The sequence below is a fragment of the Burkholderia cenocepacia genome (assembly GCF_900446215.1).
In the GTDB taxonomy this organism is placed as follows: Bacteria; Pseudomonadota; Gammaproteobacteria; order Burkholderiales; family Burkholderiaceae; genus Burkholderia; species Burkholderia cenocepacia.
The window spans coordinates 456,517-513,316 of record NZ_UAQZ01000013.1; the positions used below are offsets into that span (position 1 = coordinate 456,517).

The window sequence follows — 56,800 nt, forward strand, 5'->3', positions numbered from 1 at the left end:
CGCTTCCCCGGTTTCGGCGCGGCATGGTCGGCGTGGATCGTCGACCTGAGCGTCGATCGCGTGTCGGGCGAGATTCGTATCGAGCGCGTGACGGTCGGTCAGGACACGGGCACGATGATCAACCCCGATGGCGTGCGCCACCAGATCCACGGCAACGTGATCCAGGTATTGAGTCGCACGCTGAAGGAACGCGTGCGGTTCGCGGACGGCAAGGTCGCGTCGCGCGAATGGGCGAGCTACCCGATCCTGACGTTCGCGGAAGTGCCGGACGTCGACGTCGTGCTGATGCCGCGGCAAGGCGAACCGCCGCTCGGTGCGGGCGAATCGGCATCGGTGCCGGGGCCGGCGGCGGTCGCGAACGCGCTGTTCGATGCCACCGGCGTACGGTTCTACGCCCCGCCGTTCACGCCGGAAACGGTGCGCGCCGCGCTGCGCGAAGCGGGCCGGCTGATGAGCGCCGACGCGGCTCGCGCACCGGTCACCGCGGGCGCGACGTAGGGCGGCCCGCGCCGCGCGTCACCCGTCACGCGTCGCCGTCTTCTTCCATCATCTTGCGCAGCAGGAACTGCAGCGCGACCCGCTCGCCGGGATTGAGCGCGCCATACGTGCGTTCCGTCACCTGCCGCGCGAACGGCACCGTGCGGTCGATCAGCGCGAGGCCGGCCGCGGTTGCGCGCACGATCAGCTTGCGGCCGTCGTTCGGGTCGGGCAACACCTCGATCAGCGCGCGTGTCTTGAGCCGCTCGACGACGCCGCGAATCGTCGCCTGGTCGATCGCGGTCGCCTTGACGATGTCGTTCAGCGAACACGCCTGCCGCTCCTTGACCGCGCACAGCGTCACGAACTGCGCGGCCGTGAGATCCGAATCGGGAATCGCTTCCTGGAAAATCGAAACGTGCCGCTGATACGCGCGGCGCAGCAGATGCCCGACCTGGTCGTGAAAATCGTACGAATCCTTGGAAGACGCCATGAGAGTGCCGGCCCACGCCTGCATGCAAATGAAAGACAAGCAGTGTACACCCTCAAATCGGTGCGACCGGCGACCGGCCGGGCGCGTCATTGCGGTGCATCATGATTCGCGGCATCGCGTGCAAGTCGCGCGTGACGACCGCCCGATCGCGGCGATGCGTCCGACCATCGCATCGGTGCGCCGGCCGGGTCGAGCACCATCGCAGCGCCTGCCGGACATGCGCTCGCGTGCTGCGGCAGATCTTCGTGCACACACTTCAATTTTGAGTGCATACGCACGAATTTCGTGCATGCCTCCCGCGATGAGCCGACCTTTTCAGCGCACGCTCCATATCGAGCAAAACCCCTTTTCAAACACGGCCTTTTCTCATGCAAACGCTTGCTTTCCGGCTGCCATATCCATGCCTGTGCGCTTCGGTATTTTCTAGTGTGTACGCTACGTATTTGACGTGATATACAGACTCCAGTGCGCAGCGGAACGTCCGCTCGCGTCGATCGAGCCACCCATTCATCCGTCACACTCGAACAGGGGCAGTCCCATGTCTACCGCACACCCGAGCGCCGCCGTTTCCCCCGACGACGCGCTGCACGGCACTCTCTATCGCAAGGTCACGCTGCGCCTCATCACCCTCTTCTGCCTGTGTTACTTCGCGGCCTATCTCGACCGCATCAACATCGGGCTCGCGAAGCTCCAGATGCTCGATGCGCTGAAGTTCAGCGACACCGTGTACGGCCTCGGCGCCGGCCTGTTCTTCGCCGGCTACATCCTGTTCGAAGTCCCGAGCAATCTGGTGCTGCAGCGCGTCGGCGCGAAGCTGTGGATCGCGCGGATCATGATCACGTGGGGCCTGCTGTCGGGTGCGACGATGTTCGTGCACACGCCGATGCAGTTCTACATCGTGCGCTTCCTGCTCGGCGCCGCCGAAGCCGGCTTCCTGCCGGGCGTGCTGCTGTACCTGACGCAGTGGTATCCCGATGCGCGCCGCGCGCGGATCGTCGCGCTGTTCATGGTCGGCCTGCCGCTGTCGAGCATGATCGGCAGTCCGATCTCCGGCTGGATCATGCGGGCGTTCGACGGCGCGCACGGGCTCGGCGGCTGGCAGTGGCTGTTCCTGCTCGAGGCGCTGCCGTCGGTGCTGCTCGGCTTCGCGGTGCTGCGCTGGCTGCCCAACGGCATCGAATCCGCGCAATGGCTGAACGCCGACGAGAAGCGGGTGCTGCGCGCGAATCTCGACGCCGATCCGTCCGGCAACAAGAGCCACGCGCTCGGCAAGGCATTCTCCGATCCGAAGGTGTGGGCGCTCGGCCTGATCGACCTGTGCGTGCTGCTCGGCCTGTATGCGGTGAGTTTCTGGCTGCCGACGATCCTGCGCGACACCGGCGTGAAGGACGCGTATCACATCGGCTGGCTGATGGTGATCCCGAACGCCGCCGCCGTGCTCGCCACGCTGTACTGCGGCGCGAGCTCCGACCGCGCGCGAGAGCGCCGCTGGCATATCGTCGTACCGTTCATGGTGTCGGCCGTCGCGCTGGCGATCGCGGCTTCGTCGTCGCACGGCACGCTCGGCACGGTGCTGCTGTTCTCGCTGATCAACGCCGGCGCGGCCGCCGCGATGCCGGTCGTGTGGGCGCTGCCGTCGACGTTCCTGAAGGGCTCGGCCGCCGCCGGCGGCATCGCGTTCGCATGCTCGATCGCGAACCTCGGCGGCTTCGGCAGCACCTATTTCATCGGCTGGCTGCGCGATACGTTCCATTCGCAAAGCGCGGGCTTGTATGGTTTTGCCGCATGCATGCTGGTCGGCTGCGCACTCGCGCTCGCCTACCCGGCCCGGCTCGTGAACCGCTGACGCCTCGCGCCGCGCGCGCGACGCTCCCTTTTTACAACCGCGCCGCTCGCGCGGTCCGCCCGCACGCTCCCCACGTCCTCCCGCGCACGCCGCCATCCCGGCGCGTGCGCGCTGCCTGCCCCACGCCACCGTCGTTCGCCGGTTTTTGCGCCGCACAGGCACGTCGATTGCGTCATCCCCGCGCCCGCCATCCGGCGGACAGCATCTTCCTTCCAACCGGCGCTGCGCTCCGCGCGGTTCTCTGCGCGGCGGTCCCGCATCGCAATGCAGGTTTCCTGAACGAGAGGACGACATGAAATCAATACGAACGATAGTGGCCCTGTGCTCGGTCATTTCCATGCTCACGGCATGCGGCGGCGGCGACGACGCCGGGACCGTACTCGGCATCTCGAAGCCGCAGGCGCGCTTCATCAACGCGGTGCCGGCCGGCCCGAACCTCGACTACTACCTGAATGCGAAGGTCGATCAGTCGGGTGTCGCCTACAAGGGCGTGACGCGCTATCACGACATCGATTCGGGCACGCAGACCGCGAGCTACGACGTGTCGGGCACGACCTCGACCGTCGCGTCTCAATCGTTCAGCGCGGCGAACGGTCACCATTACACGACGATCGCGCTGCCGAGCACGACGTCGCTGATCTCCGTCATCGACGACCCGTACGACAAGGGCCTGCTGTCGGACAAGGCGCGCGTGCGCAGCTTCAACGCATCGCCGAATGCGCAGAACGTCGACGTGTACGTCGTCGCGCCGGGCACCGACATCACGACGGTCAGCCCGACGATGGCGGGCGCGGCCTACCAGAACGCCGTCCCGGCCACGACGCAGGATTCGGTCTACCTGAACGGCGGCACCTACCAGGTGGTCGTCACGACGGCCGGCAGCAAGTCGCCGATCCTCAAGACCGCGCCGGTCAACATCGGCAACAACGCCGACTGGCTGCTGCTGACGATTCCGTCGGGCGGGGTCGGCGACGTGACGCCGAACGACATTCACGTGCTCGTCGCCCAGGGCAACGACGCCGATACGTCCGCGCAGGAACTCGGGCCGCAGTAAGGGCCGAAAACGATCGCGGCGGCCGGTGCGCTCGCATCGGCCGCCGCGTGTCGGTCAGCGGTATCAGTCGTCGGACCGTTCGAGGCAGATCACGTGCTCGGCGCGTGTGCCGTCGCCGTGCTCGATATCGACGTCGCCGACATGGCGCACACGCCAGCCCGGCCGCGTCGCGATCTGCGGCATGTTGCCGGACGGCCGGCTCTCGATCCCGCCGAGCCCTTCGTCGGGCGTGTCGACCGCCTCGTCGAGCGACGCGTTCGAATAGATCACGTTGTCCTGCAGCTCCGACGCGCCGGTGCGCGCCTCCATGCCCTTGCCGTCGACGTCGACCGTGTTGTCGGTCATCGCCATGTTCGCGTTGTCGAGCGTGACGATCCGGCCGGCGGCCCGGCGCACCGGATCGCCGCTGTCGACCGCATGCGCGTCGACGTCGATCGCCGGCAGGCCGGTCGGCATCTTCCCGGCAACCGCTTCAGGCGTCAGCGGACGCCGCGCCACCTGCGCGGCCTGGGTCGCCGCGTCGGGCATGTCGCCGGCCGCCGGTGTCTTCACCGGGCTTTTCTCGATCTGTTCCCGCTGCTTTTCCGGGGTAGGGTTCGATTCCGCGTTCTGCATCGCACCTCCTTGCCCGGCCGGCGGACGCCGGCGTCACGCCGTCGCCTCCGGGCCGGAAATCGCTACAACGGTCCTTGCAAATCTTTCATGCGCACGGCCGCGCACGCACGCCGTCCGGCGCGCGTGCCCGCCGGCACCGCACCCGCGCGGCGGACGACGCGCCGCCGCGCCGCCCGCCCGACTACCGGCGCGCGTCAGCCGCCGCTCGCGCCGGCCGGCGCGGAGGCCGCGCCCGGCATGCTCGCGCCGGCGTCGCCGGGGGTGCCGGCCGCCCCGCTGCTCGGCGTGCCCGATGGCGCGGTGGACGGCGCGACCGACATGCCGCTGGCTGCGCCCGAGTCGGAACTGGTCGCGCCGTTGTCGCCCTTCTTCTGGCAGCCTGCGCCTGCCGCGAGGCCCGCGATCAGGATGCCGGCGAAGACGGCTCGCGATACGTGACGAAGTGAATATCGCTGCATGACACCTCCGCTGATGTCGATGTGGATGGAACCCGCTGACTCGCAATTTGCGTGCCGTTCCCCGCCGCCGCGGCCGCCCGCGTTCCATTCGTTTTCCAAATGACGTCCAGCCGAATATTTAATTTCCCATCGTCCGGCCCGCCGCCCATACTCGCGAACAAATCCGAGACATAACGTCCACGGCGGCCGACCGCGCTGCGTACCCACGCGGCCGGTGTCGCGCCCCGCACATGGAAGGAGACAACGGCGTGCAACTGGAAGCCATCCACCGCACGGGCCTCGGGCTCGGCGCGGACGACGCATCGCATCGAACCGACACGGCCGCGCGCGATCCCGCGCTGAGCCCGCGGCTGCATAACCCCGATCTCGCGCCGACCCGGGCCGAGGGCCGGACATGGGGCCGCTACAGCATCTTTGCGCTGTGGACCAACGACGTGCACAACATCGCGAACTACTCGTTCGCGATCGGGCTGTTCGCGCTCGGCCTGTCGGGCTGGCAGATGCTCGCGTCGCTCGCGATCGGCGCGGTGCTCGTGTACTGCTTCATGAACCTGACCGGCTACATGGGCCAGAAGACCGGCGTGCCGTTCCCGGTGATCAGCCGGATGAGCTTCGGCATCTACGGCGCGCTGCTGCCCGCGATGATCCGCGCGGTGATCGCGATCGCATGGTTCGGCATCCAGACCTATCTCGCATCCGTCGTGCTGCGCGTGCTGCTCACCGCGATCTGGCCGGGCCTCGCCGCGTTCGACCAGAATGCGATCTTCGGGCTGTCGACGCTCGGCTGGATCACGTTCGTCGCGATCTGGCTGGTGCAGATCGGCATCCTCACGTACGGGATGGAAATGGTCCGCAAGTACGAGGGGCTCGCCGGCCCGGTGATCCTCGTCACGACGCTGTCGCTCGCCGCGTGGATGTTCAGCCGCACCGGCGGCCAGCTCGCGATGTCGATCGGCAAGCCGATGACCGGCCTGAAAATGTGGACAGAAATCTTCGCGGGCGGCTCGCTGTGGCTCGCGATCTACGGCACGCTGGTGCTCAACTTCTGCGACTTCGCCCGTTCGTCGCCGAGCGCGAAGACGGTGCGCGTCGGCAACTTCTGGGGCCTGCCGGTCAACATCCTCGTGTTCGCGACGATCAGCTTCGTGCTCGCCGGCGCGCAGTTCAAGCTGAACGGCCACATCATCCACAGCCCGACGGAAATCATCGCGACGGTGCCGAACAAGCTGTTCCTCGTGCTCGGCTGCCTCGCCTTCCTGATCGTGACGGTGGCCGTGAACATCATGGCGAACTTCGTCGCGCCGGCCTTCGTGCTGACGAGCCTCGCGCCGCACCGCCTGTCGTTCCGCCGCGCGGGCCTGATCAGCGCGACGATCGCCGTGCTGATCCTGCCGTGGAACCTGTACAACAGCCCGATCGTGATCGTCTATTTCCTGTCCGGCCTCGGTGCGCTGCTCGGCCCGCTGTACGGAATCATCACGGTCGACTACTGGCTGGTGCGCAAGCAGCGCGTGAACGTGCCCGATCTCTACACCGAAGCGCCGACCGGCGCCTACTTCTACACGCGCGGCGTGAACCGCAAGGCGCTCGCGGCGCTCGTGCCGTCCGCGCTGATCTCGATCACGCTCGCCGTCGTACCGGCCTTCAGTGCGATGACGCCGTTCTCGTGGCTGCTCGGCGCCGCGATCGCGGGCAGCGTGTACTGGCTGCTGGCCGATCGCACACGGCACTACGAAGAACGTTCGGGCGAGCACATCGCGGTCGCCTGCGCGCAACACTGATACACACGCATACGGAGTCAGCAATGAGGATCCTGGTAGTCAACGTCAACACGACCGAGTCGATCACCGATGCGATCGCCGCGCAGGCGCAGGCCGCCGCGTCGCCCGGCACGGAGATCGTCGGGCTGACGCCGCGCTTCGGCGCGGAGTCGATCGAAGGCAACTTCGAGAGCTACCTCGCGGCGATCGCCGTGATGGATCGCGTGTTGAGCTACGACGAGCCGTACGACGCGGTGATCCAGGCCGGCTACGGCGAGCACGGCCGCGAAGGGCTGCAGGAACTGCTGACGGTGCCCGTCGTCGACATCACCGAAGCGGCCGCGAGCGTCGCGATGCTGCTCGGCCATCGCTACTCGGTCGTCACGACGCTCGACCGCACGGTGCCGCTGATCGAGGATCGCCTGAAGCTCGCCGGGCTCGATGCGCGCTGCGCGTCGGTGCGCGCGAGCGGCCTCGCGGTGCTCGAACTCGAGGCGCACCCGGCTCGCGCGATCGAATCGATCGTCGGCCAGGCGCAACGCGCGGTGAAGGACGATCACGCGGAAGTGATCTGCCTCGGCTGCGGCGGGATGGCCGGCCTCGACCGGCAGATCGAGGAATGCACGGGCGTGCCGGTGGTCGATGGCGTGTCGGCCGCGGTCGCGCTCGCCGAGTCGCTGGTGCGCCTGAAGCTGAAGACGTCGAAGGTCCGCACGTATGCGCCGCCGCGCCCGAAGCGGATCGTCGGCTGGCCCGGAACCTTCGCAAAATGACGGGCCGCCGGCCGGTGGCCGCATCGTGCGGCCGCCTCGTATCGCCGGGAGGCCGATCGGCATGCCGGACCCGCTAGACCCGACCGCGCTGCGCCGTAGCGCGTCCGACGCCACGGGCGCGCTCGACATGCTCGATGCACGGCTGATGCGCATCCTGCTCGTGCTGCTGACCGAGCGCACCGTGTCGCGCGCGGCCGTGCGCCTGAACATGTCGCAGCCGGCGACGAGCGCCGCGCTCAAGCGCCTGCGCACGCTGCTCGGCGATCCGCTGCTGGTGCGCAGCCGCTACGGGATGGTGCCGACCGAGTTCGGCGCGCGCTTGATCGAGCCGCTGCGCAACGCGCTGCGCGTGATCGACTTCATCCGCATCCAGCAGCCGACGTTCGACGCGCGCACGTCGGTGCGCACCTACCGGATCGGCTGCCCCGACTACCTGAACGTGCTGTTCGTGCCGAAACTCGTCGCGCTGTTTCGCGAGCGCGCGCCGAACGCGCAACTGGTGTTTCATCCGCTCGGCGACGGGTTCGACGACGAGCGCGCGCTGGCCGACGGCGAACTCGACGTCGTGATCGACAACCGGCCCGCACGCCAGTCGCGCTTCCGGCAGGACGACCTGTTCGACGACCGCGTCGTGTGCCTGATGCGCGCGACGCATCCGCTCGCGCGATGCGGCGCGATGACGGCCGCCGGATTCGCGGCGGCGCCGCAGCTGTGCCCGACGCCGTCGTGGCTCGAAGCGTCGGGCGCGATCGACCGGCAGCTCGAACGCGTGGGCCTGCAGCGGCGCATCGTCGTCACGCTGCCGCACTTCGAACTGGCCGCGCACGCACTGGTGCGCGCCGACCTGATCCTCACCACCACGTACCGGCTCGCGCGGCACTACGCGAAGCTGCTGCCGCTCGCCGCGGTCGCGCTGCCGGCCGAGCCGCCGGATATCGTGTACCGGATGACGTGGAACGAATCGGGGCCGTGCGCGGAAGGCGTTCGCTGGCTGCGCGGGCTGATCGCCGAGGCGACGCGCGCATGGCTTGACGCCGAGGCGAGGCTGCCTGCGGTCGCGGCGGTCGCCGCCGTATCCGCTTCCGGGCCCGATGCGGACACCGCGAAAACCGCGCCGGCCGCCGCCGAGCCGCCCGAACCCAGCCGGCGCACGCGCCGCAGACCGGCCCCGCATTGTCATGCGTCGCATCCGGCGCGCGTCGCGCACGCGGCACGCATCCACCGCACCGCGACGAAGTTGCACTGACCGGCACCGCACCCGGGCCGGCATGATCCGCTCGGCGGCCGCATGTCAGACCGGTCCTGTTCACCCGCGCCGTGCCGAATCGTCGGGATGACGCGTCGAACCCGTGTCGGTGGACGTCGCATCGCGAACGCCGGTGGCCACTCGATCGAATCACCGGCAGCGACACGATCGCCCCGAACGTCGACAAACAGCAGGATCGTGCGCGACGTTGCGCATGCTTCACATCGTTTCACATCACGTGCCTTCGCGCATCGGTTGCGTCAGCAACTTGTATGCAACGACGGCCGCAACCAGCGCCAGCACGCCGCTCACCGTGAGCGCATCGGCGAACCCGCTCGCGAACGCGACGGGCGCCGCCCGCGCGAGGGTGCCGGCAGCGGCCGGCGGCACGCGGCCGAGCGCCTGCGCCAGATCGCCGGCCAGCAGGCTCGACATGAACGGCTCATCGGCGAATACGCGCAGGCCAGGTGTCGCGGACAGCAGGCGGTCGAGCCGCGCATGCGTGCTCGCCGCCAGCACCGCGCCGAGGACGCCGACGGCCGTGACGATCGCCGAGAAGCGCGTCGTCGTGCTGATGCCCGACGCCATGCCGGTGCGATGCGGCGGCACGCACGCCATGATCGCCTTCTGCGTGTCGCCGTTCATGATGCCCGCGCCGCACCCCGTCACGAACATGCCGAGCGCGACGAGCCGGTAGTCGCCACTGGCCGTCAGCGCCGCGGTCGCGAGGTTGCCGGCGCCGATCAGCGCGAGCCCGCCCGCCAGCACGCCGCCGGACGACACGCGCGCGGCCAGCGCCGCGCCGAGCGACGGACCGGCGATCATCGCGAACGCGAACGGCAGCATCCCGAGCCCCGCGTCGATCGCCGACATCCCGAACGCGTTTTGCAGGTACAGCGGCAGGAACGTCATCATCACCTGCGCGCACGCCGCGTAACCGAACATCGCGAGCACGGCGCCGACGAAGCGCGGCTGGCCAAACAGCGCGAGATCGATCATCGGCCGCGCTTGCCAGCGCTCCGCTCCGACGAACGCCGCCAGCAGCGCGGCCGCGAGCGCGAGCCGGCCAAGCGTCGCGCCCGACAGCCAGCCGTGCGACGGCGCACCGATCAGCGCGCCGATCGCCCAGGCGAGCGCCGCGCCGAACAGCAGGCTGCCGGCCGCATCCACGCGCTTCGCATGCGGATCGTTCGATTCGTCGATCGCGACGCGCGCACCGGCCGCCAGCAGCAGGCAGACGGGCAGGTTCAGCAGGAACACCCAGCGCCACCCGATCCATTGCGTGATCGCGCCGCCGACGAGCGGCGCGATGGCCGTCACGATTCCCATGCACATGCCCCAGATCGCCCACGCACGGGCCCGTTCGCGGCCGTCCGGGAAACGGTTCGCGATCACTGCGAGCGCCGCGGTCAGCAGCAGCGCGGCGCCGCCGCCCTTCACCGCACGCGCGGCGATCAGCCAGCCGGCCGACGGCGCGATGCCGCAGCCGAGCGACGCGACAAGGAACAGCGCGAGCCCCGTGAAGAGCATCCGCTTGCGTCCGAAGCGGTCGGCGAGCCCGCCGGCCGGCAGCAGACACGCGGCGAACGCGGTCATGTACGCGCTCACGACCCATTCGATATCGGCGAAGCTCGCATGAAAGCTGCGCGCGATGCTCGGCAGCGAGACGGCCACCACGTTGGTGTCGAGCACGATCAGCGAGCAGGTCGCGGATGCGACGGCGAGCGTCGCGGCGGCAGGCAGGCGGGTGCCCGTGCGCGGGACGGCAGCCGCGCTCGTGCGCGACGCCGGTGAAGACTGGGACATCCGGCACTCCGGAACAGGATGAGCGAGCCGTATGCTAGGCTTGTCCCGTATTGCCTGTCATTGACACTTCAATGCTGTTTTATTGACGAAAATTGCAACCATGGACCGGCTCGAATTCCGTCACGTGCGGGCGTTCCTGAGCGTCGCGCAACATCTGCATTTCGCGCGCGCGGCGGAGGCGCTCGACATGGCGCCGCCCGCGCTCACGCGGCAGATCCAGGAAGCCGAGCGGGTGCTCGGCGTGCGGCTGTTTCACCGGTCGCGCCGGGCGGTCACGCTGAGCGCCGCCGGCGAGGCCTATCTCGCGGAAGCGCGCGCCGCGGTCGAGCATCTGCAACGCGGCCGCGAACTCGCCGCGCTGGCCGAACGCGGCGAACTCGGCCGGATCGAGATCGGCTATGTGTCGTCGGCCGTGTATTCGGGCACGCTGCAGCGCACCGTCGGCGCATTTCGCACCGCTCACCCGCGCATCGAGCTGAACCTGCGCGAAGTGCCGATGGACGACGTCGCGAACCAGCTCGACGCCGGCCGGCTCGACCTCGCGTACGTGCGCCCGCCGCTCGCGCTGCCCGGCGGCCTGCGGATCGTCACGCTGCAGCGCGACGTGTTCGTCGCGGCCGTGCCCGCCGATTCGCGCTACGCGGCGATGGCCGCCGTGCGCGCGGCGGACCTCGCCGACGCGCGCTTCGCGGTGCCCGAACAGGCGCTCGGCACGCTTGAAGTCGCGCGCCGCGGCCGCTTCGCGCCGGTCGTCGCCGCGCGGCCGGGCGGCCTGCTCGCGGTGCTCGCGTGCGTGTCGGTGAACGGCTGGGTCGCGGTGATTCCCGACGCGCTCGCCGGTTGCGTGTCGCTGCCGGGCGTCGTGTACCGGCCGATCGCCGGCAAGCCGATCATGTCGGAACTCGCGCTCGCGCACCGGCGGTTCGAAAAGGCGCCTGCGGTGCGGGCATTCCTGCGCACGATGCCGCCGGCCGCGTAAAGCGCCCGCGCAAGCGTCCCGGGCGTCCGGGCGTCGGGTCGACGCCGGCCGCACCGGCGCCCGCCGCGCGAATATGCATTTCACGATTCGATGTTTGTCGGCCGGAAACCGATTCCGTAACCTGCCCGGCAGCCGCGCGGCCCGCGCGCGGATCACCGAGGACACACCGCCGATGCCCCACGCTTCCGCCCCAGCGCGCCGCCGCGCGCTGCAGCGCCTTGCCGCCCTCGCCGCCGCGCCGTTCGCGGGCGGCCTTGCCCTGCCCGCCCGCGCGGCCGGCGCCGATCTGTCGGGCGTCACGCTCGTCCTCGGCGACCAGGCCGGCGGCCTGCGCGCGCTCGCCGAAGCGGCGCGCGTGCTCGACGGCACGCCGTACCGGTTCCGCTGGGCCAACTTCCAGGGCGCCGCGCCGCTGTTCGAAGCGCAGCGCGCGGGCGCGATCGATCTCGCGCCGGCCGGCGACCTGCCGGTCCTGACGGCCGCGCTCGGCGATCCGTCGTTGCGGATCGTCGCGACGCGCGTCGGTTCGCCGGCGTCGCTCGGCATCGTCGTGCAGCCCGACTCGCCGGTTCGCGCCGTGGCCGACCTGAAAGGGCAAACCGTGGTCGTATCATCGGCGCGCGGCAGCATCTCGCAATACCAGCTGTACGGCGCGCTGCGCGAACACGGGCTCGCGCCGCGCGACGTCGACGTGCGCTTCGTGCTGCCGGTCGACGCGTTCGCCGCGTTCGAGGCGAAGCGGATCGGCATCTGGGCCACGTTCGATCCGTACTACGGGCATGCGGTGCGCCGCGGCGCGCGCATCGTCCGCGACGGCAGCGGCATCAATTCGGGGCTCGCGTTCCTGACGTCGCCGGTCGAGACACTCGACGATCGCGGCAAGCGCGCGGCGCTTGCGGACGTGCTCGCGCGGCTCGCCCGCGCGGGCCAGTGGGCGCTCGCGCACCCGGCCGACTACGCGAGCGTCTATGCGTCGCTCACGCGCCTGCCGCCCGATGCGGCCACCGACATCGCGCGCCGGGCCGCGCTCGCGCAGCGCAGCCTCAGCGGCGCCGACATCGACGTGTTGCAGCACGTCGCCGATCGCGCGGCGGCGGACGCGATCCTGCCGCGCCGTGTCGACGTTGCATCGATCGCCATCCGGCAGGTGTCCGCGTGAGCGATGCGGCGCGAGGATGCGCTCAGCGCGGCCGCGCCATATCGAGATCCGGCACGTCGTCGCCGAACGTCGACGCGACGAGCGTGCGCATTGCGGCGATCAGCAGCGTCGGCCCCGACTGGTTGAACGTGCAGCGCTCGCCCGCGGCCGGCACCGCGCGGTGCAGCACGGCACGCCACGCACCTCGCCCGCCGTCGCGCTCGAACCCGGCAAACGGCAGCCGCTCGACGATCGGACCGCCGTCCGCCCAGGACGATGACGGCGCGAACGGTGTCGGGACGCCGCCCGGTTCGCGGATCGACGTGCAGCCGGACGCGTCGGCACGCGGCACCTCGTGGCCTTCCGCGGTCGCGACCCAGTAATCCAGCGCCGCACCGGTCAGATCCTGGACTTGCATAGCCCTCTCCGTCGCCGTCGTTCCAGTCGACATGCTAACCGTTGCGCACGCACGCGCGGTCCGGACGGCGCCTCGGCGCCTCGGCGCCCCGGCGAGCCGCTGCATCGCGAAATCCCGCCCCCGAACAAACCCGCGCACGCTGTCACCTGTGTGACATTCCTGCGTAGAATGATCTGACGGCTTGCCGCCCGGCCCGCGGCACGCCATCGAGCCCATCACAAACACAAACGCGCGCCGATCCGGACCCGTTTCCGCACGTTCGGCGACAACAGGACCAGACAATGCGGCGCAGACCGGATCTCACGGGGGGACGTATGTCCAGGCACACCCTGAAGCCGTTGGTATCGCTCGTCGTGCCGTTTCACGACGAAGCAGAAGCGATCGATGCGTTCTTCGCGACCACCGTTCCGATACTGGAAGCGATCGGCACCGCGCGCTTCGAGATCGTTTGCGTGAACGACGGCAGCCGCGACGGCACGCTGGACAAGCTGATCGACATCGCGGTCGCCGATTCGCGCGTGCGCATCGTCGACCTCACGCGGCGCTTCGGCAAGGAGGCCGCGCTGACCGCCGGCATCGACGAAGCGGCCGGCGCCGCCGTGATCCTGATCGACGCCGACCTGCAGGACCCACCCGCGCTGATCCCCGCGATGCTCGAACGCTGGCACGCCGGCGCCGAGGTCGTCGCCGCGAAGCGCACCGACCGCAGGTGCGACCCGCTGATGCAGCGCGTGGCCGCCGCGCTCTATTACCGCGTGCATAACCAGCTGTCCGAAGTCGAGATGCCGGAGAACGTCGGCGATTTCCGGCTGATGGACCGTCAGGTCGTCGACGCGCTGCGCGCGCTGCCCGAGCGCCGACGCTTCATGAAAGGCCTGTTCGCGTGGGTCGGCTACCGGACCGAGATCATCGAATACACGCGCGCCGCACGCAGCGGCGGTCACTCGAAATTCTCCGGGTGGCGACGCTGGAACTTCGCGCTCGAGGGCATCACGAGCTTCAGCACCGTGCCGTTGCGCGTGTGGACCTACATCGGCCTCGCGTTCGCCGTGCTGTCGTTCGTCTACGGCGCGTACATCGTGATGCGCACGCTGCTGTTCGGCAATCCGGTGCACGGCTACGCGTCGCTGATCTCGGTCATGCTGTTCGTCGGCGGCATCCAGTTGATCGGCATCGGCGTGATCGGCGAATACCTGGGCCGCATCTATCATGAATCGAAGCAGCGCCCGGTCTACCTCGTCCGGCGCCGCTACCGGGCCGATGCGCAGGCCGGCCTGCAGCCCGCACGGCACGCCGGGGCCCCGGACGGCTCGAAGCTGCTGCAGTTTCCGGTCCGGCGCATCGCGACGGCCCGGCGCCGGCAGACGGTCGTGGCTGGCGCGCAGGCGCCGCGCAATCTGTCGGTCAAGTAGCGCCGCATGGATATTTCCGGCTCGTCGATACGGCGCGACGAACGCCCTGTCCGCGTCTGGCTCACCCCCGGACGCATCGCGCTTTACAGCGCGGTCATGCTGGTGATCGGCGTGCTGCTGGGGTCGATCCTGCTCTGGATCGGCTTTCATTCGACCGATTCGGACACGTTCCGCCCCGGCTCGGGGTATATGGTGTTCTGGTCCGCGTCCCATCTGATGCTCCACGGCTCGCCGTGGCAGGCGTACGACGTCCCCGCGTTCTCGCGCGCGCTCGCCGGACTGTTCCCGTCGGCGGGCCGCCATGTGTTCCTGCCGTGGCTGTACCCGCCGTCGTATCTGCTCGCGGTGACACCGCTCGCGCTGCTGCCCTACGCGATCAGCTATCCGCTGTTCGTCGTGCTCGGCATCGTGCTGCTCGGCCTCGCGGTGTGGCGCGTGTCGGGGTTCGGCGCCGTACCCGGCGCGACGCGCATCGGCTGGCTCGCGCTGCTCGCCTGCCCGGGCGTGCTCGTCACCGCGATGTACGGACAGAACGCGATGCTGACCGCGGCATGTGCGGCGCTCGCCGTGTATTTCGTCGACCGGCGGCCGATGCTGGCCGGCCTCTGTATCGGGCTCCTGTCGGTCAAGCCGCAACTGGCCATGCTGTTGCCGTTCGTGCTGATTGCCGCGCGCGCGTGGCGCGCGTTCGCGTGGGCCGCGGCCTGGGCGACCGCCATCACCGCGCTGGGGATCGCGGCGGGCGGCATCGAACCGCTCCGCCTGTTTCTGCAGAATGCCGGGGCGCTGCGTTCGCTGATCATCGAACATGGCGTGCCGTTCTGGTTTGCGTCGCCGACGCCGTTCGCGGCGTTTCGGCTCGCCGGCCTGCCGCCGGCCCTCGCGTTCGCGGGACAAGCCGCCATCGCGGCAATCGCGCTCGCGGCAGCGTGCTGCGTCTGGCGCCGCAGCCGGGACGCGCGGTTGCGCGGTGCGGTACTCGTCGTCGCGACGCTGGCCGCCAATCCGTATGTCTGGCACTACGAACTGTCGTGGCTGTGCGTCCCGATCGCGTGCATGATCGCCATCGGCTCGCAGTACGGCTGGCGGCGCGGCGAGCAATCCATCGTCGCCGTCATGTGGGCGCTGCCGCTGTACGAGTTTCTGAATCCGTGGATGAAGCTGCCGCAGATGGGGCCCGCCGTCATATCGATCGCGCTGCTCGTGCTGCTGCGGCGCGCAGGCTCCCTGCCGCGATCCCCCGCGCGGCGATAAGCATAGTTCAAATCGTTGCTTGTCCGGCCCCGGGGCGTCACCGAGAATGACCCGACGGGCTGCGGCCCGGCCTCGTTCCCCAACGTCCCGGATCCATCGATTCCATGCTTCCACTGCGCCTGCTGCGATCGCTGCTGATCGCGTCCCTCGTTGCATTGCCGGCCGCCGCCGCGCACGCCGACAAGCCCACCACCCTGCGTATCGGCGTTGCCCAGCAAGGCGCCGGCGATCCCCCCACCTTCGGCGGATCGAGCGCCGCCACCGTGCAGTTGCAACAGCTCGTCGAGAAGGAATTCGCCGCCGACGGCATCAAGGTGCAATGGCTGTTCTTCAAGGGCGCGGGCCCGGCCGTCAACGAGGCGATCGCCAACAAGGCGCTCGACTTCGCGTACCAGGGCGACCTGCCCGCCGTGCTCGCGCGCTCGAACGGGATCAAGACGCGCCTGCTGCTCGCCGCGAGCGTGCGCTCGGGCATCAAGATCGCGGTGCCGCCCGACTCGACGATCCGCTCGATCAAGGACCTGAAGGACCGCCGCGTGTCGATCTTCCGCGGCACCAACCTGCAGCTCGTCGCCGATAACGCGCTCGCGAAGAACGGCCTCGGCGAACGTGACCTGCGCGTGATCAACCTCGACGCCGCCAGTTCGCTCGCCGCGCTCGCGTCGAAAGGCATCGACGCGTCGGTGGGCGACTACGCGCTATACAAGCTGCGCGACGCGGGCCTCGCGAAGATCATCTACGAATCGCAGAACGACGGCCCGCAGCTGACGCGCCAGACCCACCTGCTCGTGCTCGACGATTTCGACCGCGCGCATCCGGACATCGTGCAGCGCGTCGTCACCGCGTTCGTGAAGGGTGCGCAATGGTCGTCCGACGAGGCGAACCGCGATGCGCTGTTCAAGCTGTGGGCAAAAAGCGGCGTGCCGTATTCGTCGTGGCAGGACGACTACGCGAACCAGCGCCTGAAGGACCGCCTGTCCCCTCTGATCGACCCGTTCGTCATCGCGCGCTACAAGGCCGTCGCGCAGGATGCGCTGAACCTGAAGCTGATCCGCCAGCCGGTCGACGTCGACGGCTGGTTCGAGCCGAAATATCTCGACAATGCCTTGCGCACGCTGAAGCTCGAACACTACTGGCAACGTTACGACGCGGCCGGCAAGCCCCTCTCCTGACCCGGACCGCCCCGATGAGCGACACCGCGTTTCCCGTCCCGCCGTCCGAATCGCCCGCGCTCGCCGTGCCGCCGCGCCGCGCGGCGGCGCTGCGACGACTCGCGTGGCAGCTCGCACCGTGGGCGCTGCCCGCGCTGCTGTTCGCGCTGTGGAGCGTCGGCAGCGCGCGCGGCTGGATCGCGCCGCAGATCCTGCCGCCGCCCGAACGCGTGGTCGACACGCTGGCCGACCTCGCATCGAACGGCGATCTCGTGCGCCACACGCTGATCAGCCTGCAGCGCGTGCTCGTCGGCTTCGCGGCCGGCACGCTGCTCGGCGTGTCGCTCGGCGTCGCGCTCGGACTGTCGCGCACGCTGGAAGCCTACGTGCTGCCGAGCTTCAACGCGCTCGTGCAGATTCCGGTGCTCGGCTGGCTGCCGTTCCTGCTGCTGCTCGTCGGCGTCGGCGAACCGCTGAAATACCTGCTGATCGCGCATGCGGCGCTCGTCCCCGTCACGCTGAGCACGTTGCAGGGGTTTCGCCAGACGCCGCCCGCGCTCGACGAAGTCGCGCGCGGGTTCGGCTACACGCGCCGGCAACGCATCCTCCACGTCGTGCTGCCGGCCGCGATTCCGACGCTCGCGACCGGCGTGCGGCTCGCGTTCACGAAATCGTGGCTCGCGCTCGTCGTGGTCGAACTCGTCGCGTCGTCCGAAGGGCTCGGCTACCTGATCGTGTACGGGCGGCAACTGTTCCAGCTCGATCTCGTGATGGCGGCCGTGGTCGTGGTCGGCGCGGTCGGCCTGCTGATCAACCGGGCGCTCGACGCACTCGAAGCGCGCCTGCGCCGCGGCGTGCCGTCCGCGTTTCGCGGTTGAACCGGTCCGCCCGACCAATCGAAGGAGAGTCGCCCGTGCCCCACGCCGCCACGCCGTCAACGACACCGCCCGCCACGCCCGCCCGCCGCCTGCATGCACCCGACTGGCGCGGCTTCGTCCTGCCGCTCGCCGCATTGGCGTGCTGGTGGGCCGTCGCTTCCGCCCATCTCGTGAAAAGCGGCCTGCTCGTCGGCCCCGCCGACGTGCTGCACACCGCGTGGGCGCAGGCCGCGAGCGGCGCGCTCGGCCGTGCATTGTCGGCATCGCTTGCGCGCGAGGCGTGCGGGTTCGCGATCGGCGCGACGGGCGGGCTGTTGCTCGGCGCCGCGCTCGGGCTGTCGCGCATCGCCGCGCGAATGGTCGGCCCGAGCTTCGACACGTTCAAGCAGATCTCGCTGTTCGCGTGGATTCCGCTGATTTCGGTGTGGTTCGGGCTCGGCGACGTCGCGAAGGTCGTGTTCCTGTCGCTCGCCGCGCTGCTGCCCGTCGCCGCCCATACCTGCGACGGCATTCACGCAGTGCCGCGCGCGTATGTCGATGTCGCTCGCGCACTGCGCTACTCGCGGCTCCAGCTGATCCGCCACGTGATCCTGCCGGCCGCGCTGCCGTCGATCTTCACCGGCCTGTATCTCGGCCTGATCTATTCGTGGCTCGCGACGCTCGGCGCCGAGTACCTGCTCGTCGCCGGCAGCGGGATCGGCAACACGCTGATCGACGGCAGCGAGCAGTTCCGGATGGATCTCGTGCTGTTCGGGATCATCGTCGTCGGCGTGACCGGCTGGGCGCTGAACGCGACCGCGCGCGCGCTCGAACGCAAGGTGCTGGCCCGGCGCGGCGACCTGCCCCGTTGAGCGTCCTTTTTCTTCCTGTCGCCTCTTCCCCGGACCGCCATGACGACCCTCGCCTCCGATTCGCTCGACATCCTCCATGTCAGCAAGCACTACACGCAGCGCGGCACGACGCTCGCCGTGCTCGACGACGTGTCGCTGCACGTGCGCGCCGGCGAATTCGTCACGATCGTCGGCGCCAGCGGCTGCGGCAAGTCGACGCTGCTGCGGCTCGTCGCCGGGCTCGACACCGATTACACCGGCGAAATCCACGCCGGCGGCGAGCGCGTGCGCGACACGTCGCTGCAGCGCGGCATCGTGTTCCAGGATCACCGGCTGTTCCCGTGGCTGACCGTCGAACAGAACATCGGCGCCGCGCTGCGCAACGCGCCGCTGGACGCCGCCGCGAAACGGCGCGCGGTCGCGGAGCACATCGCGCTCGTCGGGCTGAACGGCTTCGAGCACGCGTTTCCGAACCAGTTGTCGGGCGGGATGGCGCAGCGCGTCGCGATCGCGCGCGGCCTCGTGAACCGGCCGCGCGTGCTGCTGCTCGACGAGCCGTTCGGCGCGCTCGACGCGCAGACGCGCGCGAAGATGCAGAACGAACTGCTGCGCATCTGGGAACAGGAGCGCATCACGATGATGCTGGTCACGCACGACGTCGACGAAGCGGTCTATCTCGGCGACCGCGTCGTCACGATGGCGCCGCGTCCGGGCCGCATCGCGCGCATCGTCGACGTCGCGCTGCCGCGCCCGCGCCGGCGCGATTCATTGGAATTCGCGCGATTGCGCGACACCGTGCTCGCCGATTTCGACGACGGCGAGCCGCCGGGCGACGACGCGTCGGACGGCACGCGCATCGACGCGGCGCGCCCGCACCGGATCGGCGAATGGCGGCTCGCGTGGTAGCGACGCGACGCGCGCGCCTTGTTCAGCAGGACGACACATATCGTTCATCGCAGCGCACACGCTAAGGTTGTGACGATTCATCGGTTCCGGTTCCGCGCGGTCCCTGCTTGAATGGAGATTCGACCGACCCCGACTCCAGGAGACTCCCGATGTCCGAAGTCCAGCACGCCGCTCCGTCGTTTTCGCCCGCTTCGCATGCCGCGCCGCGCCCGGCCGCCGTCCCGCTCCAGCTTCGCCAGGTCGCCGGCCGGATCGGCGCCGAAATCGCCGACGTGCGGCTGTCGGCCACGCTCGACGATGCGACGTTCGACGCGATCCAGGCCGCGCTGCTGCGCCACAAGGTGCTGTTCTTCCGTGGCCAGCACCATCTCGACGACACCGCGCAGGAAGCATTCGCCCGCCGCTTCGGCGACACGGTCGCGCACCCGACCGTGCCGTCCGTCGACGGCAGCGCGGCCCTGCTCGAACTCGATTCCGCGCACGGCGCACGCGCCAATTCGTGGCACACCGACGTGACCTTCGTCGACGCGTACCCGAAGATCTCGATCCTGCGCGCGGTCGTGATTCCGCCATTCGGCGGCGATACCGTCTGGGCCAACACGGCCGCCGCGTACGCGCATCTGCCCGACCCGCTGCGTGCGCTCGCCGACACGCTGTGGGCGCTGCATACGAACGCCTACGACTATGCGTCGACACACGTGCATGCCGACGATGCGCAACTGAAGCGCTACCGCGAAGTGTTCACGTCGACCGTCTACGAAACCGAGCACCCGGTCGTGCGCGTGCATCCGGAAACCGGCGAGCGCACGCTCGTGCTCGGCCACTTCGTGCAGCGACTCAAGGGGCTGTCGGCGCAGGATTCCGCGCATCTGCTGCAGGTGTTCCACGAGCACGTGACGCGCCTCGAAAACACCGTGCGCTGGAACTGGCGGGAAGGCGACGTCGCGATCTGGGACAACCGCGCAACCCAGCACTACGCGATCAACGACTACGGTGATGCGCGCCGCGTCGTGCGCCGCGCGACCGTTCACGGCGACGTGCCGGTCGGCATCGACGGCCGCCGGAGCGTCCTGCTGAAGGGGCCGGGTGCCACGCTGCAATAACGTCCACGTCCCGCGGCGGCGCCCTTTCCCGCGCCGCCGCGCCATTTCCCTGGAGGACACCCGCGATGAACCGCACACCACCTGACCGACGCCTGCACGCGCAACGATGTCGTCCGTCTCTCCCGTTCACAACCGCCAGGAGCGTCGCATGAGCGCCCTACTCGAACCCGCCGCCCAGCCGGTCGACGTGATCCCGCTGTCCGCCCATATCGGCGCGGAAATCCGCGGCGTCGATCTCACGCAACCGTTGACCACGCCGCAGATCGCGGCGATCCGCGCCGCGCTGCTGAAATGGCGCGTCGTCTTCTTCCGTGAACAATTCCTCACGCACGAGCAGCATGTCGCGTTCTCCGCGCAGTTCGGCGAGCCGACGGTCGGCCACCCGGTGTTCGGGCACGTCGACGGCCATCCGGCCGTCTATTCGATCGCGAAGCATCGCAAGGCGACACGTTTCGAAGGCGAACCGGTGCGCCGGCCCTGGACCGGCTGGCACACCGACGTGACGGCCGCCGTGAACCCGCCGTGGGCGTCGATCCTGCGCGGCGTGACGATCCCGCCGTACGGCGGCGACACGCACTGGACCAACCTCGTGCGCGCGTACGAAACGCTGTCCGCGCCGCTGCGCGGCTTCGTCGATACCCTGCGCGGCATCCATCGCTTCACGCCGCCGCCCGGCGCGCGCGCGACCGGCGCATTCGACGACGCCGTCGAGCGCCGCCCGCTCGTGACCGAGCATCCGCTCGTGCGCGTGCATCCGGAAACCGGCGAACGCGCGCTGTACGTGAGCCCGAGCTTCCTGAAATCGATCGTCGGGCTGACGCCGCGCGAGAGCCAGGCGCTGCTCGAACTGCTGTGGGAGCACGTGACGCGGCCGGAATTCACGATCCGCTTCAAATGGGAGCCGCGCAGCATCGCGTTCTGGGACAACCGTGCGACCGCCCATCTCGCGCCCGTCGACATCTTCGATCTCGACTTCGATCGCCAGCTGTATCGCACGACACTGATCGGCGACGTGCCGGTCGGCCCCGACGGCCGGCCGTCGGTCGCGCTCGAAGGCACGCCGGTCGAAACCGCGGCCGCCGTCGCACTCAACTGACGCGGCGAACGCCGGCGCGTACGAACGCGCCGGCCCCCACTTCCGTCAATCGAGCCACACGCCGTCGAACCGGTGCCCGCCGAGCGGCGAGAACGTCAGCCCGTGTACGCGCTTGGAGATCGGCAGCGACACGATCGACGTCGCGATCGGCGTGAACGGCACCTGGTCCTTGAACACCACCTGCGCCTGCTCGTACAGCGCCGTGCGTTTCGCGACATCCGCGTTCGAACGCGCCGCCGTCACGAGCTGCTCGAAGTCCTTGTTGCACCACTTCGCGAGATTGCTGCCGTGCACCGCGTCGCAGCCGAGCAGCGTGCCGAGCCAGTTGTCGGGGTCGCCGTTGTCGCCCGACCAGCCGTACAGGATCGCGTCGTGCTGACCGTCGTGCTTCGCGCGGCGGTTGTACTCGCCCCATTCGTAGCTGACGATCTTCGCGCGCACGCCGATCTTCGCCCAGTCCTGCTGGATCAGTTGCGCCATCAGTTGCGCATTCGGGTTGTACGGGCGCTGCACGGGCATCGCCCACAGCGTCAGGTCGAAGCCGTTCGGAAAGCCGGCCTGCGCGAGCAGCGCCTTCGCGGCGCCCGGATCGCGCGGCGCGTCCTTCAGGCGCGGGTTGTACGACCATTGCGCGGGCGGCATCGGGTTCGTCGCGACCGTCGCGTCGCCGTTGAACACGGTCTTGATGATCGCCGTCTTGTCGATCGCGATGTCGAGCGCGCGCCGCACGTCGACGCGATCGAGCGGCGGATGCTGCGTGTTGTACGCGACGAACCCGACGTTGAAGCCCGTCCCCGAAAACAGCGTCAGCCTCGGGTCGCGCCGCACCGTCTCGAGATCGGCCGGCCGCGGAAACACCGACACCTGGCATTCGCCGGCCACGAGCTTCTGCAAGCGCGCGGCGGGATCGGGCGTGATCGCGAACACGAGGCGCGCGAGCTTCACGTCGTCCGGTTTCCAGTAGTCGGGATTCGCGTCGTAGCGGATCAGCGCATCCTTCTGGTACGTGCGCAGCAGGAACGGCCCCGTGCCGACCGGGAACTGGTTGATGTCGGACTCGCGATGACGCGCGGCGAGCTGCCCCGCATATTCGGCCGACAGCACCGACGCGAACGCCATCGCGAGATTGCGCACGAACACGACGTCGGGCGACTTCAGCACGAAGCGCACCGTATAGTCGTCGACCTTCTCGATGCGCTCGATGTTGCGGTCGAAGCCGAGATCGCTGAAATACGGGAAGCTGACCGGATAGGCCTTGCGGAACGGATCGTCCGGGTCGAGCATCCGGCGGAACGTGAACACGACGTCGTCGGCCTGGAACGGTCGCGTCGGCGTGAACCACGCGGTGGTCTGGAACTTCACGCCGCGCCGCAAATGAAACGTGATCGTGCGCTGGTCGGGCGACACGTCCCAGCTCGTCGCCAGCGACGGCACGAGGTCGAGCGTGCCGCGCTTGAACTGCACGAGCCCGTTGTAGATCGTGTACGTGCTCGCATCGAAATCGGTGCTCGTCGTGTGCTGGCCGGGATCGAAGCCGGCCGGGCTGCCTTCGGAGCAGTACACGAGCGTCTTGCCGGCGGGTGCGGCGAGCGCGTGCGTCGCGGCGCCGGCCAGCAGCAACGACGCGGCGACGCCGCGAAGCACGGCGCCGGCATGCGGTACGCCGCGCGTACGGCGCGCGGCTGACGAAACGAAAGGATTCTTCATGGTGGCGGATGGAAGCAAGGGCTGTCATGCGAATGACGACCGCCGATCTTCGCGCGCCTCCCGCCGATCGCTTACCAATTAATTCCGCGTTGCTTATCGTCGCCGATGCATCCCGCTGCCGCTGCATCGAAAAGTCCATGCGAGCGGCGCATCCATGCCGAACACGGCCGCGGGCCGCCCGGGCACGCGCATCGAAACTGTCGAAACCGTCGCGACCATTCGCGCGCCACCGCATGGCCTTCCGGCCCCCTGCAGGTTCTCCGGAATGGGTGCATCGTATCGGTTGGCCGACGCCGACACCCGCGCGCGGGAATCCGCCCCGCGCGCACGTGCCGGCACGGCGCGTCCGTGCGCGCCGCCCTTTCTGGAGGAACCACGATGCCGCTCAGCCCCGATACGCCCTCTCGTCCGGTGAAATCGCCGGGCCCCGATCATCCGATCCTGATCGAACCGCACTCGTCCCGCGTGATCGTGAAGGTGGCCGACAAGGTCGTCGCCGATACGCGCCACGCGCTGGTGCTGCGCGAGGCCAGCTATCCGGCGGTGCTGTACATTCCGCGCGAGGATGCCGACATGTCGCTGCTGCAACGTACCGACCACGCGACGTACTGCCCGTACAAGGGCGATTGCGCGTACTACTCGATCCCCGCCGGCGGCGAACGCTCGATCAATGCCGTGTGGACGTACGAGCATCCGAATCCGGCCGTCGAATCGATTCGCGGGCACCTCGCGTTCTACCCGGATCGCGTCGATTCGATCGAGGAACGCCTGCTCGTCAGCGAGTGAAGACGGTCGCGCCCGGCTCCACTGCGGGCCGGTATCGTGCGCCCGCTGATTTGCATATCAGCATTCGTTGGTTGGCCGCGGGCCCGCGCGGCCGTATCGTCCTGAATCCGGCGCGGGCCGGCCCGTTGCGTGCGTCGCCCGCATCCGGCCCGGTCCTGCGCCGGCCGCGCCGCCCCCGCGCGCGGTCCGTGAACCCGCACGCAGGACATTCCGATGAACGACACCCCGCACGCAGACCTTGAAACGAATCCGGCGAACCCGCGCCGCCGCCAGTGGCTGCACGGCGCGGCCGCCGGGCTGGCCGGGCTCGCGCTCGGCCCGCTCGCGGCCGTGCCCGCGCGGGCCGAGGCCAGCGGCACGCGGCTGCGCATCGGCTTCCAGAAATACGGCAACTTCGTCGTGCTCAAGGCACGCGGCACGCTCGAGAAGCGTCTCGCGAACCAGGGCGTCACCGTGCAATGGCTCGAATTCCCGGCCGGCCCGCAACTGCTCGAAGGGCTGAACGCCGGCGCGATCGACGTCGGCACGGTCGGCGAAACCCCGCCGATCTTCGCGCAGGCCGCCGGCGTCGATTTCGTCTACATCGGCAACGAGCCGCCCGCGCCGCAGGGCGAGGCGATCGTCGTGCTGCCCGATTCGCCGATCCGCACCGTCGCGCAACTGCGCGGCAAGAAGGTCGCGTTCAACAAGGGCTCGAACGTCCACTACCTGCTGGTGAAGGCGCTCGAGCATGCGGGCCTCGCGTACGCCGACATCCAGCCCATCTATCTGACGCCGGCCGACGCGCGCGCCGCGTTCGTGCAGCGCAGCGTCGATGCGTGGGTGATCTGGGATCCGTATCTGGCCGCCGCCGAACGGCAGCTCGGCGCGCGCGTGGTCGCGAACGGCGACGCTCTCGTGCGCAACACGCAGTACTACCTCGCGGCGCGCAAGTACGCGGCCGCGCATCCGCAGGTGCTGCGCGCGCTGCTCGACGAAGTCGACGCGGTCGATCGCTGGGCGCGCGATCACGTGCCCGAGGTGGCCGCGCAACTGTCGCCGCTCGTCGGCCTCGACGCACCGACGCTCGAAGTCGCGCTCAAGCGCGCCGGCTACGGCGTGCAGCCGATCACGGACGCGACGGTCGCGTACCAGCAGAACATCGCCGACGCGTTCAGCACGCTGAAGCTGATCCCGGGCAAGCTGTCGGTGGCAAGCGCACGCTGACGCGTCACGATGCAGGCGTCGCGCCGATGCGCCGCCATTCGTCGTAGTCGGTGACGAGGCCCGCGTCGTCGGTTCCGATATCGGCCGCATACGTGCCGCTCTCGTAGCGATACACGTGCGGCGCCGTGCGCGCATAGCGCTGCTCGCCGCGTACGATGTCGAAACCGGGGAAACGCAGCCACGCGGTGCGAATCTCGGCCGACTCGCCGACGGCGAGCGCCAGCCGCCGGATCGGCAGCGTATTGGTCGACGGACTGAAGCCGAGATCGATGTCGGTTGCGCCCGCAAGCATCGGCGCCTCGACGCCGTCGATCGTCCACTGCCCGGCATCGCAAGCGATGTCCCATTGCCGTGGCGGCGCCGTGCCGGTCCACCGCGTCATGCGCGCCGAACGGGTGAGCCAGTCGGCGCCGCATGCGATCGCGTAGTCGATCCGGAACGGCGTGCCGTCGAGCGCGCCCGTCACCGCCCCCGACAGCGCGATGCCCGTTTGCGACTCGTCGAGCCGGCACCATTCGGCCGCCTGCCACGTCTGCACGATCTGCCATGCGACGCAGTGCGTGCGTCGAGATTCGTTCCGTTGCGTCATATCGTCTCCTGGCGGTCGGGCAGGAGCCGATTGTCGCTCATCGTGCCGATGAACACACGCGGCTTCGCCGACCGCTCTCCCCGGGGCAAGACGGACGAGACTCAGCCGGCTCCCGTCGCGGCCACTTCCGCGCAGCTTTCGGGTTTCCACAGGAACGTACGCGCCACGCGGTCCTGATCGAACAGCACCTTGTACTGGCACTGAACGGGGCCGCTCTTCGACGGCAGATGGAACAGGTAGTCCCACTCGCGCACGCCCATCAACCCTTCCGAGAAGTGCGGCGTGCCGAGCAGCGCATAGAGCTGCGTCTTGTTCATTCCGGCACGCACGCTGCGCAGGTTGTCGAGATTCGGCCATGCACCGTCGTTCACGCCGGCGTGGCTCACGTCCGGAAACACGGGCTGGTCGGTCGTGCCTTCCGGCTTGACGGTGCTGAGACTGCCGCAGCCCGCAACGACAGCGGCAACACAGACGGCCACCGTCGCGCGAGCGGCCTGGATCGTTACGCGAATGCGCAGGTTTTGCATGGATGGCTGGATTCCGGTGTGATGGATTTTCATGAGGCGGGCGCTCACCACTGGTAACCGACGCCGACCGATGCGCCGAGGTCACCACGCGATGTACTGCTCGCGGAGCCCTTCAGCACCCAGTTGCCGTTGTCGGACACGGTGGACAGGCCGAGCGCGACACCGCTTTCGCCGCGCCACGCACCACCGCCGAGCGCGACCATGCTCTTGCCAGGCAGATACGCCTGCGGCAAGCTGGCCATCGCCATCGCCGCGGCAACGCCCGCGGTCAACCGGTGATCCAGACTCTGCATGTCGCTGCGCACGCCCGCGATCTGGCTCCCGAGGCCATGTTCCATCGCGCGCAACTGGTTGACGTTGACCGCATCGGTGCCGGCCGTGCCGGGCGCCACGTTGACGATCTGGCGTTCGCGACCGGTCGCGCCCATCGACACCGCGTTGTCGCGGCTGCCGTCGGAACCCGCACCCAGCGCGACCGAATTGCTGCCCGACGCCTTCGCACCGTTACCGATCGCCGAAGAATTGCTGCCCGTCGCGCTCGCCTGGTTGCCGAGCGCCGTGCTGTTCGCACCCGACGCGACGGCACCCGCGCCGCCGGCTACCGCGTTGCTGCCACTTACGGCAGGTGCGACCGGCGTTTGGTCCTGGCTGACCTGGAACATGCCGCCCGCGCCGTTCTTCACGCGGGTCACGTCGCCTTCGACATTCGTCATCCGGTCGCCGAGCTTCCGTACGTCGTCGCCGACGTTCACGACATCGCCGGCCACCTTCTGCACCTGCTGATCGGTGTAGTCCTTTGCTTCCTTGACGGCACCGTCGAGCTGGCGCACGTTCACCGCGTCGGTCGCTTCGCGGCCGTCGGCCACGTTGCTGACCGTACGCTCGGCACCCGGTGCGCCGACCGACACCGTGCCGGCCGTGCTGTTCTGCGCCCCGGAGTATTTGCCGGCGTACTGCTCCGCGCCGCGATCGGCGACGGAGCCCGCGCCCAGTGCGACATCGCCGTCCTTGCCTGCGACCGCGCCGTTACCGACCGCGACCGAATCGACGCCGCTGGCGGTCGCCGCCGGCCCCATCGCCGCGCTGCCCACGCCGTTCGCCTGCGAGTCGGGCAGCGGCGCCGTGCCGCCGTTCGCGTGGAAGTACTTGATGCCGCCGCCGTTCGCGATGGTGTCGACCTGGTCGCCGAGCCGCGTCACGTTCCGGTTCGTCTCGTACAGTTGCGAACCGTTGACCGCATCCGTACTGGTCGCCGACAGTTCGCCGGCCGCGACGTTCGTGATTGCCGCCGGCGCGCCGCCCGGGTTCATCGTCACGTGCGTGTAGTCGATCGTGCCGTCCGGGTTGCGGTCGTATTTCACCGCGCCCGCGCTCCAGTCGACGACGCTCGCCTGCAGCGACTTCAACTGGCTGACGTTGACGGCATCGGTATCGCCGGCGCCGGCCGCGACGTTCGTGATCCGGCGCGCCGCACCGCTGCTGCCGATGCTCAGTTCGCCGACCGGATTCGTGCCGGCCAGCGTACCCGTGCCCGGGTTGTACGCGGCATTGCCGAGTGTCGCGCCGTCCGCGATCGCATTGGCGCCCAGCGCAACACTGCCACCATGGCTCGCCGTCGCCTGACGGCCCAGCGCCAGCGCGTCGTCGGCGCTGGCGGTTGCCGCATAACCGACGGCCGTGCTGCCAGGGGCTTGCGCAAACGCGTCAGTCTGCGCAAGGCCCGCTTCGTTCGTACGTACATAGCGGATACCCGTCCCGTTCTGGTCGGTGTAAGACTGGCTCGTATCACCGGCGATGTGGTTCAGCGTGTCGCCCAGCTTCGTCACGTTTCCATTCGTTTCGTTGAGCTGCGAGCCGTTCACGGCGTCGGTACTGTTCGCAGACACGTCACCTTGCGCCACGTTCGTGATCTTCGTGCCACCGGTCTTGCCGCCGTCCGTCGAGGCCGGGCCGTCGAGCGTGATCTGCGTCTTCGGATCGCCCGGGCTGCCGTCGTACTTCACCGCGCGGTCGCTCACGTTGCCGACGCTCGTTTCCACCGACTTCAACTGGCTCACGTTCACGGCGTCGGTATCGACCGAGCCCGCGGCCACGTTCGTGATCCGGCGTTCCGCGCCACCGCTGCCGATGCTCACCTCGCCAACCGGGTTCGTCCCCGCAAGCGGGCCCGTGCCCGGGTTGTATGCCGCGTTTCCGAGCGTGCTGCCATCCGCGATCGAATTGGCGCCGAGCGCGACGCTGCCTGCATGCGAGGCCGTCGCCTCGCGACCCAGCGCCAGCGCGTTGTCCGCGCTTGCGGTCGCCGAGTAGCCGACGGCCGTGCTGCCCGGCGCCTGTGCGAACGCATCGGTCTGCGCGAGACCCGCTTCGTTCGTCCTCGCGTAACGAATGCCTGTCCCGTTCCGGTCCGTGTATGACTGGCTCGTATCGCCGGCGATATGGTTCAGCGTATCGCCTAGCCTCGTTACGTTCTGGTTCGTGTCGTAGAGCTGCGAACCATTCACCGCATCGGTGCTGTTCGCCGACACGTCGCCCGCCGCCACGTTCGTGACCTTCGTTGCCGTGCCTCCCGGGTTCATCGTCACGCTGTTGTAGTTGATCGAGCCGTCGGGGTTCGTGTCGTACTTCACCGCCTGCTCACTCGCCTGCCGAAGCTTCTGGTTCGTGTCGCTCAGCTGCGCGCCGTTCACCGCGTCGGTGCTGGTCGGCGACACGTCGCCGGGTGCGACGCTCGTGATCTTCTGGCCGGCCATGTTCAGCCCCGACCCCGACAGCACCGGGCCGCCGTTGTCGATCCCCACGCTCGTGAACGTCGGCGTGTCGCTCGTCGCGACCGTGATCGTCGAACCGTTCTGCGTCAGCGCGATGTTCTTGCCGCCGTCGACCGTCATCGTCGCGCCCGGCCGGATCGCCGCCACCGACGTACCGCTCGCATTGCCGCTCGTCGTCACGTTCCAGCCTTCGTTCAGCGCGTTGATCGCGTCGCTGATCGTCGTCTGCCGGCCGCCCGCGATGTTGTACGTCGGGCTCGTCACCTTGCCCGTCGCGGGGTCGTACGACGCACCGCCGCCCATCGCCGACGCCGTGCTGTCGCCGAGGTTGTTGACGGTCTGGTTCGTCTGGTTCAGCTGCGCGCCGTTGACTGCATCGGTGCTCGTCGACGACACGTCGCCAGCCGCGACATTGGCCAGCTTCGACGGCGAACCGCCCGGGTTCAGCGTCACGCTGTTGTAGTTGACCGACCCGTCCGCGTTCGTGTCGTATTTGACCGCACGGTCCGACACCGCGGTCAACTGGTTCACGTTCACCGCATCGGTCGCGGCCGTCCCGCCGGCGACGTTCTTGATCTGGCGTTCGCTGCCCGCGCTGCCGACCGACACCGCACCGGTCGACGCAATCGCGTCGCCACTGAACTTCGCGGGGCCCGCCGCATTCGCCGCACCGACGCTGTTCGAGCCGAGCGCGATGCTGTCGTCGACGCCGGTCACGGCGCCCGCCCCGAGCGACACCGAGTTCGCCCCGCTCGCACGCGTTTGCGTGGCCGGGTTGTAGTTCGCGCCGTTCGACACACCGTCGTTGCCGGCCGCCCGCGAATCGGATGCGCCGATCGCAATCGACCGATAGCCGTCCGCCAGCGCCGAGTGCCCCATCGCAATGCCGCTCTCGCCCTTCGCATACGCGACGTTGCCGAGCGCCATCGAATAATCGCCGCTTGCCGCGGATTGCCGGCCGACCGCGATACTCGTGTTACCGCTCGACAGCGCAACCGGGCCGATCGCCACGCCCGAATTGCCCTGCACCGCTGCGGCGCCGACGCCCAACGCCACGCCACCCTGCGCGGCGCTCGCGCGATCGCCGACCGCGACGCCCGCCGTCTGCGCGGACGCATTGTTGCCGACCGCCGTCGAACAGCCGTTGGTCAACACGTAGGTGCCGCCACCCGACGACGTGTTACCCGGATTTTTCCGGTCGACGAAATTCTGGCCGCAACTCTGGTCGACCGTTGCCGTTTTGCCCGACGGCGCATTGTTCGCGCCACCCGATACGACCGTCTGTGCCAATGCATCGGGCCCCGTCACGGCGAACCCGGTCGCGGCCACGCCCAGCGCCAGCAACCCGCGCGACACCTGGCGACGTGCGCTGCGCGCCGGCTTGCCGCACACGGCGGCATGCTCGTGAACCGCGATCCAAGCGCGGATCGTTTCATTCCAGATTGTTTTGTATATCTTGTTCATAGCGGTTTTATAGGTGCCGACGCAACTGATCAGTAGTGCGTATCAACTTGTCGTTGCGGACGCGAAATCGGGCGGTCGGGAGAAACCGAAACAGATTGACGGGCCGGACGTCCGGCGCGCTGTCGCCGGACACAGTTGCGACGCCGGACGGGCCCGTCGGGAGAAAAGACATCGATGCGACGCATCGGGTCATGCCGTACATCAACCAGAACCTGTCGAAACGGACAGATCGCGGCGAAGGTTACGGTGCGTCAGGGCTTGGCGGTAGCTTGTCGAACCGATATCCAATATCGGCACAACGCACATCCCTCGCGGAATGGCGCTTTAGTACCATCTTTCGATTGAAAAACGGATCGATATGCGAAATATTTTCCGGCTGGTTGTGAATACGTTGTATTTACCGGAAGACTCATCGCATGCAGAGCGCATTACACGCAATCCGAGAATGAATCGTAGAATTTCGGCGTGGATTATAGGCCGATTTTAATCAGATAAGAGGCGTAATTTCATGGATTTGTTGGCGACGATGCGGATCTACGTCAGAGTCGTAGAGCGCGGGACGATGTCCGGCGCGGCGCGGGATCTCGACATGGGCCAGCCGGCCGTCAGCGAGCGCATCGACAAGCTCGAGAAATTTCTCGGCACCCGGCTGCTGATGCGCAGCGCGCGCACGCTCAATTGCACGGAAGAAGGCCGCATCTTCTATGCGCGCAGCAAGGAGTTGCTCGAAGCAGCGGAAGATACGATTGCCGCGGTATCGAAAACCGAGAACACGCTCGTCGGCACGATCCGGCTCGCGGCGGCGCAATGCTTCGGCGAGGTCGTGATGCCGCAGGCGCTGATGCAGATCCGCACGGCCTACCCGCGGCTTCACATCGACCTGGTGCTGAACGACAACATCGTCGATCCGGTCACGGAAGGCGTCGACATTTCGATGCGTCTCGGCCAGCTCGGCGACGGCGGGTTCGTCGCGCATCCGATCGGCGAAGTCGGCCGCGTGCTCGTGGCCGCACCGTCGTATCTCGACCGGTTCGGGCCGATCGAAACGAAGAGCGACCTCGCGAGCCATCCGTTCATTCGCGTGAAAGGCATCTTCGCGAACGAGCAACTGCCGCTGCAGGACGAAGACAAGACCGTCGAATACGCCCGGATCCAGACGGTGATGACGACGAGCCACTGGCGCCCGATGTTCGATACGATCGTGGCCGGCGGCGGTATCGGCGTGGTCCAGTTACCGGCCTGCATCACCGCATTCCAGCAGGGAAAGCTCGTGGAGATCCTGCCGCGCTACACGATCCCCGACTATGCGCTCAATGCGCTCGTGCAGGCGCAGCGCCCGCTGCCGCCACGCGTGCGCGCCGTCGTCGACCTGCTGAAGAAGGAAGTTCCGCTGCTGCTGACGAAGCATCGCCGGTAGTCGCCGCCCTGCGCCGCCATCACGCCTGCAGCGACTTCCCCGGCTCCTTCACGTGCGCATCGACTTCCATCTGGTAGAAGCGCGCGCTGACGAAGCCGAACAGCGTCCAGCCGAGGAACACGCACAGGCCGCCGAGCATCAGCGCCTGCTCGCCCGAGCTGAACAGCGCATAGAAGCTGTACGCGGTCGCGACCATCGCGACCACGTTCGTCACGAGCGCCTTGCCCGGCGGTACCTTCGCGACCTTCTGGATCGTGATCAACGCGGCCATCGACATCACGTAAGGCACGAGGTTCGTGACGACCGCGAGATCGACGATCTTCTGGAACTGGCTGCTCAGCTCCGGGCTGATCGTCATCAGCGCGAGCGCGACCTGTGCGACCAGCAGGATCACCATGCCCACGATCGGCGTGCCCGTGCGCGTGGCACGTGCGAACACCGGCAGGAAGTAGCCGACGTCCGCCGAGCTCTTGAACACCTGCGCGACCGTAAACTGCCAGCCGAGCAGCGAGCCGATGCACGCGATCACCATCAGCGCGGTGACGATCGTGCCGACGGTCGGCGTGAACATCGTCGCGAATGCGATGCCGAACGGCGCGTTCGACTTCGCGAGGATCGCGTTGGGCACGATCCCCGCGATCACGTTGGTCGACACGATGTAGAAGATCGCCGACGCGATCGTGCCGCCGAGCACGGCGATCGGCACGTTGCGCTCCGGATTCTCCACGGCGTCCGAGTTCGCGCACGCCGATTCGAGCCCGAGGAACGCCCACAGCGTCACCGCGATCGAGCTGCCGACGGCCGCCCCGAACGGCATGTCGTGCGGATTCCACGCGGCGCCCCAGGTCGCGCCGCTGAACCAGAACCAGCCGATCAGCGACACGACGACCACCGGAATGATCACGCCCCACACGGTCACCGCGCCGATCCGGCCGGTGATGCGCGAGCCGCCGAAATTCGCGACCGTCGTCAGCACGAGCAGGAAGATCGTCCACAGGCCCGTCTGCAGCGGCGACAGCGTCGCGTCGAACAGCACGGTGCCGTAGCCGACCGCCGTGACGCCGATCGCGACGTTGGCGATCACGAGCGACAGCCCGTACGTATAGTTCGCCATGTAGTTGCCGGCCTTGCCGAACGCGTACTCCGCGTAGCCGCCCATCCCGCCCGGCTTGCGGCTCAGCATCCCGCAGCGCGCGAACGCATAGGCCAGCGCGAGCGAACCGCCGGCCGTGACGATCCACGACAGCAGCGAGATCGTGCCGACCTGCGCGAGCTTCGACGGCAGCAGGATGATGCCGGAGCCCATCATGTTGACCGCCGTGAGAATGGTGAGCTGCCAGACGTTCATCCGGTGTTTCTGCGCGGCCGCCGGGGCCGCGCCGGACACGCGTGCTGCATTTTCCATGGTGTCGATCCTTCGATGTGAGGCCGCCGCGCGGCCGGTCGCTCGTTCGCCCGGTCGGGCGTCAGGCCGTCAGGCAGTACACGCGGTACGTACCGTCCTCGACCTCCACGCCATGCGTGTCGTGCGCGAACCCCGGGAACCGCCGGTCGTACGCTTCGAGCGCCTTCAGGTAGCCGAGCACCGGACCGCCAGCCGGCCCCGCGTTCTCGCCCGGCATCAGGAGCGGAATGCCCGGCGGATACGGCACGACGCCGGTGGCCACGGTACGCCCGGCCAGCTCGTCGAGCGTCACCTGCTCGATGCGACCCTGCACGAGATGCTCGTACGCGCGCACCGGGCTCATCTCCGGCTTCGGCAGGATCGAGAACGCCTCCGACATCAGCCGCGTCGTGCCGAGCTGCTCCATCGCCGCGAACATCGTGTCGGCCAGGTCCTTCAGCCCCATGCCCGCATAGCGCGAGCCATACTCCTTCGCGAGCGACGGAATCGCCAGGTCGAGCGGCAGGTTCGCGTCGTAGTCGCGCTTGAAATCGCACAGCGCGCTGACGAGCGAACCCCACTTGCCCTTCGTGATGCCGATCGAGAACAGGAACAGGATCGTGAAATCGGTCGTCTTCTCGACCACGATGCCGCGCGCATCGAGATACGCGGTGACGACGCTCGCCGGGATGCCGACCGGCATCAGGCCGCCGGCCGGCGCGACGCCCGGCGTGACGATCGACACCTTGATCGGGTCGAGCATGCAATAGCCGTCCTCGATGTTGCCGAAGCCATGCCATTGCGCGCCCGGGCGCAGCACCCAGCACGCCGGGTCGCTCGCGAGCAGTTCGGGCGGCGCATCGTGGAACGGCAGCGTGCGGCCCGTGCGCGCCTCGAGCACGGTGTCGGGCTGCCAGCATTCGAAGAACCAGTCGCCCTTCGCGCCGAATTCGCCGTTCATCCGCGCGATCATCTGCCGGAACGCGACGGCCTCTTCGATCGACTCGCGCGTCAGCGCGGCGCCGCCGGGGCCGTCCATCATCGCGGCCGCGACGTCGTTCGACGCGATGATCGCGTAGTTCGGCGACGTCGACGCATGCATCATGAACGTTTCGTTGAACTGGCCATGCGGAATCGGGCTGCGGCCGTCGCGCACGTGGATGTAGGACGCCTGCGACAGCGCGGTCAGCAGCTTGTGCGTCGACTGCGTCGCGAACACCGTGGGCCGGTCCGCATGATGGTCGCGCGGGTCGCCGTGCATCGCATGGCGGTCGCGATAGATCGGGTTGAAACGCGCGTAGCCGTACCACGCCTCGTCGAAGTGCAGCCGGTCGACGCTCGCGCCGAGCAGCTCCTCGACGCGCGTCACGTTGTAGCAGAGGCCGTCGTACGTCGAGTTCGTGACGATCGCGTGCTTCGGCTGGCGATCGGCCAGCCCGGCCGCGAGCGGGTTCGATGCGATCGCCTCGCGGATCGCCGTCTGCGTGAGGCGCTCCGAGGCGATCGGTCCGATGATCCCGTAGCGGTTGCGCGTCGGCACGAGGTACGTCGGGATCGCGCCCGACATCGTCATCGCGTGCTCGGCCGACTTGTGGCAATTGCGGTCGCACAGCGCGATCTGGTCGCGGCTCACGCTCGCCATCAGGATGATGCGGTTCGACGTCGACGAGCCGTTCGTCACGTGATACGTGCGATGCGCGCCGAACACGCGCGCCGCGTAGCGTTCGCTTTCGCCGATCGGGCCCGAGTGGTCGAGCAGCGAGCCGAGCTCGCCCACCGAGATCGACAAGTCCGAGCGGAACAGCGATTCGCCGAAATATTCGAAGAACGCGCGGCCGACCGGCGATTTCAGGAAGCCGGTGCCGCCCGTGTGGCCGGGCGTATGCCACGAGTATTCGTACACGCGCGAGAACTTCGCGAGCGCGCCGAACATCGGCGGCAGGACGGTCGAGCGATAGCGTTCGATCGCCGCGTGAATGCGCCCGCCGATGAAGTCGGCCGTATCCTCGAGCAGCCACACGAAATCGTCGACCTTGCCCATCACCGCGGCCGGTACCGACGACGCGACGCTGCGGTCGGCCAGCAGGAAGATCGGCACGCTGCCGTTGCGATGCCGGATCGCGTCGACCACGGCCTCGGACGGCCCGTGGCCGTCCACGCCGAGATCCCAGTCGAGCAGCACGCACTGGATCGACGGATCGGAGCGGAGCAGCACGATGGCATCGTCGGCGGACGTCGCCGTCAGCACGTCGATACCGCGTTGCGCGAGCTCCGCGCTCAGCGTGCGGACCGCACGCCCGGTCGCGGTTTCCTGCGCGATCTCGTCGTCGACCAGTAGCGCACGCATGCCGAGACGGCGGATGCCGCCGACAGAAGTATTCATGATGTTGCCCTCGCTGTTGCGTTGCTTCGATTGGTATTGTTCGTCTCACGAGCACGCGGACAGCAGGCCACGGGCAGCGGCATGAGACGCTCGCCATTCCGGCTTGATTCGCCGTCCAATTCGGAGCCGACTATGCCATGGATGCCTTTCGATGAAAAGCTGACGATTCGGTGAAGCCATCGACGCGTTTCAAATCGGATTTCATCATTGGATCATTTTTATGTGCGCCGCAGCACGCCAATTTCCGATTATTTGATCATGCTCATGCCGCAATGGCATTTCGATCCGGTCCGATTGAGTTCGTATGTTTTTGTTGCTACGATCGGCTGCGCCGGGCACGGCCCGATCGCGGCTGTGCCGCGCCGCACAAGGGTCCTGATGCAGTGCGCAATCGGCAATCGGCATTCGCGGGACCGTTTTCAATCGGCTGTAGCGCGTATCGGTTCGCGATTGCGTCCTGGCGCGAATACGGCTCCCGTTTCAGGTCATTTACCGGAGAGTTCGCGTGAGCCTGTTGAAAATCGCAGTCGAGCCGGCGCTGATCGGCGCCTTCCTCACCACGCACGAACAGGTCGACGTATTCCAGACCGATTTCACGAATATCGCGGCAATCGTCGTCGGAATCGATTCCGCGGAAAAGGTACTGAAAACCGTCGAAAGAACCGGTTTCGCGATTCCGTTCTTCGTCGCGGTCGAGCCCGACCAGGAAGTGCCGCCGTCGGTCCTGCCGAGCGCGAGCGGCGTGATCCAGCTTCGGCACGGCGGCCGCCATTACTACGGCCGGCAGATTTCCGCCGCCGCCGACATCTACAGCGAGAACCTGCTGCCGCCGTTCTTCAAGGTCATGCGCGAATACGTGCAGCGCGGCTACGTCGAATTCGACTGCCCGGGCCACCAGGGCGGCCAGTTCTTCTCGAATCATCCGCTCGGCCGGATGTTCTTCGATTTCTTCGGCGAAACGCTGTTTCGCGCGGACCTCTGCAACGCGGACGTGCGGCTCGGCGACCTGCTGATCCACGAAGGGCCCGCGCTGGAAGCGCAGCGCAACGCCGCGCGCATCTACAACGCGGACAAGACATACTTCGTGCTGAACGGCACGTCGACGTCGAACAAGGTCGTCACGAGCGCGCTGCTCGCGCCCGACGATCTCGTGCTGTTCGATCGCAACAACCACAAGTCGGTGCACCTCGGCGCGCTCGTGCTGTCCGGCGCGCGGCCGGTCTACCTCGAGACCGCGCGCAACGCGTGGGGCCTCATCGGCGGCGTCGACAGCGCGGCGCTCGGCGAGGCGCGCATTCGCGACGCGATCCGCGACGTCGCGCCCGAGCGCGCCGACCTGCCGCGCCCGTTCCGGCTCGCGGTGATCCAGCTCGGCACCTACGACGGCACGATCTACAACGCGCGCGAAATCGTCGACCGGATCGGCCATCTGTGCGACTACATCCTGTTCGATTCGGCGTGGGTCGGCTACGAACAGTTCATCCCGATGATGCAGGACTGCTCGCCGCTGATGCTGACGCTCGGCCCCGACGATCCCGGCATCTTCGTCACGCAATCGGTGCACAAGCAGCAGGCCGGCTTCTCGCAGACGTCGCAGATCCACAAGAAGGACAGCCACATCGAGGGCCAGAAGCGCTTCTGCGATCACCGGCGCTTCAACAACGCGTACATGATCCACGCGTCGACGAGCCCGTTCTACCCGATGTTCGCGGCGCTCGACGTCAACGCGCAGATGCACGCGGGCCCGGCCGGCAAGCGCCTGTGGCGCGACTGCGTCGCGCACGGCGTCGACGCGCGCAAGCTGCTGCTGAAAACCTGCCGCCAGATCCGCCCGTTCGTCCCGCAGCAGGTCGACGGCCGCCCGTGGGCCGACCATCCGACCGAGCAGATCGTCGACGACCTGCGCTTCTTCCGCTTCCATCCGGCCGACACGTGGCACGGCTTCGATGGCTATGCGGACGACCAGTATTTCGTCGATCCGTGCAAGCTGCTGCTGACGACGCCCGGCATCGATCGCGACACGCACGAATACGCGGCGTTCGGCGCGCCGGCGCCGATTCTCGCGCGCTATCTGCGCGAGCACGGCGTCGTGCCCGAGAAGGCCGACCTGTACACGATCCTGTTCCTGCTCACGCCATCGGAGAGTTTCGGCAAGCTGCAGCATCTGGTCGCGCACCTCGCGCAGTTCGAGCGCCATCTCGACCAGGACACGCCGCTGCGCGAAGCGATTCCGTCGCTGTGCGAAGCGTATCCGGAGTTGTACGGCACGATGCGCCTGCGGCAGCTGTGCCAGCGCATGCACGACTTCTACCGCAGCCACGACATGAAGCATCTGCAGAAACAGATGTTCCGGCGCGCGCAGTTCCCGAAGCAGGCGATGCTGCCGCAGGCCGCGAATGCCGAGTTGATCCGCAACAACGTCGAACTCGTGACGCTCGACCGCATCGAAGGCCGGATCGCGACCGAAGGCGCGCTGCCCTACCCGCCGGGCATCTTCTGCGTGGTGCCGGGCGAAGTGTGGGGCGGCCCGGCGCTCGACTACTTCCGCGCGCTCGAAGCCGGAATCAACGCACTGCCGGGCTTCGAGCCGGAAATCCAGGGCGTGTACCTGCAGACGAAGCCGGACGGCACCAAGCAGGCATCGGCGTACGTGGTCGCGGCCGGCGCGGACGCGTCGCGCATGTAGGTCCGGTGGGCGGCTGCACGCCGCCCGCCGTCTGTTCCGGAGACGACCGCCCGGTGCCGCGACGGCCGCGCACCGGCACTTGCGCATGGTCCGACCGTGCGGTACCGTCCTCCTTTCCGGGATAACCGAAGCCTCGCCTCGAAACCCATCCGTCGATTCGATCCGATGCGGCCCCGCCCCTGCCCGGCGCCGTCGCATCGCGCGTACAGGAGGGGTTTGCGTTGGACGTTCGCGTGTATCTGCTGGCCGCCGCCGTGTTCCTGGCCGGCGTTGCCGAAAACATCTGCGTCGGCATCCTGCCGGCGATCTCCGCCGGCCTTCACGTGTCGATCGCCGCTGCCGGACAGCTCACCACGATATTCTCCGCCGTGTTCGCGCTCGCCGCGCTCGTGGCCGCGTCGTTCGTCGCACGGGTCGAACGGCGCACCGCGCTGCTCGCGGCGCTCGGCGCGTTCGCGGCCGCGAACCTGGGCGCCGCCGCGAGCCCCGGCTATGCGAGCCTGTTTGCCGCGCGCGTGCTGATGGCCGCGAGCTGCGCGACGCTGATCCTCGTCGCGACGCGCTTCGCGGCCGAACTCGCGCCGGCGTCGCAACGCGGCCGCGCGATCGGCATCGTGTTCATGGGGATCAGCGCGTCGCTCGTGCTCGGCGTGCCGATCGGGATGCGCATCACCGAATGGGCCGGCTGGCGCGCGGTGTTCGTGTCGATCGCGATGCCGGCGCTGCCGCTCGGAATCTGGCTCGCCCGCCGGCTGCCGCGCATGGCGCCTGCCGCGGCTCGCGCCTCCGGCGTGCCGTCGTATCGCGCCGTGCTGGCGCGGCCGCGGCTGCTCGCCGCGCAATGCGTATCGATCGCGATGATCGGCGGGCATTTCACGCTGTTCGCGTATCTCACGCCATATCTGCAGGCCGTGCTGTCGCCCGGCGCGGCCGCGCTCGAAGGGCTGTACGTCGCGTTCGGGATGGCCGGCGTGACCGGCGCGTGGCTCGGCGGGCTCTTCTCGGATCGGCTCGGCGCTTCGCGCACGCTGTGCGCATGTCCGGCCGTGTTTCTCGTCGCGATGGCCGTGCTGCCGGCGGCCGGTGCGTCGCCGCTCGCATTCGTGCCCGCGATGATGCTGTGGGGCGGCATCAGCTGGTCGATCTCGCCGATCGTGCAGAACTATCTGATCCACACCGCGCCGTCGCTGGCCGACGCGAGCGTCGGCATCAACGTGTCGGCGATGCATGCGGGCGTCGCGCTCGGGTCGGCGTTCGGCGGCGTACTGGTCGGGCGCAATGCACTGCTCGTTACACCGTGGGCCGGCTGCGTGCTGGTGGCCGTCGCGCTGGCATGCGCGTGGGTCGCGGCACGGCCCGCGCGGCAGGCCGTGCGCGCGTCGTGAATCGTGCCGGGCGATGTGCTGCACCGCCCGCCGTCTCACCACGCCTGCCGGTAAATCTCCAGCGCGTCTGCCTCGGCCACCTCGCGCGGATTGTTCACGAGCAGGCGCGTCTGCAACATCGCGTCCGACGCCATCCTCGGCAGATCGGCCTCGCCGATGCCGACTTCGCGCAGCGTGCGCGGAATGCCCGTCGCGACGATCAGCCGGTCGATCTCGGCGATCAGCGCATGCGTTTTCGCCTCGTCGCTGCCGGTGGCCGACGGCGCGACGATGGCTGCCAGTTCCGCATACAGCGGCGCGGCGGCCGGCGCATTGAAGCGCAGCACGTGCGGCAGCACCAGCGCGTTCGACAGCCCGTGCGGTACGTGGAAGATTCCGCCGACCGGATAGGCCAGCGCGTGCACGGCCGCGACCGGCGCATTCGCGAACGCCTGCCCCGCGAACATCGCGCCGACCAGCATCGCTTCGCGCGCGTGCCGGTTCCGGCCGTCGTCGCACGCGGCAAGCAGGTTGCGCGACAGCAGCGTCAGCGCGTGCGTGGCCAGCATGTCGGAGACCGGATTCTTCAGCCGTGCGGACGTGTACGCCTCGATCGCATGCACCATCGCGTCGATGCCGGTGGCGGCCGTCGCCGCGCGCGGCAGGCCGAGCGTGAGTTCCGCGTCGAGGATCGCGACGTCCGCGAACAGATGCGGCGACACGACGCCCATCTTGCGCGCCTCGCCGACCGTGACGATCGACACCGCCGTGACCTCGGAGCCGGTGCCGGCCGTGGTCGGCATCTGCACGAGCGGCAGCCGCGCGCTCGCGACCTTGTCGACGCCGTACATGTCGGCCAGCGCCTGCTGCCCCGGCGCGAGCACCGCGATCAGCTTCGCGACGTCCATCGACGAGCCGCCGCCCAGGCCGAGCACGATCTCGGCATCGGCCGCGACGGCCCGCTCGGTCGCGTCCAGCACCACGTGCTCGGGCGGATCGGCGATCACGTCGTCGATCACGGTGACCTGCCAGCCGTGCGCGGCGAGGCTCTCCAGCGCGGGCGCGAGCACGCCGCTGCGATGCAGGAACGCATCGGTGACGACGCACAGCCGCGCGAGCGCCGGAAAGCGTTCGCGCAACAGCGCGCCGAGCCGGCGCGCAGCGCCGAATTCGACGATCTGCGTCGGCACGGTACGGAATTGAAACGGATTCATCGGGTGCCTCCCGGTGGCGTCGCCGTGCCGGTGTCCGGCTGCACCATGTAGCGCGACACGTCGCGGCGATCGAGCAACGGCATGATCGTCCCGATTCCGATCCGCTGAAAATGCGGCGTTTCCCGATGCGCGTCGAGGCCGTCCGCATCGCGGTAGCGCTCGAGGATCACGATGTGGTCGGGATGCTCCGGCGACCGGAAATACGCGTAGTCGAGGTTCTTGGGCTCGGCGCGCGTGGCCGGCGCGAGTTCCGCGAGCAGTTCGACCACGCGGTCGCCGTTGCCGGGTTTTGCGAAGTAATGCGCGATCACCTGCAGATAGGGTTCGTTCATGCTGGGCTCCAGGTTCGACACAAGCCCGTCACGCCGACGGGTCGAAATTCCACCACGCGCTGTCGCTCGTCGATACCGCGACCGCGCCGTGCCGCCGCGCGCTGCGCACGTCGTCCGCATTGCCGACGAATCCGGACGCGACGATCGGCGGCAGCGCCTGCCGGTCGGCTTCGCTCAGGTGCGCGAGCATCGGCGCCGGCATCAGCTGCACCAGGTTCGGATCGCTCTGCTCGATCGCCTTCACGCTGCGCGGCCACGTCGAACGGTCGGTCACGAACACCTTCTGCATCGTGATCAGCCCCGCGCGGTTCGCGCGCTGGATCGTCGCGACGCGCGTCGACACGACGCTCGCGACACCGATATCGGCCAGATACTCGACGCCGCCCTTGTCCTGGGACAGCCCGTCGCAACTGTCGATGTTGACGATCACGAACTTGCCGGCCCGGGCGAGCGCCGCGACCACCGCCTGCAAGCGCCGCAGGTCGACGTTCGCGACGATGCCGACCTCGGCCGCGCTATCGACGAAGCTGTCGGCCTGCTCGACGCCGTACAGCGTGGCGATGACGGGATGACGGGCGAGACGCGCGCCCAGCGACTTGTCCATGACGTTTACCGGTCGACGTGCGGGCCGGTCTCGTCGCCGAGACCGAGCTTGCCGGGGTTGAGGATATGCTTCGGGTCGAGCGCGCGCTTCACCGCCCGCAGCACCGGAAACGCGGTGCCCAGCGAATCGCGCATGTACGGTGCACGCAACAGCCCGACACCGTGGTGATGGCTCAACGCCGCATTGTATTGGATCAGCACCGCGTTCGCCGCGTCCCACGCCGCGCGATACCACGCGGCCCGCTCGGCCACCGCGACGTCGCCGCGCAGCGAGAAATACAGGCACGCGCCGTCCGCGTACGCATGCGACTGGTGCGCGGACCCGGCCAGCGTGCCCGGCACCGCCTGCAACGCGGCCACCACGTCGCGATAGATCGCCGCGAGGTCGCGCCAGCGGCCGCACATTTCCAGCGTGTCGGCGACGAAGCCCGGGCTGCGCTTGAAGCCTTCCGCGCTCTTGCCGGTCAGGTAGCGGGTGTCGAGCCACTTCTCGAAGATCGCGTCGCCATCGAGTTTGTGCCCGCTCGCGTCGCCGACGCGCGCGCCGATCGCCATCACCACATCGACCATCTCCGGCGCGCCCTCGTCGGCGATCAGCAGCACGTTCGTGTCGGGCAGGCCGAACTGCACGCCGCTTTCGAGCGCGTCGTAGAGCCGAAGCGCCGCCGGATTCGCGCCGCGCTGCAGGATCTCGCGGCACGCGTCGAGGCCGGCCGCGAACGTGTCGAAGCCGTACGCGAGCGCACGGCCGTAGTCCGGCAGCCGATGCAGCTTCAGGCGCGCACGCACGATGATGCCGAGCGTGCCTTCGCTGCCGATGAACAACTGCTGCAGGTCCGGGCCGACCGCCGCGCGCGAATACCCGCCCAGCGTGACGAGGCTGCCGTCCGCGAGCACCACGTCCATGCCGAACACCATGTCCTCGATCTTGCCGTAGCGCGTCGACAGCTGCCCCGCGCCGCGGCACGCGATCCAGCCGCCCACGGTGCTGATCCCGAACGACGACGGCCAGTGCCCCATCGTCAGCCCGTGCTCGCGCTGCAGCGTGGCCTCGAATACGTCGCCGAACATGCCGGCTTCGACGTCGACGATCTGGCTCTCGGCGTCGACGCCGACCAGCCGGTTCAACCCGCACACGTCGAGCACGATGCCGCCGCGCACCGGCAGCGCCGCACCCGTCACGTTGCTGCGGCCGGCCGACGCCGTGACCGGCAGCGTCGCCGCGTGTGCGATGCGCATCACGGCCTGCACCTGCTCGACCGTCGACACGCGCACGACGACCGCGTGCGGCGTCGCGGGCCGGCCGCCCGTCTCCACGACCATCGACGCGGCCCACCAGTCGCGCGTCCACGCGACGACGTCGGCCGGCTGCACGAGCACCTCGTCGGCCACCGCGCGCAGCGCGTCGACCTGCTGCGGCGATACCGTGACCGGCGCCCGCTGCATGCCGGCCTCGACAGGCGCGCCGCCTGTCGCGGGCAGGTTCAGTGCGTAGGGCGGCGGCGTATGCGCGCCGACGACGTAGTTGCCGCGGTTGTAGCCGCGCTTGATGGCTTCCTTGCTGATCATCCGTTTTCTCCGATGAGGATGGCTTTTTCGAGTGCGACGGCGGCGACGTAGTCGCGCACCTGGCTGGCGACGGCCGCGTCGGACAAGCCGAGCTCCGCCTGAAGGATGGCGCCGACGCGCGGCGCGGCGCGTGCCGACGCGTCGCGCGCCATCAGCCGCGCGCGGGTGCGGCGCGACAGCACGTCGTCGACGCTGCGCGCGAATTCGTGGCGTACCGCATAGAGCACTTCCGCTTCGCTGTACGGCAGCCCTTCGACGATCGGCGCGAGCAGCGACGGCGTCGCATCGGCGAGGTCGCCGACGAAGCGCGCCTCGGTGCCGTAGCGTTCGCCGAGATGCGCGGCGAGCCCGCCCGATGCGACGATCGCCTGCGGGTCGTAGCCGGCCGCCCCGAGCAGGTACGCCGATTTCGTGCGGCAGCGCGTGCGGCGGCCGAGCAGCTTGCCGACCGTATCGATGGTCTGCTCGGCCATGTGCCGCGACGTCGTCAGCTTGCCGCCGACGATCGTCACGAGGCCGTCGGGCGCGACATGGATCTCGTGATTGCGTTTCATCTCGATCGTCTTGCCGCCGGGCGGCCCGACGAGCGGCCGGCATCCGGCGATGCTGCCGACCACGTCGTCCGCGCTCAGGTCGACTTTCAACGCGGAGCGCGCGCCTTCCAGCAGGAAATCGAGTTCCTGCCGCGTGCAGTGCACGTCGTCGAGATCGCCGTCGTAGTCCTCGTCGGTCGTGCCGAGATACGACACGTTGCCCCAGCGCGTGATCGTCGCGCGGCGGTTGCGGCCCGGCACGGGGATCGTCACCGTGCAGTCGTTGCGGATCTTCAGCCACGGAATCGCGACGTGCACGCCCTTCGCGGGCCGCACTTGCAATCCAGATGCGTCGCCCTTGCGTGCACCGGTCCAGTCACGCAGCCACACGCCGGTCGCCATCACCACCACGCGTGCCCGCACGCGCCGCTCGCGGCCGTCGGCGTGCACGATCGCGCCGTCGACCTTGCCGTGGCCGTCGCGCGTCAGTTCCACCACGCGCGCATGATTCGCCACCGCCGCGCCATGGAACGCGGCCGTGCGCACGAGGTTCAGCGTCAGGCGCGCATCGTCGACGCGCGCGTCGAAGTACAGGAAGCCGCCCGTCAGGTAGGTTTCGTTGAAGGTCGGGCAATGCGACAACACCTCGGCCTTGGTCAGCTTCTGGTGCAGGATGCCCTCGCGCCAGCCGCCGGCGATGTCGTAGGTCCACAGCAGGCTTTCGAAGGCTTTCGCGAGACGCCGGTCGAACACGCCTTCGCGCTCCATCACCGGGAACAGGAACGGCAGCCGCTGCACGAGATGGCGCGCGTTGCGCCGCAACCGCTGCCGCTCGAGCAGCGAATGGCGCACGAGCCCGAGATTGCCCTGCTCGATGTAGCGCAGTCCGCCGTGCACCATCTTCGACGATTTCGACGACGTGCCCGACGCGAAATCGCTCTTCTCGACGAGCGCGACGCGCAGCCCGCGCAGGCTCGCGTCGAACGCCGCGTAAGCGCCCGTCACGCCGCCGCCGACGATCAGTACGTCGAACGTATCCGTCTCGAGTCGCGCCAGATGCTCGTCGCGGTTCACGCGTAGCGGCTCCGTGGCCGTCATGCCGGCCCGGTCCGTGCGGGGTTTTCTGGATGGCAAAAACATCATGCTGGTCGTTCTCCGTGCTTACGCATGAGCAAAATCGGCCGCGTGCGCGAGCTCGGACGCGATCCGCGCATGCCAGGCCGCGCGCCGCCGCTGCCGGCTGTCCGCATCGATCGACGGTTCGAAGACGGCGTCGGTGACGAGCGTCGCACGGGCCGCCTCGAGCGATTCCCACAGCAACCCCGACGCGCCCGCGAGAAACGCCGCGCCGCGCAGGCTCGCGCGATCGCCGTCGCGCATCCGGCGCACCGGCACGCCGCTCACGTCGGCCTGGATCTGCAGCAGCGTGTCGCTGCCCGCGAGGCCGCCGCCGACGATCAGCTCCGACACGCCGGCCCGCGCGACCGCCTCGTTCGCCTCCATGCACGACGCGACCGAATGCGCGATGCCTTCGAGCACCGCGTGCGCGACCTCGGCCTGCGTCGTCGCGATCGAGATGCCTGACAGCAGCGCACGCGCGTTCGGCTCCATCCTCGGCACGCGCAGGCCGGTGAGCGCCGGCACGAAGGTCACGCCGCGCGCCGACCGCACGGTGCCAGCCAGCGCGCTGATCTGCGCGGGGTCGTCGAACCAGCGCAACTTTTCGCAGACCCAGCGCAACGCCGAGCCGGTCGTCGCGACGAAGGTTTCGAGCGAGTAATGCGACACGCCGCCGTGCCGCCGCGCGGTCATCGCCAGCGTGCCGTCGTGCGCGTGGCCGGGTTGCGCATGCGATCCGGCGTCGGGGCGCGCCGTCCCCGTCAGCAGGTCGACGAAGCTGCCGGTGCCGTGCACGCACATCGCCTGGCCGCGCTCGACGCAGCCGAGGCCGACCGCGCCCGCGAACTGGTCGCCCGCGCACGCGAGGATCGGCACGTCGATGCCGAGCACGTCCGCGCGCGTGTGGCCGAACGCGTCGGCGTCCTCGCGCAGCGCCGGCAGCAGTTCGCGCGGAAAGCCGAGTGCGTCGAGCCACGGGTCGAAATAGCGATGCTCGCCGAGCAGGTACGCGCTGGCGGACGTCGCGTTGGTCGGCGTCGTCATGCACGCGCGTGCCTCGGACAGATGCCACAGCAGCCACGTGTCGATCGTGCCGAACGCGAGACGGCCGGCGCGATGCGCATCGGCCACCGCGCGCGACGTACGCAACTGGTGCACGGCCCACAGATACGGCGAGCGCACCCCCGCCGGCCGGCCGACCTGCGGCACCAGCACGCGGTCCCAGTCGGCCGCGAGACGGTCGAGCTCGGCCGCATGGCGCGTGTCCTGCCAGACCATCGCGGGCACGAGCGCGCGCCCGGTCCGCGTGTCCCACAGCACGGCGGTCGCACGCTGCGTCGCGAGCGCCAGCGCGACGATGCGCACGTGCTGTTGATGCGCCTGCGCGAGCGTCGCACGGCAGACGGCGAGCGTCTTGTCGAGGATTGCGTTCGCGTCCTGTTCGACGACGCCGGGCTGCGGGCTCTCGACCGACAGCGGCAGGTATTCCAGGCACGACACGTGGCCGCTCGCGTCGACGAGCGCGGCGCGCGTGCCGGACGTGCCTTCGTCGATCGCGAGAATGGCGTTTCGGGATTCGGTCATCGCTGCGTTTTCTCGATGGCGGGTTTCAGGAAGGCCGACGTGGCGCGGCCGTCGTCGCCGAAGTGCGGCGCGTCGGGTTCGTTGTCGGGATTGACGGTGGTGCGGGTCGGATCCCAGCGGATCGCGAAGCAGATCGCGCTGGCTACGCACGGCACGATCGCGAGGATCAGGAACGTGTGTTCGAGGCCGTAGCGCGCACGAAACAGCGGAAAGACCAGCAGGCCGAGCGCCGCGCCGATCGAGCCGAGCGCCCCGACGATGCCGTTCGCACCCGCGCGCAATTCGCCGCGAAACGACAGCGACGACAGGCTCTTGCCGTTCGCGCCGGGGCCGACCTAGTGGAACAGGATGAACAGCGACGGCACGACCACCGACAGCCACAGCGGCATGCGCGCATGAAACAACCCGAGCGCAACCAGCATCACGCAGACCGCCGCGAAGCCGAACGCCGACGCGCGACGCAGCCCGACACGGCGGCCGACCGCCGACGACGAGAAGCCGCCGACGATCCCGAACAGGTTGAACACGAGCGCGCCGAGCGTCGCGTAGACGAAGTCCTTGCCGAACAGCGCCGCGCTGATCAGCGGCAGGTACCAGCCGATCGCGAAGTATTCGATCGACTGGCCGATCTGCACGGTCGCGGCCAGGATCGTGCGCGGCAGGTAGACGCCGCGAAAGATCAGCAGCACGTTCGCGAGGCCGCGCGTGGCCGGATTGACGATGGGAGTACGTTCATGCGCGGGCGCGGCGACGAATGGCTGCCCGTAGATGCGCGTCATCGCGCGCGCCGCCTCGTCGAGCCGCTCCTTGCGGGCGAGCCAGATCGGGCTTTCGACGAGGAATGCGCATTGCAGCGCGAGGATCGCGACGCCGAACACGGCGGTCGCCGCCACCGAGCAGCGCCAGATCGAATCGCCGACCTGCCAAGCATGAAACAGCAGCGCGAGCAGCAGGTTCAGGCACACGGCCGTGTACCACATGCCCTGCCAGGTATTGAGTCGGCTCTTCAGGCGGCCCGGCGTGAATTCCGCGAGCATCGCCATCGCGATCGCGAAGTCGATGCCGTACGCCATCCCGACGAAGAAGCGGCCCGCGAGAATCGTATTGAAATCGGGCGCGAACACCACCAGCAGCGCGCCGATCACCGACAGCAGCTTCGCGGCGATCAGCGGCCGCACGCGGCCCCAGCGGTCGGCCATCCAGCCGCCGATCGGGTTGAACGCGATCGCGACCCACGACGCGAACGACGTCATCCATGCGACCTGCGCGGCCGACAGATGCAATTCGTGCGTCATCGGCCCGAGGCCGGCGCTCAATGCCGAGTTGGAAAATGCGTCGAGAAACAGCCCGCCGAGCGACAGCCACCAGACGAGTCCCGCCCTGCCCGCGATACCGGGGCGCGTGTCGAGAAAGGAGATGACGTCTTCAATGCCATGAAGCTTGACCGCGATCGTTTGCACAATCGGCCTCCGTATATTTGTTCTGTAAGAGGCTCGACATTGCAGATGCGATCGACGCATGGAGAGACCATCTTACAGATAGTCTCTTATCTAGATCTGCCTGCGCAATTTACGGCGGGCAACGCGCTGGTGTCAAGCGCGGTCGGTTGTGCGATGCAGCGACGCGCACGTCGGCGCTCCCCGCAATCGTTGCGTACGCAACGTCATCTCCCGGCTGGCCGCGCGCGGTCAGCCACCTGTTCACCACGGCACCGTGCGCCCCAGATAGTCGAGGTATTCGAGCCCGGGCCGCGCCCGCTTCGCGAGCAGCACGTCGACGAGGCTCGGCACGCTTTCGTCGATGGTCAGGCGTGCGTCGGGCCCGCCGAGTTCGGTGCGGACCCAGCCGGGCGCCATCAGCGCCATCGCGCGGCGCGTATCGGCCTGACGCGCCGCGAAGCTGCGCATGAACTGGTTCAGCGCGGCCTTGCTGCCGCGATAGACCTCGCGCATGCCGCTGACGTTGTTCGCGACGCTGCCCTGCCCCGACGACATCGCGCCGATCAGCCCGTCGTCGGTCACCAGATCCTGCAGCGTCTCGATCGCGCGCATCGGCGCCAGCGCATTCGTGATCATCACGCGTACGAATTCGTCGGTCGTCACTTCACCGATCGTTTCGTTAGGATCGTTGGTCGTGCCCGCGTTCACGAACAGCATGTCGAAGCGCCGGCCCGCCAGACGCTCGCGCAGCGCGGCCAGTTGCGCGGGCGCGCAGATGTCGAGCGTGCCGATCTCGAGCCGGCCGTCGAACCGCTCGGCCAGCTCGTGCAGCTGCGTGCGCCCCGATTCTGCGCGCACGGTCCCCGTCACGTTCCAGCCCTTGTTCAGGAAGGCCTCCGCCATCGCGAGCCCGAGGCCGCGCGACGCCGCGACGAGGAGGATCGCGGGCGCGTTGCGTCGATTCGATTCAGTCGATTGCATGGTTTTTGCGTTTACCGTGTTCGTCATGCACCCACTATAGGCGGGCGCCACGACAGGCGCCAGACGCACCGAATGCAATCCATCGTTGCATCGAACGCCATGTCACGCCTCGCAGTGGCGTATCCTGTCCACATGGAAAACATCGACCTGAACCTCGTCACCGCGCTCGACGCGCTGCTGTCAGAGAGCAGCGTGACCGGCGCCGCGCGCCGGCTGGGCCTGAGCACGTCCGCGATGAGCCGCACGCTCACGCGGTTGCGCGCCGCCACCGGCGATCAACTGCTCGTGCGCGCCGGGCGCAGGCTCGTGCCGACCCCGCACGCAACCGCGTTGCGCGACCGCGTGCATGCCGTCGCGAGCGACGCGCGCGCCGTGCTGCGGCCGGCGACGGCCGACGTCGACCTCGCGACGCTCACGGCCACGTTCACGATCCGGGCGGCCGCGTCGTTCATGGAAATGCTGGCCGGCCCGGTCGTGGCCGCGCTGGCCGACGTCGCGCCGCACGTGCGTATCCGCTTCGTCCCGAAGCTCGACAGCGATCCGCAAGCGCTGCGCGACGGCACCGTCGACCTGCAAATCGGCAAGCGCGGCGACGACGCGCCCGAGCTGCACACGCGGATGCTCTTTCACGACTGGCACGTCGCGGTGGCGCGCGTCGGGCATCCGCTGTTCGCGTCGGCCCGGATCACGCCCGCGCGCTATGCAGCCTGCCGTCACGTCATCGCGGCCCAGTTCGGCGATTTCGACGGACCGGCCGACGACTCGACCGGCCAGGCCGGCCCGGGCCCCGCCGTGCACGTCGTCGTGCCCGGCTATCCGGACGCGATGCGTGTCGCGGCCAGTACCGACCTGGTCGCGCTGGTGCCGCGCTCGAGCCTCGGTAACGCGTGCTCGCCGGGGCTCACCGACGCGCTCGGGCTGCGCAGTTTCGAGATCCCGGTCCGCTTGCCGGCGATCCTGGTGTCCGCGCTGTGGCATCCGCGCATGCACGGCGACCCCGTGCATCGCCGCCTGCGCGATGCGGTCATCGCCGTCTGCCAGCGCGCGTATCCGGATTCGCGCCCGCCACGCACGACGACGCGCGGCAAAGCAACGCGCGCAGCGGGCTGACGTCGCGCGGCTCACGCCAGCCGGCCGCCGTCGACTATTGCGGCACGGCCGGGCGGCGCCGGCGGGCCCTTCGGCTAAAATGCCGCACTTTCCACCTTGTCCGGCCCGCTCGCCATGCAACCCGCCTCCTCCGCCCAATCCGCCTCCCATGGCGCCGACGCCGCAGAATCGGCCCGCGACCTCGTCTACGGCCCGAACGACCGGCCGGCGCCGATGGTCGCCTTCGTCGCCGCGCTGCAGCACCTGCTGGCGATCATCGTGCCGATCGTCACGCCGGGCCTGCTGATCTGCCAGGCGCTCGGCGTGTCCAGCCGCGATACGACCCTGATCGTGTCGATGTCGCTCGTCATTTCCGGCATCGCCACCTTCGTCCAGTGCAAGCGCTTCGGCCCGCTGGGCGCCGGCCTGCTGATCGTCCAGGGCACCAGCTTCAACTTCGTCGGCCCGCTGATCGCCGGCGGCAGCCTGATGGTCAAGCAAGGCACGCCGGTCGAGACCGTGATGGCCGCGATCTTCGGCGTCGTGATCGCGGGGTCGTTCGTCGAGATGGGCGTGTCGCGCATCCTGCCGTTCGTGAAACGCCTGATCACGCCGCTCGTCACCGGCATCGTCGTGCTGCTGATCGGCCTCACGCTGATCAAGGTCGGCCTCATCAGCATGGGCGGCGGCTACGGCGCGATGGCCAAGGGCACGTTCGCGAGCGCGGAGAACCTCACGCTGTCGGGCCTCGTGCTCGGCACGATCATCCTGCTGAACCGCGTGCCGGTCGTCTGGGTGCGCAGCACCGCGCTCGTCATCGCGCTTGCGATCGGCTACCTCGCGGCCGCGTTCCTCGGCCGCCTCGATTTCACCGGCATGCACCAGGCCGCGCTGTTCCAGGTCCCGACGCCGCTGCACTTCGGCATCGGCTTCTCGTGGGCGCTGTTCGTGCCGATGCTGATCATCTATCTCGTCACGTCGCTCGAAGCGATCGGCGACGTGACGGCCACCAGCAAGATCTCGAACGAGCCGGTCGAAGGGCCGGTGTGGATGCAGCGCATCAAGGGCGGCGTGCTCGTCAACGGCGCGAACTCGCTGCTGGCCGGCGTGTTCAATACGTTTCCGAGCTCGGTATTCGCGCAGAACAACGGCGTGATCCAGATCACCGGCGTCGCGAGCCGCTACGTCGGCATCTGGATCGCGGGCATGCTGGTGGTGCTCGGCCTGTTCCCGGTCGTCGCCGGCGTGCTGCAGGCGGTGCCGGAGCCGGTGCTCGGCGGTGCGGCGATGGTGATGTTCGGTGCGGTGGCCGCGTCGGGCATCAACATCCTCGCGGGCGTCCACCTCGACCGCCGCGCGCTGCTGATCATCGCGGTGTCGCTCGCGCTCGGCCTCGGCGTGTCGCAGGTGCCGGACATTCTGAACAGCCTGCCGCATGCACTGAAGAACGTGCTGGAATCGGGCGTGGCGACGGGCGGCATCTGCGCGCTCGTGATGAACTGGTTCCTGCCGGAAAAGAAGTAAAGGCAAACGCGGCACGAACCGCATGACGGCGCGGCACGCATGACGGGCCGCGTCGTTCGACCGTCGTCCGCGAACGTCAAATCGGGTCAGGCTGCCTTGGCCGATCGATCCGCGCTGGTTAGAATGGCTCCATGCCCCAAACGCGAGCGCCCAACCCCTCCGCCGAAACGAGCGCCGTCCCGATCAAGGAACGCGCGACCGTCGTCTGCTACCGCGACGAGCAAGTCCTGCTCGTCGCGCGTGCGTCGTCGCGCTGGGCGCTACCGGGCGGCACGATCAAGCGTGGGGAGACGCCGCTCGAAGCCGCGCATCGCGAGTTATGCGAAGAAACCGGTGTGACCGGCCAGCATCTCGTGTACTCGATGCAGTTCACCGGGCTCGCAAAAATCCATCACGTGTTCTTCGCGGAAGTCGGCCCGGACCAGACGCCGCAAGCGAACAACGAGATCGAGAAATGCAAGTGGTTTCCGATCGACGGTGTCGATGCGCTGCGCGCCAGCATCCCGACGAAACGGATCGTCGAACTCGTCTACAACCACGAAATCCGTAAAGCGTAGGCATCGGCGCGGCGAACGCATGCACGCGCAGCCGGCGAACTCGAGCCAATTTTCGTGGATCAGCGGCACGCGTGCGCTCAATGCGAGCGCTTTCTTCGCAGTTCGTGCGTGGAATAGACGACGAGGAAAACGCCTAGCATCGCGACGCCGGACGCCATGAAGTCGTTCGCGCTTCCCGAGCCGTGCAAGGATTGCGGGAAGATGCCGAGACTCAACCCTGCCGCCGCGAGAAACAATCCTGCAGCCACACCCCAGATCGGTCCGGCGGTCTTTTCGATTTTATTTTTCATACAGCACCCGTCTACAGTCATGACCTGAACGGTATCGGCAAAAACGCGCGCGTCTACCTTCAGTCATTTCACTATAGCCGGGAAATAATTCCCGCACTTCTAGTGCTTTTCCCGATCAAGTTTGCGCGGTCGCGGCCGTTGCGCGATGCGGGCGCGCGCAGTCCGAAGCATGCCGAGTCGGGAGAAAAACGAGGTGGCGGAAGGCAGCAGGAGTCGAACCTACCCAGGAGCGTCTGACGCCCCTAACCGGGTTTGAAGGCCGATTATGCTGTATGTAAACTCAGTTGACTGGACGCGAACCCGCGACGCCATGCGGGTTTGATGATTCGTCAATGCTGTAAAAGCGTACAGTAGGTAGACACGCTAAGGCAGAAAAGTCCACACCCATTTTGGTGTCTGGATCCTAGGCTGGCGTCGTGACCGCCAGCGCCGCGATCACCCGCGCGATCGCATGATCCGTCACGTTCGCGAACGGGAGCGCCGGCCGGCCGATCGCCTGGATCGAACCGGCATGCTTCCAGCCTGGCGGTAGGTCCGGCACGATGTCGTTCCCGTTTTTGTACAGGCAGAGCGGCACCTTCTCGAGCAGTGCCGCGACACTCCCGTTCGTGCTCACCCGCGGCGGCTCGAAACCGTAGACGGCTGTGGGCGCCCGGCCGGCGGCCACCATCGCCGACGCGGCCATGATCGCGATCGCGGCGCCGAGTGAGTGTCCGACGAGCGTCACCGGCCGGCCGGCGATTGCGGCGAGCACCGGTGCAGCGATCGCTTCCCACGCGGCCCAGAAACCATGATGCACCTGGCCGACGCCGATCACATCGATAGGATGGACGTCCAGGTCAGCCACCACGCTGTCGAGGTTGTCGGTGCCCGGGAAGGCGACAACCAGACCGGCGGCCGTCTGGCGTACGATCGCGCGCGAAGCGCTGTCCGCCTTGCCGATGTCTGGCGCTGCGGCATAGGCCTCTTGCGCGAGCAGCGCGTAATCGCGCGGCGTCATTGCAGCGGCGCGCCCGCGAGCGGCGTCGACGCAGCGGCCGCGAGCGGCGCCGTCGTCAGGATCTGGTCGATGAGCGCCTGAACCATCGGCCCGAACGTCTGGAGCCCGAGCAGGATGGCCTGCTGCTGCGGCAGCGCGGGCACGGCCTGTACGATCGTGATCGCCGCCGGCAGCAGCGAATCATGGAACGCTTTCAGATCGGCGACGTTCAGCTGCGCGCCGGCTTTGCAGATAGCCTGATTGGCCGGCAGGATCGTCTTCGAGATCGTGGCTTGCTGGTCGGCGCTCAGCAGCGGCGATGTCGCGAGGATGGCGAGATCGCCGTTGACGATCGTGCAGCCGGTTTGGAACTGCTGTTGGACGGTCGGCAGGGAGTTGCAGGCGACGATTGCGAGAGACGCGACAATGCCTGCCGCGAGCAGCATGAGCTTCTTCATGGGGTTCCTTCTGGAGTGGTGCCGCGGCGCGCGGCGGGATGATTACTGCTGGGCCGGCGTTGCGCCGCGATTTGTGTATGCCTCGACAGCGGCATGGAAAGCTGCTGCGACGAGGCCGGCAATCAACGACGACAGGCTGGCCGGCACGGGGCCCTTGCAGCCACCAAGCACCCAATCGACCGTCGGGACGAGATCCGTGACGCCGATGGTGATACCGCCAGTCACGAGGCTAGATTTCACTGCCATGGCCTACTCCTTTTCGGTTTGGACGAGTTCGTCCGGGGTGAAGACGAACCCGGCCTTGCGCGGGAACGCCTGGAACACAAAGGTCGGGAACGACCGGTGATGGATGCCGTGCGTCGGCGAGCGGTGGAACTTCGCCGACAGCGGCAGCATGTTCGTCATCGCATCAACGAAGGTCTCCGGCTTGGACGGATCGAATGCATGCCAGTCGAAGCCGCGCAGCTCGACGAGCTTGCAGACGAGCCAGAGGAACGATTCCTCGACGAGATACAGCTCCTTCGTCGGCTGATCGGTGACCGGGTCGAGCACGGGCAGCGCCTTCACCTCGCCCAGCGCGACGCCTCGCACGGTTGCCCAGTCGATCGCATCGGAATCGGCCCACTCGCAGAACAGATGGTGATACTCGGGCGCCGGCTGGCCGCTGATCGCACAGCGCAGGCCGGCCGCATGCCCTTCCCTCTTCGTATGCCGGAACGTCGCCGACTCGGTGCGCGGCGGGTGATCCGGGTAGTACTCGATCTCGACGTCGGTCACGCGCACGGCATGCTCGCCGGCGATCTTCGGCAGGCCTGCGAGGCCCTCGGCCGTGCACTTCTCGCAGCGCTGCTCGAGCGCGACGTCATGGCTGCATCGGGTCATGTCTGGTCCGGAAATGAAAACGCCCGGCGCGCGGCCGGGCGGGATTACGAAAATTCGAAAACTGGCGCGTCAGGTCACGCCGAGCGCCTTCTTGCAGGAATCCCAGAGCGTCAGGCGGTCGGGCATGCCGTTCGGCGTGGCCGCCGAGCGCGGATTGCCGAGATTGATCGCGCGGCTGATCGACAGGAAGTCGCCGGCGTCGGCGAACGCGCTGAGCGCATGGTCGGCCCAGAATTGCGCCGAGGCGTGCGCCGCCGTGGACGGCTGCACGATCAAGTCCGGATTGCCCTCGAGGTCGATGCTGATCTTCTGACCCATCACGCGGAAGTTGTAGCGGCCAGTGATCTGCAGCAGGCCTCCGCCTCGGTACCGGAATCCGTCTCCGGCCTGCGTATTACCCAGCTCGACAGCCTTCGCCGACGGCGGCTCGTACGCGCGCTGCGCGGCCGTTGGCCCCCAGATCTCACGGAACCACTGGAATCCGCCTGTCTCGTGGCCGCACTGCGCCAGAAACGCGGCCTGCCGCGCCGGAGAATCGATCGCATACAGCGCCATCACGGCCGACAACGGATCCGCCCATGGCATCGCGCGCGCTAGCGGGATCCGGAGCGCGGCGGAAAGGGTTTGTGGTGTCATGGTCATCCCAGAAGCAGCTTCACGACCGCGCTCGCCCAGTCGGGGATGGGTTCGTGTCGCATGTAGCGAAAGACGATCACGCCGACCGTGCCGAACGCGATTGTCGGGCCAGCGACGTGCCGGACAAGGAAGCGCCACGCATCAGCGAGGCGGCACAACGCGCGAACCGCGCGCGCGCCGCCCTCCCATGTATCGACCATCGACTGCGTGTTCGTCTGGATCTTCGAAACCGATGCAACGACTGCGTCGAGCTTTTCGTCCTGACGTTGAAGATGCGCCTTCACTGCAGCGTCGCTCTCGTCGATACGCTGCTCGAGTTTCGAGAAGCGCCGATCTCCCGCGCGCAGGCGCTCCTCGACGCGCGCCGGCGCCGATACGTGGTCTGTCATTCATCCCCCGGAAATGAAAAAGGGGCGCCCGAAGGCGCCCCGCGTTGGTCGCGAAGTGGTTTTATTCGGCGAGCCAGGCGCTGCCGTTATAGAACGTCGGACAAACCGTCGAACCGCCGCCCGTCAGCGAACCCATGAACGTGCAGCTCGTGGCGTCGGTCACGTACGCGCGCATGCCAGCCACGCCCGCGGGCAACGTTGAAACCGTGTAGCCGAGCGTCTTGATCGGGCCGCCGACGTCCAAAGTCGCTCGCGGAGGCGACGCGCCGATACCGACCGACACACTGCCACTGCCGAACGAGAGCACCGTTGTCCCGTTGACCTGCACGGAGGACGCGGTCAGGTTGAGCGCGGCAATCTTCGCGCTCGGGATGTAGAACGGGATCGACGACTGCGCGAGAGCGATCGAGCACGCGCAGCTGAGAGCTAAACCCGCAAGCATCTTCTTCAACATGGCTCAATACCCCTCAACCTTGAACGAGAACGTGAGCGCGGAATCCGGCGAGCCCGAAGTGATCGTCACGGCCGTGTTCGTAGCCGACACCCAAAATGGAACCGCGGCCGTCGTCGGCGTAGCCTGAACGCTGACGACAGCATGCGGAAACCCTGCCGTCGTATTGCCTTGATAGGTAGGGAACGTGAACG

The 56,800-nt window shown here is 68.4% G+C and carries 51 protein-coding genes and 1 pseudogene (2 of these 52 running past the window's edge); 24 read left to right on the forward strand and 28 right to left on the reverse strand.

Annotated elements, in window-relative coordinates; translation table 11 throughout:
- On the forward strand, positions 1-498 hold the 3' end of the coding sequence (locus DTA15_RS24570; RefSeq protein WP_006494110.1) for a xanthine dehydrogenase family protein molybdopterin-binding subunit. It extends 1,797 nt beyond the left edge of the window; 498 of the gene's 2,295 nt are visible here — the last part of the coding sequence; its start codon lies beyond the left edge, outside the window; its stop codon occupies positions 496-498.
- Positions 499-523: 25 nt separating this feature from the next.
- Here the strand turns inward: DTA15_RS24570 and DTA15_RS24575 are convergent, their stop codons facing one another.
- Entirely contained in the window at positions 524-970 is a 447-nt protein-coding gene (locus DTA15_RS24575; RefSeq protein ID WP_006491051.1) for a MarR family winged helix-turn-helix transcriptional regulator, read from the reverse strand.
- Between the two features lie 538 nt (positions 971-1,508).
- Between DTA15_RS24575 and DTA15_RS24585 the strand changes: the two genes are divergently transcribed.
- A complete protein-coding gene (locus tag DTA15_RS24585) occupies positions 1,509-2,816 on the forward strand; it encodes an MFS transporter (protein WP_006491056.1) in 1,308 nt (435 codons plus the stop codon).
- Between the two features lie 292 nt (positions 2,817-3,108).
- A complete protein-coding gene (locus DTA15_RS24595) occupies positions 3,109-3,870 on the forward strand; it encodes a DUF4397 domain-containing protein (RefSeq protein WP_006491053.1) in 762 nt (253 codons plus the stop codon).
- A gap of 63 nt (positions 3,871-3,933) precedes the next feature.
- Here the strand turns inward: DTA15_RS24595 and DTA15_RS24600 are convergent, their stop codons facing one another.
- Positions 3,934-4,485, reverse strand: coding sequence for a DUF3005 domain-containing protein (locus DTA15_RS24600; RefSeq protein WP_006491052.1), 552 nt, complete (start codon positions 4,483-4,485; stop codon positions 3,934-3,936).
- Positions 4,486-4,679: 194 nt separating this feature from the next.
- Positions 4,680-4,943: a hypothetical protein gene (locus DTA15_RS38665; protein ID WP_049017396.1), complete on the reverse strand. Its 264-nt coding sequence runs from the start codon at positions 4,941-4,943 to the stop codon at positions 4,680-4,682.
- A gap of 230 nt (positions 4,944-5,173) precedes the next feature.
- On the opposite strand from DTA15_RS38665, the gene DTA15_RS24615 reads away from it, so the two are divergent.
- The 3 genes from DTA15_RS24615 to DTA15_RS24625 all read left to right on the forward strand — a co-directional run bounded on the left by DTA15_RS24615 (position 5,174) and on the right by DTA15_RS24625 (position 8,722).
- Positions 5,174-6,724: an NCS1 family nucleobase:cation symporter-1 gene (locus DTA15_RS24615; protein WP_021033461.1), complete on the forward strand. Its 1,551-nt coding sequence runs from the start codon at positions 5,174-5,176 to the stop codon at positions 6,722-6,724.
- Between the two features lie 23 nt (positions 6,725-6,747).
- Entirely contained in the window at positions 6,748-7,476 is a 729-nt protein-coding gene (locus DTA15_RS24620) for an aspartate/glutamate racemase family protein (protein ID WP_006488622.1), read from the forward strand.
- A 61-nt stretch (positions 7,477-7,537) separates the two neighbouring features.
- Complete coding sequence (locus DTA15_RS24625) at positions 7,538-8,722, forward strand: LysR family transcriptional regulator (RefSeq protein WP_006488618.1); 1,185 nt, start codon at positions 7,538-7,540, stop codon at positions 8,720-8,722.
- A gap of 234 nt (positions 8,723-8,956) precedes the next feature.
- On the opposite strand, the gene DTA15_RS24630 is transcribed toward DTA15_RS24625, so the two are convergent.
- Positions 8,957-10,528: an MFS transporter gene (locus tag DTA15_RS24630; RefSeq protein ID WP_006491361.1), complete on the reverse strand. Its 1,572-nt coding sequence runs from the start codon at positions 10,526-10,528 to the stop codon at positions 8,957-8,959.
- Positions 10,529-10,628: 100 nt separating this feature from the next.
- Here DTA15_RS24630 and DTA15_RS24635 point away from each other — a divergent pair, with 100 nt between their 5' ends.
- Together DTA15_RS24635 and DTA15_RS24640 are read left to right on the forward strand one after the other, a co-directional pair.
- Entirely contained in the window at positions 10,629-11,507 is an 879-nt protein-coding gene (locus DTA15_RS24635) for a LysR family transcriptional regulator (RefSeq protein WP_006491360.1), read from the forward strand.
- A gap of 172 nt (positions 11,508-11,679) precedes the next feature.
- Positions 11,680-12,666 carry an ABC transporter substrate-binding protein gene (locus DTA15_RS24640; RefSeq protein ID WP_034195660.1) on the forward strand — a complete coding sequence of 329 codons (987 nt, stop codon included), beginning with the start codon at positions 11,680-11,682 and terminating at the stop codon, positions 12,664-12,666.
- Between the two features lie 22 nt (positions 12,667-12,688).
- On the opposite strand, the gene DTA15_RS24645 is transcribed toward DTA15_RS24640, so the two are convergent.
- A complete protein-coding gene (locus DTA15_RS24645; RefSeq protein ID WP_006486180.1) occupies positions 12,689-13,063 on the reverse strand; it encodes a phage protein NinX family protein in 375 nt (124 codons plus the stop codon).
- Positions 13,064-13,377: 314 nt separating this feature from the next.
- Between DTA15_RS24645 and DTA15_RS24650 the strand changes: the two genes are divergently transcribed.
- The 8 genes from DTA15_RS24650 (at position 13,378) to DTA15_RS24685 (ending at position 21,693) form a co-directional block, all read left to right on the forward strand.
- Entirely contained in the window at positions 13,378-14,475 is a 1,098-nt protein-coding gene (locus DTA15_RS24650; RefSeq protein WP_012493244.1) for a glycosyltransferase family 2 protein, read from the forward strand.
- A gap of 6 nt (positions 14,476-14,481) precedes the next feature.
- Complete coding sequence (locus tag DTA15_RS24655) at positions 14,482-15,729, forward strand: glycosyltransferase family 87 protein (RefSeq protein ID WP_006486178.1); 1,248 nt, start codon at positions 14,482-14,484, stop codon at positions 15,727-15,729.
- 104 nt (positions 15,730-15,833) lie between these two features.
- Entirely contained in the window at positions 15,834-16,901 is a 1,068-nt protein-coding gene (locus tag DTA15_RS24660; protein WP_006486187.1) for an ABC transporter substrate-binding protein, read from the forward strand.
- A 14-nt stretch (positions 16,902-16,915) separates the two neighbouring features.
- On the forward strand, positions 16,916-17,758 hold the full coding sequence (locus DTA15_RS24665) for an ABC transporter permease (RefSeq protein ID WP_006486186.1): 843 nt from the start codon (positions 16,916-16,918) through the stop codon (positions 17,756-17,758).
- Positions 17,759-17,793: 35 nt separating this feature from the next.
- A complete protein-coding gene (locus DTA15_RS24670; protein WP_006486184.1) occupies positions 17,794-18,609 on the forward strand; it encodes an ABC transporter permease in 816 nt (271 codons plus the stop codon).
- Positions 18,610-18,648: 39 nt separating this feature from the next.
- A complete protein-coding gene (locus DTA15_RS24675) occupies positions 18,649-19,494 on the forward strand; it encodes an ABC transporter ATP-binding protein (protein WP_006486181.1) in 846 nt (281 codons plus the stop codon).
- Positions 19,495-19,643: 149 nt separating this feature from the next.
- Positions 19,644-20,597: a TauD/TfdA dioxygenase family protein gene (locus DTA15_RS24680; RefSeq protein ID WP_006486182.1), complete on the forward strand. Its 954-nt coding sequence runs from the start codon at positions 19,644-19,646 to the stop codon at positions 20,595-20,597.
- A gap of 148 nt (positions 20,598-20,745) precedes the next feature.
- The gene (locus tag DTA15_RS24685; protein ID WP_006486174.1) at positions 20,746-21,693 is read left to right on the forward strand and encodes a TauD/TfdA dioxygenase family protein; all 948 of its coding nucleotides are present in this window, start codon (positions 20,746-20,748) and stop codon (positions 21,691-21,693) included.
- Between the two features lie 45 nt (positions 21,694-21,738).
- Here DTA15_RS24685 and DTA15_RS24690 read toward each other — a convergent pair whose 3' ends face one another.
- Entirely contained in the window at positions 21,739-23,400 is a 1,662-nt protein-coding gene (locus DTA15_RS24690; RefSeq protein WP_006486177.1) for an ABC transporter substrate-binding protein, read from the reverse strand.
- 378 nt (positions 23,401-23,778) lie between these two features.
- Between DTA15_RS24690 and DTA15_RS24700 the strand changes: the two genes are divergently transcribed.
- Positions 23,779-24,186 (forward strand): DUF427 domain-containing protein, encoded by a 408-nt coding sequence (locus tag DTA15_RS24700; RefSeq protein WP_006486183.1) that lies wholly within the window; start codon positions 23,779-23,781, stop codon positions 24,184-24,186.
- A gap of 213 nt (positions 24,187-24,399) precedes the next feature.
- Positions 24,400-25,392 (forward strand): sulfonate ABC transporter substrate-binding protein, encoded by a 993-nt coding sequence (locus tag DTA15_RS24705; RefSeq protein WP_012493243.1) that lies wholly within the window; start codon positions 24,400-24,402, stop codon positions 25,390-25,392.
- Positions 25,393-25,396: 4 nt separating this feature from the next.
- Here the strand turns inward: DTA15_RS24705 and DTA15_RS24710 are convergent, their stop codons facing one another.
- The 3 genes from DTA15_RS24710 to DTA15_RS24720 all read right to left on the reverse strand — a co-directional run bounded on the left by DTA15_RS24710 (position 25,397) and on the right by DTA15_RS24720 (position 30,743).
- Complete coding sequence (locus tag DTA15_RS24710) at positions 25,397-25,981, reverse strand: putative glycolipid-binding domain-containing protein (RefSeq protein ID WP_006488892.1); 585 nt, start codon at positions 25,979-25,981, stop codon at positions 25,397-25,399.
- A gap of 101 nt (positions 25,982-26,082) precedes the next feature.
- Positions 26,083-26,508 carry an outer membrane protein assembly factor BamE gene (locus DTA15_RS24715; RefSeq protein WP_006488903.1) on the reverse strand — a complete coding sequence of 142 codons (426 nt, stop codon included), beginning with the start codon at positions 26,506-26,508 and terminating at the stop codon, positions 26,083-26,085.
- A gap of 44 nt (positions 26,509-26,552) precedes the next feature.
- Positions 26,553-30,743: an autotransporter adhesin gene (locus DTA15_RS24720; RefSeq protein WP_006488841.1), complete on the reverse strand. Its 4,191-nt coding sequence runs from the start codon at positions 30,741-30,743 to the stop codon at positions 26,553-26,555.
- Positions 30,744-31,251: 508 nt separating this feature from the next.
- Here DTA15_RS24720 and DTA15_RS24730 point away from each other — a divergent pair.
- Positions 31,252-32,160: a LysR family transcriptional regulator gene (locus DTA15_RS24730; protein ID WP_006488912.1), complete on the forward strand. Its 909-nt coding sequence runs from the start codon at positions 31,252-31,254 to the stop codon at positions 32,158-32,160.
- 19 nt (positions 32,161-32,179) lie between these two features.
- On the opposite strand, the gene potE is transcribed toward DTA15_RS24730, so the two are convergent.
- Both potE and DTA15_RS24740 read right to left on the reverse strand, forming a co-directional pair.
- Complete coding sequence (gene potE / locus DTA15_RS24735) at positions 32,180-33,565, reverse strand: putrescine-ornithine antiporter (protein WP_006488914.1); 1,386 nt, start codon at positions 33,563-33,565, stop codon at positions 32,180-32,182.
- Positions 33,566-33,626: 61 nt separating this feature from the next.
- A complete protein-coding gene (locus DTA15_RS24740) occupies positions 33,627-35,927 on the reverse strand; it encodes an Orn/Lys/Arg family decarboxylase (RefSeq protein WP_006488824.1) in 2,301 nt (766 codons plus the stop codon).
- Positions 35,928-36,432: 505 nt separating this feature from the next.
- On the opposite strand from DTA15_RS24740, the gene DTA15_RS24750 reads away from it, so the two are divergent.
- Together DTA15_RS24750 and DTA15_RS24755 are read left to right on the forward strand one after the other, a co-directional pair.
- Positions 36,433-38,613 (forward strand): ornithine decarboxylase, encoded by a 2,181-nt coding sequence (locus DTA15_RS24750; protein WP_006488848.1) that lies wholly within the window; start codon positions 36,433-36,435, stop codon positions 38,611-38,613.
- A 221-nt stretch (positions 38,614-38,834) separates the two neighbouring features.
- The gene (locus DTA15_RS24755; protein ID WP_006488832.1) at positions 38,835-39,998 is read left to right on the forward strand and encodes an MFS transporter; all 1,164 of its coding nucleotides are present in this window, start codon (positions 38,835-38,837) and stop codon (positions 39,996-39,998) included.
- 35 nt (positions 39,999-40,033) lie between these two features.
- Here DTA15_RS24755 and DTA15_RS24760 read toward each other — a convergent pair whose 3' ends face one another.
- From DTA15_RS24760 to DTA15_RS24795, 8 genes and pseudogenes are all read right to left on the reverse strand, one after another.
- Complete coding sequence (locus tag DTA15_RS24760) at positions 40,034-41,191, reverse strand: iron-containing alcohol dehydrogenase (protein ID WP_006488869.1); 1,158 nt, start codon at positions 41,189-41,191, stop codon at positions 40,034-40,036.
- Positions 41,188-41,523, reverse strand: a complete 336-nt coding sequence (locus tag DTA15_RS24765) for a putative quinol monooxygenase (RefSeq protein ID WP_006488902.1) — start codon at positions 41,521-41,523, stop codon at positions 41,188-41,190. The genes DTA15_RS24760 and DTA15_RS24765 overlap by 4 nt, the downstream gene beginning before the upstream one ends.
- Before the next feature lie 28 nt (positions 41,524-41,551).
- A complete protein-coding gene (locus DTA15_RS24770) occupies positions 41,552-42,127 on the reverse strand; it encodes a glycerol-3-phosphate responsive antiterminator (RefSeq protein ID WP_006488888.1) in 576 nt (191 codons plus the stop codon).
- A gap of 5 nt (positions 42,128-42,132) precedes the next feature.
- On the reverse strand, positions 42,133-43,695 hold the full coding sequence (locus DTA15_RS24775; protein ID WP_006488899.1) for an FAD-binding oxidoreductase: 1,563 nt from the start codon (positions 43,693-43,695) through the stop codon (positions 42,133-42,135).
- On the reverse strand, positions 43,692-45,371 hold the full coding sequence (locus tag DTA15_RS24780; protein WP_006492899.1) for a glycerol-3-phosphate dehydrogenase/oxidase: 1,680 nt from the start codon (positions 45,369-45,371) through the stop codon (positions 43,692-43,694). Before DTA15_RS24780 ends, DTA15_RS24775 begins: the two co-directional genes overlap by 4 nt.
- 18 nt (positions 45,372-45,389) lie before the next feature.
- Positions 45,390-46,931: an FGGY family carbohydrate kinase gene (locus DTA15_RS24785; RefSeq protein WP_006488894.1), complete on the reverse strand. Its 1,542-nt coding sequence runs from the start codon at positions 46,929-46,931 to the stop codon at positions 45,390-45,392.
- A pseudogene (locus tag DTA15_RS24790) lies at positions 46,928-48,391 on the reverse strand (MFS transporter). The gene DTA15_RS24785 and the pseudogene DTA15_RS24790 overlap by 4 nt, the downstream one beginning before the upstream one ends.
- Positions 48,392-48,631: 240 nt before the next feature.
- Entirely contained in the window at positions 48,632-49,351 is a 720-nt protein-coding gene (locus tag DTA15_RS24795; RefSeq protein ID WP_006492889.1) for an SDR family oxidoreductase, read from the reverse strand.
- A 132-nt stretch (positions 49,352-49,483) separates the two neighbouring features.
- On the opposite strand from DTA15_RS24795, the gene DTA15_RS24800 reads away from it, so the two are divergent.
- The 3 genes from DTA15_RS24800 to DTA15_RS24810 all read left to right on the forward strand — a co-directional run bounded on the left by DTA15_RS24800 (position 49,484) and on the right by DTA15_RS24810 (position 52,521).
- Positions 49,484-50,461, forward strand: coding sequence for a LysR substrate-binding domain-containing protein (locus tag DTA15_RS24800; protein WP_006488825.1), 978 nt, complete (start codon positions 49,484-49,486; stop codon positions 50,459-50,461).
- Positions 50,462-50,575: 114 nt separating this feature from the next.
- Positions 50,576-51,964 carry a nucleobase:cation symporter-2 family protein gene (locus DTA15_RS24805; protein WP_034178302.1) on the forward strand — a complete coding sequence of 463 codons (1,389 nt, stop codon included), beginning with the start codon at positions 50,576-50,578 and terminating at the stop codon, positions 51,962-51,964.
- Positions 51,965-52,095: 131 nt separating this feature from the next.
- The gene (locus DTA15_RS24810; RefSeq protein ID WP_006488849.1) at positions 52,096-52,521 is read left to right on the forward strand and encodes an NUDIX hydrolase; all 426 of its coding nucleotides are present in this window, start codon (positions 52,096-52,098) and stop codon (positions 52,519-52,521) included.
- Positions 52,522-52,598: 77 nt separating this feature from the next.
- Here the strand turns inward: DTA15_RS24810 and DTA15_RS24815 are convergent, their stop codons facing one another.
- The 9 genes from DTA15_RS24815 to DTA15_RS24850 form a co-directional block, all read right to left on the reverse strand.
- Positions 52,599-52,811 carry a hypothetical protein gene (locus DTA15_RS24815; protein WP_006488812.1) on the reverse strand — a complete coding sequence of 71 codons (213 nt, stop codon included), beginning with the start codon at positions 52,809-52,811 and terminating at the stop codon, positions 52,599-52,601.
- A gap of 403 nt (positions 52,812-53,214) precedes the next feature.
- Complete coding sequence (locus DTA15_RS24820) at positions 53,215-53,811, reverse strand: lipase family protein (RefSeq protein WP_006488875.1); 597 nt, start codon at positions 53,809-53,811, stop codon at positions 53,215-53,217.
- Complete coding sequence (locus tag DTA15_RS24825) at positions 53,808-54,236, reverse strand: hypothetical protein (RefSeq protein ID WP_227743153.1); 429 nt, start codon at positions 54,234-54,236, stop codon at positions 53,808-53,810. The genes DTA15_RS24820 and DTA15_RS24825 overlap by 4 nt, the downstream gene beginning before the upstream one ends.
- Before the next feature lie 54 nt (positions 54,237-54,290).
- Positions 54,291-54,494 carry a hypothetical protein gene (locus DTA15_RS24830; protein WP_006488868.1) on the reverse strand — a complete coding sequence of 68 codons (204 nt, stop codon included), beginning with the start codon at positions 54,492-54,494 and terminating at the stop codon, positions 54,291-54,293.
- A gap of 3 nt (positions 54,495-54,497) precedes the next feature.
- Entirely contained in the window at positions 54,498-55,130 is a 633-nt protein-coding gene (locus DTA15_RS24835; protein WP_006488845.1) for a hypothetical protein, read from the reverse strand.
- Positions 55,131-55,199: 69 nt separating this feature from the next.
- Entirely contained in the window at positions 55,200-55,766 is a 567-nt protein-coding gene (locus DTA15_RS24840; protein WP_012493239.1) for a glycoside hydrolase family 19 protein, read from the reverse strand.
- 2 nt (positions 55,767-55,768) lie between these two features.
- Entirely contained in the window at positions 55,769-56,155 is a 387-nt protein-coding gene (locus tag DTA15_RS39190) for a hypothetical protein (protein WP_006488890.1), read from the reverse strand.
- Between the two features lie 61 nt (positions 56,156-56,216).
- Positions 56,217-56,609: a hypothetical protein gene (locus DTA15_RS24845; protein WP_006488833.1), complete on the reverse strand. Its 393-nt coding sequence runs from the start codon at positions 56,607-56,609 to the stop codon at positions 56,217-56,219.
- A gap of 3 nt (positions 56,610-56,612) precedes the next feature.
- On the reverse strand, positions 56,613-56,800 hold the 3' end of the coding sequence (locus DTA15_RS24850; RefSeq protein ID WP_006488897.1) for a glycosyl hydrolase family 28-related protein. It continues 1,369 nt past the right edge of the window; only the last 188 of its 1,557 coding nucleotides appear in the window; its start codon lies off the right edge, out of view — the gene reads right to left on this strand; the stop codon is at positions 56,613-56,615.

What these genes read in the sequence shown, in the direction of transcription:
- DTA15_RS24730 (WP_006488912.1), top strand. Translation starts at nt 31,252, where the DNA reads ATGGATTTGTTGGCGACGATGCGGATCTACGTCAGAGTCGTAGAGCGC.
- DTA15_RS24600 (WP_006491052.1), bottom strand. Translation starts at nt 4,485, where the DNA reads ATGCAGAACGCGGAATCGAACCCTACCCCGGAAAAGCAGCGGGAACAG.
- DTA15_RS24740 (WP_006488824.1), bottom strand. Translation starts at nt 35,927, where the DNA reads ATGAATACTTCTGTCGGCGGCATCCGCCGTCTCGGCATGCGTGCGCTA.
- DTA15_RS24795 (WP_006492889.1), bottom strand. Translation starts at nt 49,351, where the DNA reads ATGCAATCGACTGAATCGAATCGACGCAACGCGCCCGCGATCCTCCTC.
- DTA15_RS24690 (WP_006486177.1), bottom strand. Translation starts at nt 23,400, where the DNA reads ATGAAGAATCCTTTCGTTTCGTCAGCCGCGCGCCGTACGCGCGGCGTA.
- DTA15_RS39190 (WP_006488890.1), bottom strand. Translation starts at nt 56,155, where the DNA reads ATGACAGACCACGTATCGGCGCCGGCGCGCGTCGAGGAGCGCCTGCGC.
- DTA15_RS24835 (WP_006488845.1), bottom strand. Translation starts at nt 55,130, where the DNA reads ATGACCCGATGCAGCCATGACGTCGCGCTCGAGCAGCGCTGCGAGAAG.
- DTA15_RS24785 (WP_006488894.1), bottom strand. Translation starts at nt 46,931, where the DNA reads ATGACCGAATCCCGAAACGCCATTCTCGCGATCGACGAAGGCACGTCC.
- DTA15_RS24640 (WP_034195660.1), top strand. Translation starts at nt 11,680, where the DNA reads ATGCCCCACGCTTCCGCCCCAGCGCGCCGCCGCGCGCTGCAGCGCCTT.
- DTA15_RS24845 (WP_006488833.1), bottom strand. Translation starts at nt 56,609, where the DNA reads ATGTTGAAGAAGATGCTTGCGGGTTTAGCTCTCAGCTGCGCGTGCTCG.
- DTA15_RS24685 (WP_006486174.1), top strand. Translation starts at nt 20,746, where the DNA reads ATGAGCGCCCTACTCGAACCCGCCGCCCAGCCGGTCGACGTGATCCCG.
- DTA15_RS24810 (WP_006488849.1), top strand. Translation starts at nt 52,096, where the DNA reads ATGCCCCAAACGCGAGCGCCCAACCCCTCCGCCGAAACGAGCGCCGTC.
- DTA15_RS24715 (WP_006488903.1), bottom strand. Translation starts at nt 26,508, where the DNA reads ATGCAAAACCTGCGCATTCGCGTAACGATCCAGGCCGCTCGCGCGACG.
- DTA15_RS24620 (WP_006488622.1), top strand. Translation starts at nt 6,748, where the DNA reads ATGAGGATCCTGGTAGTCAACGTCAACACGACCGAGTCGATCACCGAT.
- DTA15_RS24765 (WP_006488902.1), bottom strand. Translation starts at nt 41,523, where the DNA reads ATGAACGAACCCTATCTGCAGGTGATCGCGCATTACTTCGCAAAACCC.
- DTA15_RS24710 (WP_006488892.1), bottom strand. Translation starts at nt 25,981, where the DNA reads ATGACGCAACGGAACGAATCTCGACGCACGCACTGCGTCGCATGGCAG.
- DTA15_RS24825 (WP_227743153.1), bottom strand. Translation starts at nt 54,236, where the DNA reads ATGCTGCTCGCGGCAGGCATTGTCGCGTCTCTCGCAATCGTCGCCTGC.
- DTA15_RS24830 (WP_006488868.1), bottom strand. Translation starts at nt 54,494, where the DNA reads ATGGCAGTGAAATCTAGCCTCGTGACTGGCGGTATCACCATCGGCGTC.
- DTA15_RS24650 (WP_012493244.1), top strand. Translation starts at nt 13,378, where the DNA reads ATGTCCAGGCACACCCTGAAGCCGTTGGTATCGCTCGTCGTGCCGTTT.
- DTA15_RS24840 (WP_012493239.1), bottom strand. Translation starts at nt 55,766, where the DNA reads ATGACACCACAAACCCTTTCCGCCGCGCTCCGGATCCCGCTAGCGCGC.
- DTA15_RS24720 (WP_006488841.1), bottom strand. Translation starts at nt 30,743, where the DNA reads ATGAACAAGATATACAAAACAATCTGGAATGAAACGATCCGCGCTTGG.
- DTA15_RS24705 (WP_012493243.1), top strand. Translation starts at nt 24,400, where the DNA reads ATGAACGACACCCCGCACGCAGACCTTGAAACGAATCCGGCGAACCCG.
- DTA15_RS24675 (WP_006486181.1), top strand. Translation starts at nt 18,649, where the DNA reads ATGACGACCCTCGCCTCCGATTCGCTCGACATCCTCCATGTCAGCAAG.
- DTA15_RS24635 (WP_006491360.1), top strand. Translation starts at nt 10,629, where the DNA reads ATGGACCGGCTCGAATTCCGTCACGTGCGGGCGTTCCTGAGCGTCGCG.
- DTA15_RS24630 (WP_006491361.1), bottom strand. Translation starts at nt 10,528, where the DNA reads ATGTCCCAGTCTTCACCGGCGTCGCGCACGAGCGCGGCTGCCGTCCCG.
- DTA15_RS24760 (WP_006488869.1), bottom strand. Translation starts at nt 41,191, where the DNA reads ATGAATCCGTTTCAATTCCGTACCGTGCCGACGCAGATCGTCGAATTC.
- DTA15_RS24645 (WP_006486180.1), bottom strand. Translation starts at nt 13,063, where the DNA reads ATGCAAGTCCAGGATCTGACCGGTGCGGCGCTGGATTACTGGGTCGCG.
- DTA15_RS24800 (WP_006488825.1), top strand. Translation starts at nt 49,484, where the DNA reads ATGGAAAACATCGACCTGAACCTCGTCACCGCGCTCGACGCGCTGCTG.
- DTA15_RS24615 (WP_021033461.1), top strand. Translation starts at nt 5,174, where the DNA reads ATGGAAGGAGACAACGGCGTGCAACTGGAAGCCATCCACCGCACGGGC.
- potE (WP_006488914.1), bottom strand. Translation starts at nt 33,565, where the DNA reads ATGGAAAATGCAGCACGCGTGTCCGGCGCGGCCCCGGCGGCCGCGCAG.
- DTA15_RS24665 (WP_006486186.1), top strand. Translation starts at nt 16,916, where the DNA reads ATGAGCGACACCGCGTTTCCCGTCCCGCCGTCCGAATCGCCCGCGCTC.
- DTA15_RS24770 (WP_006488888.1), bottom strand. Translation starts at nt 42,127, where the DNA reads ATGGACAAGTCGCTGGGCGCGCGTCTCGCCCGTCATCCCGTCATCGCC.
- DTA15_RS24655 (WP_006486178.1), top strand. Translation starts at nt 14,482, where the DNA reads ATGGATATTTCCGGCTCGTCGATACGGCGCGACGAACGCCCTGTCCGC.
- DTA15_RS24660 (WP_006486187.1), top strand. Translation starts at nt 15,834, where the DNA reads ATGCTTCCACTGCGCCTGCTGCGATCGCTGCTGATCGCGTCCCTCGTT.
- DTA15_RS24820 (WP_006488875.1), bottom strand. Translation starts at nt 53,811, where the DNA reads ATGACGCCGCGCGATTACGCGCTGCTCGCGCAAGAGGCCTATGCCGCA.
- DTA15_RS24585 (WP_006491056.1), top strand. Translation starts at nt 1,509, where the DNA reads ATGTCTACCGCACACCCGAGCGCCGCCGTTTCCCCCGACGACGCGCTG.
- DTA15_RS24815 (WP_006488812.1), bottom strand. Translation starts at nt 52,811, where the DNA reads ATGAAAAATAAAATCGAAAAGACCGCCGGACCGATCTGGGGTGTGGCT.
- DTA15_RS38665 (WP_049017396.1), bottom strand. Translation starts at nt 4,943, where the DNA reads ATGCAGCGATATTCACTTCGTCACGTATCGCGAGCCGTCTTCGCCGGC.
- DTA15_RS24700 (WP_006486183.1), top strand. Translation starts at nt 23,779, where the DNA reads ATGCCGCTCAGCCCCGATACGCCCTCTCGTCCGGTGAAATCGCCGGGC.
- DTA15_RS24595 (WP_006491053.1), top strand. Translation starts at nt 3,109, where the DNA reads ATGAAATCAATACGAACGATAGTGGCCCTGTGCTCGGTCATTTCCATG.
- DTA15_RS24775 (WP_006488899.1), bottom strand. Translation starts at nt 43,695, where the DNA reads ATGATCAGCAAGGAAGCCATCAAGCGCGGCTACAACCGCGGCAACTAC.
- DTA15_RS24680 (WP_006486182.1), top strand. Translation starts at nt 19,644, where the DNA reads ATGTCCGAAGTCCAGCACGCCGCTCCGTCGTTTTCGCCCGCTTCGCAT.
- DTA15_RS24625 (WP_006488618.1), top strand. Translation starts at nt 7,538, where the DNA reads ATGCCGGACCCGCTAGACCCGACCGCGCTGCGCCGTAGCGCGTCCGAC.
- DTA15_RS24575 (WP_006491051.1), bottom strand. Translation starts at nt 970, where the DNA reads ATGGCGTCTTCCAAGGATTCGTACGATTTTCACGACCAGGTCGGGCAT.
- DTA15_RS24805 (WP_034178302.1), top strand. Translation starts at nt 50,576, where the DNA reads ATGCAACCCGCCTCCTCCGCCCAATCCGCCTCCCATGGCGCCGACGCC.
- DTA15_RS24780 (WP_006492899.1), bottom strand. Translation starts at nt 45,371, where the DNA reads ATGATGTTTTTGCCATCCAGAAAACCCCGCACGGACCGGGCCGGCATG.